This is a genomic window from Bombilactobacillus apium (assembly GCF_013385145.1).
Lineage (GTDB): Bacteria > Bacillota > Bacilli > Lactobacillales > Lactobacillaceae > Bombilactobacillus > Bombilactobacillus apium.
In genome coordinates this window covers 230,687-281,759 of record NZ_JABZEC010000003.1, presented here as the reverse complement: position 1 = coordinate 281,759, position 51,073 = coordinate 230,687, and the positions used below count along the sequence as shown (strand labels likewise).

Genomic DNA, 51,073 nt, shown 5'->3' with positions numbered 1-51,073 from the left:
AAGTCCAGTTCAATACAAAAAAGCAGCATTAAAAGCTGCCTAAAGTAGAATTACCAAAAATAACAAAAAACGGAGTGGATTTCTCCACTCTGAAAAGGTCCAACTTTTGGGGAGCACTACAAACTTATAAAAAGAGAATTTTTCTGGCTTTTCTTAAAAGAGAAGAATAAAATAAATAGTCAATTACGGAAAAAACCATTAAATAATAGTCTAAAAAGGAATTGTTTATGAAAAAGTCACCAAGGGTACTTTTTTGTAATAAAACTGTTCATAAACTCAACTGAGATGGTCTTTTTAATTTTGTGAAAAATAGAATAATAAGAGTGACAGGGCATATTTTAATGTTTTTTTGAATAATTTGTGTATAAAGCTTGAATTTTAGAGGGTTTCTTGAGATTATATAGGTGCAGGCATTGAAGTTAATGATTTCAATCTTTAGGGGGGAAGAGAGTTCATTAGATGAAAAGGAGTTAATCCATGAAAAAAGTATTTTTGAGTTTATTGTTGGTCTTAGCTTGTGGGGTAACCGCGATCTTCCATCCTACTCAAGTGAAGGCTGACAGTGGGCTTACTTATACTGTTGATGCGGTTTTACCAGATAATCAACGGGATCGTAATCTGTCTTATCCAGACTTAAATGTTAAACCTGGTAAAGATCAAGAACTGCAATTCAAGATTACTAATAGTAGTAGTAGAAAAAAAACATTCGTTGTTGAAGCTAATGATGCTAGCACCAGTGATGGAATTGCTATGATTTATAGCCGCCATAATAGTCATTTACTAGGTTCACCACAATTTACACAGATGGTGGATTCTAAGTCTCGACGGCAAATAATTAGGGTCGCGCCACAAAGTGTACAACAAATTTCTATTACTCTACATTATCCGCAGGATACCTTCTCGGGAGTTGTTGTCGGAGGACTTTATGTCTACGATAAGAGTGTTGATAAACTAAAAAAATCTAAGGGCTTTTCTTTGAATAATAGATTCACTTATTCAGTGGGAATTCAGCTACGTTCTCAAGAACAAAAAGTTCTGCCACAGCTGAATTTAGGTAATGTTAAGCTAACTACCATGAATCATCATTCTATTATTGCGGCTAAGTTATTCAATAATACACCAGCAGTAATTGGTGGTTTGAAAACCAGATTTACTTTAAAAACTATTAAAGGAAAAACCGTGACTAAGTATAGAGCTGATAATGGTCAAGTTGCACCAATTAGTAAGTTCACTGTGGGAATACCCTTAGTAGATAAGCAACTATCTCCTGGAAGGTATGTGTTGACTGGAAAGGGCCAGTCAGGAACGCAGATTTGGCGTTGGAGAAAGGTGTTTTATATTGACCGTAAAACTCTGGATAAAGTAAATCGTGATAGTGTTGACGTAGATCATAATAATCCGATTTGGTTATGGATTCTATTACTGATTTTAGTTTTATTAACTATTTTAGTAATTATTTTAGTAAAGAAATTAAAGGAGAAAAAGGATGAAGACGATGAAATTTAAGAGTATGGCTAATGTTGCAGCTATTTTGGGGACTGTTTTAATCAGTACTCCAGCTATGACTGCCATGGCAGCCCCAACAACTCCAGCAAGTACAGCAAGTTCAGATGTTACATTGGAACTGACAGCACCAGGTAGTGATGATAAGCAAACCAGTAAGGATCCTACAACTGGTGAAGAAGGAACAGACAAAGATGATAATGGAAATACCTTAGTTCCTGGTACGAAACCTACAGATAATGCTGGACCTTTGACCATTAATGGTGTACCGAGATTTGAATTTGGTAAAATTGCTTTTTCTGGATCAAAGCAGACCGTTAAAGCGATTTTTCATGAATATGATAAAAATGGGAATATGATTCTCAATGAAGATAAAACTCCTAAGAAAGTTGAAGGTGCAGCTAGAAAGCCTTCTCTTCAGGTTTCTGACCTTCGTGGTACAGGGGCTGGTTGGAATGTAACTGCTAGTTTATCGGCAATTACAAACCAAACTTCAGGTAGCACGGATAAGTTAACTTCGCCACAACTATCTTTTGCGGCTAGCAAAACTATAGGTACCAATGGTGTTCAAAAAGAAGCAAGTACTAGTGCAAGTGTGGCAGCTCCGACATTAACAACACCAATAGTTTTAAACGTTGATGATGAATCTAATACACAAACTAAGACTGTATTCAATGCTGCTGCTCATGATGAAGGGAAGGATCCTAGCACAGGAGCTGGACTTGGACAATGGTTTGCTAATTTCGACCCTGATAGTATTACTTTGGCTGTTTATCCAGGTGCTACAGCGGGTCAATATAAAGGAACAGTTACTTGGAATTTGAGTAGTGGTCCTGCGGCATAATGCACCTAGGTTTTCATTAAATAACAAGGGAAAAAATCAACTAAAACTTTTTAAGTTTCAGTTGATTTTTCTTTTTTTAATATGATCGAATAAACCACAAGTTTTACTTGTGGGGGACAAAACAGCTTTAGCGTGAAAAACTTCCTTTCGATATAATAGTTTTTGGCTAGCAACCATAACTAAATCGAAAGGAAATTTTTTGTTCTTGAAACAAAACGCTAATAGCTTAGCACACTAGATGGAATTGTAAGTATCATCTAGTTTTTACACCCAAGTATCGACTTAAGGTGATTTATGGTGATTAAGAACCGACATTGGTCATATTTTAAGAAGACTCTGTGAACTGAAAGAAGTAGAGATTATCGAAGCCCATGCGATGCCAGATCACATTCATATGTTGGTTCGAATTCCTCCAAAATGAGTGTTTCGCAGTTTATGGGCTATTTAAAAGGGCGCAGTGCCGTAATCCTTCACGATCGTCACGCTAGCTTAAAATATAATTATGGAAATCAAAGTTTTTGGGTGCGCGGATGCTATGTTAGTGACCGTGGGGTTAAATCAGAAAACCATTCAAAAGTATATTCGGGAACAAGAGGCAGACATCAGTAAACGAGAATATCTGGATCCATTTAAGAAATAGGAGCGAGTAAATAAGGATAGTTAGCGGTTGATAGTGTTTTGTTGGGCCTCTTGAAGGGGCTCTTTGTGCCAGGTGGAGCCTTCTAGGGCTAAAATATCCACCAGCTATGCTGGTGGATATTTACTATTTTTGTCATTTTGATATCAAAAGCTCATTAGGAGCATAATTTGAATCTATTAAATTATTAGATTTTTAATGCAATACCAGTTTGGAAAAGATTGGATTTGAGAGACAACAATAGACAGGTTAGTTTAAGACCTGCGGGTCTTAATATCCGCAGATAAGAACTATATTCTTCCTTTATGTAGGGTTCTACTGATCTCGATTTATCTCAGAATTATTACGAACCGAGCTAGCGGGTAATTATTATTTAAATTAATCACTTTCAATAGCTCCTCCCACCACTTTAAATAATCTCCTAATTGTAGCAACCAAAGATTTTTTAACTTTGCGCGGACATTTATTTGCCGCTACAAGTAACTTTGACTTGCGCCTTATCCAAAAAAAGATAAATAAAGTTTGTTTTGATTGAACCTCTTTTTTTGGCCGCATCATTGAAGGAAAGGTCACGGAGGGGGTTAATTTAAAGACTCTAAGTTAGGGGAGTCTTTAATCAAAGGCTGATTTGAGAAAGAATAGACTTGTAACGACAAGGATCGACAGATCCGTTAAGGCCCTCGGTTTTAACACGCCCAGATAAGGAATTTATTTCTTTCTTCGTGTGGGAAATTCTGCCGATCCTTGTTTTAGAATTATTATTGTCTGGTTAGAAGGCAATTAACAGTTAAAGTAATTGCCTTGAGGGGGTCTAGATTTGTTAGATCAAAATTTATTAGAAAAGGTGGTTTATTAAGTGAAACAACCAAAGATTCGTTGTCTTTGCTCCGGGAACGTTAACGGTGGCTGCGGCGGCTGATCTGGGACAAACTGGGAAGACAACTTTGAATATTACTTCAACTGTGCCGTCTTTTGCCCAAGTACCAGAATTTAAATTTCTCTCGGCTTCGAAGATGTAACGGAAAAATCGGAAAATCCTTATCAGATTAATGATTATCGACCCAAACCCACCAATTTTATTATTCAGATGCAAGTTAATACTTTTCTCCTAGAAGGTGATGCTAGTCAAAAGTAACCCTTAGATCAAGTTCTCCTGACAGCGACTTCGAACCCGGACCAGACTTTGAAAACTCAAAATGCCAAGTTAATTAATGGCTATTCCAACGGGATCTTTGTCGTTACGCGTCCTTCTGAGGCCAATACTGTTTACCAAGATCTCCATGTTACCAATAGTGACGGCTCGATTGGCGCTTCTCCCATCCGTAATGAAACTGGAAAGGTCCTTCTCAAAGGGGAGAACACCTTTGATATTTTGACCAACCATGATTTCAATAAGCCAGCTATGGCAAGGGATAATGAAGGGGAATGGATTCAAAGAGGACATTGGGTGGAAGTAGTTGATGGTCATACGACCTTGAATCAAAACTGGGATTGGGATCAGCCGCTATATACCTACAATCATAATAAAGACTTGACTTTAAAAATCGATGATGGGGCTAATTTATTGTGAAACCTCAATTCTACTTACACGATGTATTACGGTAGTGACTCAGGCGGAACTCTCGATTGGAAGGTTGGTAAAAAAGCTAACTTCAGCTTGAAAGGAACCGATCAAACCTCGACCGGAAGTTCTTCCGTGGGATGGTTTATGGTCACTAATTTCATCAAGTTTAATTTGGCAGTCGCCCAAGATGGAATTTTGAATTTAACCACCGGGGGTGGCCCTATGAACCTGAATACTTTCCAAAACATCGATTTTCCTTTTGCTGACGGAGCCCAGGTAGATATTAAGAGATTGGGAACTAGAGGCGTAATTTCGGGGATGGCGACGAGAGAGGCGAAGGTAATATTTCGGTGAAAGACGTTGACAATTTGACCCTTCAAGCCAATAATGGGAGGGCTGTAAATACGAATGCCAAATTAGACTTCCAAGTCCCGCTGCGTTTGCATGCCAGCAATAAGCAGAAGGCTGAAGCAGTCTCGATGAAGCTGATGATCTCTATAAAAGAATGGGTTTAGGGACTTTCCAGTTTATCTCCGGAAAGTCCACGATGCATCTAGCTGCCAGCGCGGATACTAATTACTATAGTCCTGCCGATATTAAATATTTACAAAATGTGAAGTATATTAGTTGGGAAATTCCCAGCGGCTTAGCCCTGAATACCAGCCAATTGGACCGCAACTATAGGCTAGATCTTAGCAGCTATGGTTTTAAAAAATCGCAAATAAAAAATAAAAATTAAGCAGCAGGTGAACTTTAGTTTGAGATTAAAGTTTGTCAGCTGTGATATTTATATTTTATAAAAAAGTAAAATATCATCTATTTTCAGCTATATGGTTGAATATTTTGTTAGGATTTGATAAAATCAATATAGATATATTAAAAATTGATAATCACTAGATTTATTCTCGAATAAGGATGATTATCTATAAAAAATAAAATAATAGAATAATTTTTTATAGTTAATACTTAATAGCAGCTAATAATTGGGAAATATAAATTATTAGCCACTATTTTGTTTAATGTTTTGCGGGAATGACTGAGACAAATCCAGTTTGGTTTTAGTTTCAAATTTTGTTAGGAGGAACCATGATTCAAAAAGTCATTTGTTGTCTGTCAGTTTTTTTGATTTTAGCTCCATTTGTCTGTGAGATGAGGGTTCAAGCCGAGACGGTTGCTGTTAGCCAACCGCTACTGAATCGTAGTTCTCAAGAAGCCAAGACCGATTTATTGAACAAGGAGCAAACTCCAGCAAAAGGTTCGCAACAGCAGCCAGCACAAGCTTTCCAATCAGTGGTGGCACAGTCCTTATTAGCGCCAACGACCAGCAATAGTTCGTCCGAGAAAGCGGTAGCTGCGATTCGAGAAAAGGCTCGAAAAAGCCGTGCGGCTGCTGTTGCTGTCAGTCGCGAGTACGGGGCTAGTCCGGACCAAATTTTGCGGGATGGTCGGCGCAAGGACCTTAACAGTCAAGCTCAACTCCCAACAGAATTCCAGTCCTTGCCGGCACGAAATGTTGAACTGGCAGCGCAAAACTTTACCACGGCAATAACCAGTGGGTTGGCTCCGAAGACTAGTTCCCAATTTTCCCAATTGGCTGATCCCAATCAAATTGCGCAGCAAAATTTAACGGAAAAGATGCCGGCGCAGTCTCAGGAAGGTGCAGTTCCTGAAAAAACAGTTGAAGTTAGCAACTGGAAAGAGTTTGTGGATCGAGCGCGCGATAAGACTGTCGGAAGTATTAAGTTGACTCAATCGATCACTGCCGATGGCTATGGTGCCTCTGGAACTAATGTCGATTTAAATGACCGAGGGAACGTCGGTTTAATTATTGATGGTGGTTCAGCGCAGAATGAATTAAATTTAGATAAATATACTTTGAGGTTCACTGCTAATGTTCCGGCCAATCAGATTCAAACTTTCACCGCCAAAAACCTGACTGTTAAGCAAACTAATTCCAGTGGTCTCTTTAATATTTCTAGTAGTAGCAAGAACAATAATTCCAATTCGGGGACGGGACAAGTTGTTTGGGATAACTTTGCTTATCAAGGTCCCCGGGGATTGACGGCCAATAACTTTGATTTAATTATTAAAAATAAGGTTAGCGTAACCACGGATACTGGAGAAATAGCCAAAATCACTAATGTTGAAGTTTGGCCGGGAAGTGATCTAAGCGGAAATGTGGGCGGCGTTAATGCTGCCTTTTGGTTCTACAATAATTCCAAAAGCAACGATCGAGCGGGTTTTAATATTTATCCGGGTCCTTCCGAAACTGCCCAGACTAAAGTTGCCCTCGCTAAAACTGGCTCGGGTTCATCCTTACTTTATACAATTAATAATTTAAATATTGCTGAAAATACCGATGTGAATTTAGATAGTGGACCCAATAGCTTTGGAATTATTGACCAATATGCCACCGGCGGAGTTTATATTGGAGCTAACAGCAAAGTCACTTTAGATAGTAGTCAAGGAACAGGAAAGGTCTATAGTTCCGCGGGAGGTGCATTCTCGGTTGGTCAAGGATCCCAAGTTACCCTGAAAAGTAAGTCCGCAACCGTGATTGATAGTCCAGGAAGTGTGACAATCAGTGATCAGGCGACAGTCACCGCGACCAGTGATTCCGGGGATATAGTTGGAAGTGGGAGTGGACTTTCTAGTAAACCAGTTACTGATTTGAACCTGGGTAAGGCGGTCACGCTAAAATTGACCAGCGCGACGGGAGATATTCTTACCGCAAATGGTGATTTTAAGATTGGGGACAAGTCTGATGTGAATCTGTCCAGTGATTCCGGCGATCTGATCGGAATTAAAGGCAGTCTGACCATTGGCAAGAAGGCGATTATCAATCTGAAAAGTGACGGGGTATTATTAGGGAAAACCGGGTCTTTTTCCAAAATTACTCCGATTAAGGATCTGATTGTTGATAGTGAGGCTGATGTCACGCTGACTGCTGGCAGTAAGACGGCGATTACTAGTTCCGGTGATCTTCAGCTTAATGCTAATGCCAAAGTTAAAATTACCAGCAGTTCGGGAACTATGATGGATATCAGTGGTAATTTAAAAGTTGGTAACGCGGCAACGATCACGGCTAAGACTGAGGAAACTAGCTCTAATACGATGTTTTTTATTGGCAGCAATTTACTTCTAGCACCAGACGCGAAAATCGATCTAACCAGCGGAGCCTCTAGTTCAAGTAGCGCCATCTCAATGGCAGGGACCGGACCTAATCAAATCCTCTTGGAAGATAGAGCCAGTTTGAAGATTGAATATCTCGGTGATTTGCCGGGAAAAGGGCAAATTTTTTATAGTAATAATCCGACTAATCTGACCATTAATCCAGACGCCACTTTGAATATTAAGGCTAATAAGACGACCACTGACTCTAGTGTTAGTATGCTGCAGCTGGGAAACACGTCTACTGTGAATGTAACTCAAGGAACTTTGGACCTGCAAACTAATAATACTGGTTCGACAACGATGCTCGTGAGCGGGTCCAATAGTACGATTAATCTTAATCAAGCTAAAAAGGTCAACTTAGGAAGTACGGCTCCGGATAAAGATTCTGAGGGCAAGGTGGTCGATAATTCGACTAAGGTCATGAAGTTCGGAACGGGAACCAATTATTTAAACTTAAAGGGCGAAACCGCTTCTTATAATGATACGGCCTATGATCTTAATTTTGCGGAAAATGGGAAGGCTGATTCTAAGGTACAGTGGAACGATATTAGCATGAAACAAGGCATTCCGCTATCCTCCAATGCAGCACCAACAAGCCAACCCCTGCAATTAGAAATGAATACTGGTAGAAAAAGAAAAGGTCAGAAATATTCCAAAACGGATCTAGAATCCGGAAATAGAACGAAGATTTCTTTTCTAAGTAATTTTAATCCCGCCGAGTACCGGAGGTTGACCATTTCCCCTCACCTAGCGGGAACGCCGCTAGAGACCCCGATTGATGTGTCTAATTGGGACGAATTAGAAAGTGCGATGTTAGATCCGGCGATAACGAGTATCGCCATGACGGCAGATATCGGAAAAGATGTCGCAACTAGTAATGATCGTGATATTGAAAATATGCCTAGCAAAGCCTTTATTTTAGATGGTCAAAAGCATAATTTAGATGTTCGCAAGAAGAGGTGGACGATCCCGGGAAATGTTCCTTTAGATTGGAAGATGAGTACGGAGATCAAGAATGTGCAGCTTTACGGTGTCGATTACTATGGCCCGTGGCGCTATACTGGCAGGAGTAGTAGTTCTAATCCGAACTCTTATGGTGATGGCGCAATTCGGTATCGAGATATGAGTTATGAAGGTGCCCAGTTAACCGCCTCTTACTATTACAATACAGAATTTCAGGGTACGGTGAAGAATAAGAGTGTTCCTAACTATACGTCACCGATTAATGGAGAAGATGTTAAAACCCAAAATGGTAACTTGGGAGCTGTTCGGCAAGTTAATATTGAAGCCGGCTCGGTTGATTTCTTAGAGGGATGTAATTACGAGGGAAATTCTTCGGCTGGTCTTCTGAGAATTTCGGCTTCCTCAGATGATGCAGGGGTCTTTTTAGCTAAGGGAGCGACAGTTAATTTAACTTCCGATAATCCTAGATCTGGGGGCGCGGAATATGATAGTATCATTACCGCTAATGCTAATTTTTCGATGGCGGAAAGTTCAACACTCAATATTAATCTCAGTGCTTCTTATCCGCAAACCGCGATTAATCTCACGAGTGGTGCCAAAAAAGTCCGTTTTACGGTAGGTCATAACGCCAAGCTCAATATTTTACTGAATGAAACTGATAAATCTCTAAATACGGGGAATACTTCTCTAAGTAATAAAAATATCATTACTACTAGTTCGAATACCGACTTCCAAGTGAAGGATGAAGGAGAACTAAATATCTCGGGAACCACTTATCGAGCAGGCGGGAGCTCCACAACCGCTCCCAACGCCAATAACAGTATTATTAATACTTCCGGTGACTTTACTATCGGGAAACATGGAATTCTTAATCTAGATTTAGAAGGTGGACCCAAGAGCATTAATCTCTTTTATGCTAATGGTCGGGGCAGTTCAGTTTCTTTTAAAGATGCCGAGAGAGTTAATTTAGACTTTTCCAAAGTTAAAAATATTAGTAATTTACAGTTAATCAATATGGCGAAGGGGTCAACCTTTAAAGCTGAAGTCCAGAGTGTCCAGGCTTGGAAGAAGGCTTCGCCGGCTACAAAAACGGATCCCGATTTTTCTTGGCTGTATGTCAGTCTTTTGGATCTGACTTATAATGGAACAGCGATAACTGAATATAATATTCAAGCGTTAACTAGTGCTGATAAAACGAGTCTTTCCAAGAATTACAAGACGGTTGATTTTAAACATCTCTTATTCGAGCATATTGAAGATATTAATTTAACGATGGACGAGTTAAATCATGAAAGTACGCAGATTACGGGAACCGCCACTCCGGGATCGGAAATTTACTTTAGTAGTGACGCGCCTTCTTCTGAATTACCGGAACCGCAAAAAGTCACCGGCGATGGGGAAGCTGATATTAATAAAGATTATCCTAAATATCATGTCAAAGTAGGTGCCGATGGTAAATATACTTTAGACTTAGGAGATCAGAGATTAACTAAAGGGACTAAAATTATGGCGCGTGCTTATCGACAGGGAAAAGAACAAAAAGTCTTTCAGATTGTGGATGGCGGTCAAGAGCCAGTTGATCCCGATGAGCCAGATAAGGGAATGACCACGCCTGATCCTGGCGATAGTGACAATTCAGGAACTCATTTGCAGGGGAAATTAAGCATCAATTATGTAAGTAATTTCAATTTTGGGAAGCAGACCATTGGGACAGAACCACTGAAGGCTTTGGCGCAAGCCCAGTATCCTCGCGTTCAGGTGGTAGATAAGCGAACCGATGCGAGTGGTTGGCAATTACAAGCCAAGATGGATCCGCTGGCTTATACGGATGACCAAGGCTTGTCCCATGAATTAGTTGGTGCCCAATTGGTTCTCGTGCCCAAGGAAGTTAAAACTACTTCCGAAAATACGAGTTTGGTCCCTGATGTCCCCGATGATGATTTTGTCTTAACTAGTGCCAATCGAGTAGTTATGCAAGCGGATAGTAGTGGTGATCAAGGTAAGGGAGTCTGGTTAAGTATGTATGATCCGGCTAAAACTCATTTATTAGTTTATCCGGGAACCGCGACAGCAAATGTTAATTATAGTAGTAGCATTGAATGGACCTTAGCAATTGGCCCATAATTTTCTATTAAAACTGGGCGTTGGTGAAATCATCTCACCAACGCCTTTTTAAGTAGCTTATTTTTTTATAGATGGGTTCTCCAAAAAAATATCCCACTTTTTGAAAAGTAAGATTAATCTAACCCCATTTAAGGAAATAAGGGAAACTTATAAATGATGATGTTAAAAAATAGCTAATTGAGATTAATAAATATAAATTAACTAAATTTTTTGAGAGGGGATAGCTCTTGAAATCTGTCTCTACATGAGACAAATTTATGGCTATTTAGAGTGCCTAAAACGTACTTTTAGATATTTAACTTAAAATAAGTGTAAAAAATAAAGAATTATAATTGTTTTATTTATAGAAATAGCAGATGGTTGCCATTGACCTATTATTATATACCTATAAATGTTTTTCAATTTAATGCCATGGTATCGGAAAGTTTGTTATTATAGTCGTTAAGGTTAGGATTTACAGGGGGATTTTCAAGTTTGATCCTTTTTAAATTTTTATAGAGGTGACAGGGATATATGATACGCAAGATAATTTGTCAATTATCAGTTCTTCTAGTTTTAGCACCATTTGCTTGTGGGGTTAAGGCACAAGCTGAAACAGTGGCAGTTCCTCAACCAGTAGTGAATCAATACGCGCAAGAGGCTAAAACTGATTTGTTGAATAACGGGCAAAATCCGTTAAGAGGCGCGCAAACTGAGCTGCCTAAGCCCTTGCAGTCGGCGGTCGCCAAATCTTTAGTTGCTCCGACAACTACTGGTTTAAGTCCTCAGTCAACGGCGTCGTCGAAAACTGAGCCGCAAGCTTCTAATGCTCAACAAGAGGCTCAACGAGATAAAGCCGCGAATGCTTTAGCCGTGGCTCGAGATTACACGCGAACTCCTGATGAAGTTCTCCATGATGGCAGTCAAAGTAGAAAAAATTCGCAAACCCAACTCCCTCAAGAGTTTCAGTCTTTACCTGACCACAATCTTGAAGCAGTGAACCAAGATTCAAATACCAATTCTAGTTCAATTTCAACTGGAAGTTCGATTAATACGGCGACACAAGTTTCTGATAATTTATCGTCTAGAACTTTGGCAAGTAAAATGGAACCTGAAGATAAAGAGGGTACGGTTCCGAGCGGAGTAAGTAGTGTTAAGAACTGGGATGAGTTTAAAGCTGCTGTTAGTGATAATAAAATAGGAACTATTAATTTTGAACAAGATATTAGTGCTACAAGTAATTATAGCGATAATAAGCAAAGAACAGCGAGTTTGACAATCAATGGTCAGGGACATTCATTGAATCTTGGCAGCTATTCTTGTACCTTTTCTGCAGATGTTGCCGCAAAAACAACTAGAACTTTTAAGCTAATGAATTCAACTGTCAATCAATCTACGAATATTAATGGAGTATTTAGTGTTTCTGGATCGACTAAAAATAATGATTCTACTCGGGGTATAGGACAAATAGTTTTTGATAATGTTAACTATACTGGTCAGCGGATGGCTACAGCTCAAAATTATGATTTGATTTTTAAAAATAAGATAAATATTACTACCGTAAAAGAAATAGCCACGATTACTAATGTTTGGGTTTCACCAGAAAGCCAAGTAAAGGCATCTAGTAGTGGTGTTGATGGAGCCTTCTGGTTCTATAACAGTGGTTTAGCGACACCCTATGGTAATTTGAATATTGAAAATGGGACAGCTACGAGTCCTACTACTTTTAACTTTACAAAACAAGGTGGGGGTTCATCTTTACTATATGCTGTGCATAATTTAAATATTGGAAACTATACCAATGTTAACTTGGATGGTGGGACTAGTACCGGGATAATAAACACTGGTGCCACGGGCGATCTGACCGTGGGTAGTGATTCTAATGTTGATTTACGTAGTAGTACTGGTTCAGTTATTAATTTTGGAAGTTCTAATGGAAACGTAACAATTGGTGAGCGATCCACGGTTCAATTATCTAACTTAGATAGCAAAGGCGTTAATTCGACTACTAATACCAATACGATCTTGAATATGAATCAAAATCTATATTTATCCAAAGATGCAAAACTAAAGATAATTGGTAGTAACAGTAACAATCCAGCAGCTATTTCTTTATCATCTTCAACGAGTAAGATGGATACAATATTTTTAGATGAAAGGTCTGATTTGGATATTTATATTCCCGGAAATTTGGGGAATGGTCTCTTTAATTCACCAATAGTATCTAATAAAGGATCAGCAACTTTAGATATCAAGTCTAATGCAAGTTTTGTGGTTGATGCTACGCATACAAAGACTAGCGTCAATGTGAAAATATTAGATTTTGGTAGTAATTCCAATGTAAATGTTGATCACGGTACTTTAAATATTAAAACAAATATGAATATGGGAATTTCAGGTTCATTAATTGATTGTGGCGGTAATGCTACCTTTAATCTAATAAATCCTAAGTTATTTAATTTGGAATATACTGATACTAATACAACCGCTCCTATCATGAATTTATCCGGGACGAAAAATATTCTTAATATTAGTAGTTCAGATACCAGCTTTAATGACGTATTTACTGTATATTCTCAAAAGAATGATTATAATTGGGCTTATCGTAATATAGCAACTGATAATACAACTAGTGCGGGCAGTATTTATTTAGGTGTAAATGGTAATACAGGCATCTCTGAACCAGATAATATTACGGATCATTTTTCGAACCCTAATAATACAATTTCTTTAACAAAAACCAAAATGAAATCAACTCCAAATAATAAAATAGCGACTGATTCTTTCCTGCTTAACTTTAACCCTGCAAATTATCGAAAATTAAAGATTGTTCCTCATTCTGAAGGTGCCCCTGATTACGAAAATGTAAAAGTGGATAATTGGAAAGATTTTTATAATGCTATGCGAAGCCCAATGGTAAATTATATTAAAGTTGATAGTGATTTTGCGTATGATAGAAGTAATGGTACACCTGGGGATGCTGCCAATTATGTGCCTTTAAGGAATCTAGTTGTGGATGGTAAAAAAGATACTGTGTCCACAGGAGATAGTGCTTACCACTCGATTGATTTTATTTATGCACACTTTGAAAATCCAGTTAGTGTACCGTTAGGATTCAATATAAAGTTTGAATTTAGCGATCTTAATTTGTTTGGTACAGGATATTGGGGACCTTTTACTTCTTATAATTCATATAGTGCCCTTACCTCCCCTAAATACGGTGTGGGAACCATGAAATACGATAATATTAATTATACTGGGTCCCAGCTAACATGTTCTTACAATTTTGCAATAGAGTTTGCTGGCAAAATAATTAACAAGTCCGTTAAGTCCGAAGGATATATTTCGCCTATAGATGGTACTCGACGAACTGGTGATCAACTAATATATGCAGAAGAAAATATTGAGGCAGCTAAACTAACCTTTTTAAATGATTGTGATTATTATGGATCTGGTGTTGATACATCAGTTTTTAATATAAAACAAGGTGGGGGTATTTATATAGGCGATAACTCTAAAGTAGAGGTTGAAGGTATAGTAAAAAGCGCGCCATCTATACCTAATGGTATTGTTTACACGGAAAGTGATTTTACTATTGGAAATAATGCTAGTTTTACGATAAAGCCGCCTAAATCTCTAGGTTGCAATGCATTGGTGGTAAATGGTAGTAATATATCAATAGGTGGTCATTCTTCTTTTAATATCAATTTAAATGAATCAAACTCTTTTACTCCAAATGATAATAGTCTAATTACTACAAAATCAACTTCACTTACTAAAGAGTATCCGAGTATCTCGGTTGCTGATTATGGAGAACTAAATATTACTGGTAGTACTCAACGTAAAACTTCCAGTTCTAAGTATAGTGATGCTAATAGCCTCATCAATACTTCCGGTAATTTTAAGATTGGAACCCATGGAACTTTAAATATTGCTTTAAAAGATGGTTTTCCTGCTGATAGTAAAGATAAAGGCAGTAGTTTGAGTGGAATAAGCCTTATTTACGGAAATACAACAAATGGAAAATTCTCTTTTGACGATGCTGAGCTGGTAAATCTAGATATTTCAGAAAATGCAGCTGATGCCAAGATATTAAATATGGCTAATAACAGCGTCTTTGAAGCTAGAAATCAGACTTTAAGAGCTTGGTGGAATGATAAAACTGGAAAACCAATTGAAGAAGGGGCAATCCAACGTGACCCAGATTGGCCAGGAGCACCAGCGGATCAAGACTATTTTTACTGGCCTTATGTAGTTTATCTAAAACAGATTTTTCCTGGAACAAAAAATATCAGCTCGAGCACCATTACTTCTACTCAAGGTGAAGATTTAAGTAAGTATTATAATCCTGATAATTTTAAACATCTGCAATTTACGCATGTTCCCGATGTGGATATTTCAATGGATAAATTAAGTTCGGGGTCAAGTTCAATAAAGGGTAAAGCCTTTAATCGTGATAGCGAAATCACTATTAAGTATTATCCGATTACAAGTCAAGACCCCAGTGGGGTTTTACCAAAGGCAGATAATCCAATCTCAGATAAAGATTTTGTGGGAAATAAGGATTATCAATATTATCATCTGAAGCCTGATATTGATGGAAATTATGAAGTTAAGCTGAATGATGGGGCGAAGATCCATCCCGGAGATCGATTTGTTGCGCGTGCTTATCTACATGGGAAAGAGGCTTTTGCCACCCAAACAGTTCAAGGCAAGATTGATGTTATTGGGGGAGATAAGGACCCCAATACGGGTAAAGAAGATCCCGATAAAGATATCTCACCAGACAAGGGTAAGATTAATTCCGATGATACGATTAAGGATGGTCAGAATAAGAATTTAGCCACAGAAGCGAGCGATTTTGGAATTAATTACGTTTCTAACTTTACCTTCAAGTCGGCCAAGTTAGATGCCAATGTAACTAATCAAAACGTGAGCCTCTCTACTAAGAAGCCGATGATTCAAGTTAATGACTTTCGACAAGGTAAGTATGGCTGGCAAGTTCAAGCGAGCCTTTCCCCGTTTACTAACGTTAATGATCCTAGCAAATCGATTGCCGGAGCCCGGCTGCTTTTAAAGAGTGGTGGTTTTGTGAAAAGAAATAATAATTCGAATGCTGATGTGAAGGATATTCCACCAACCTTTGCCGGGGGAACTGATGGCGTTACCTTGACTCCTTCAACGGATTCCCAATTTACTAATGTTTTGACGGCCAAAAACACTGATAGTGCTCCCGACCCAGATCATCCTAGCGAAAAAGACTTTGGCAAGGGGGTTGGTAAAGGAATTTGGAAGGATCTCTTTACCGGTAGTGTCCTGCAATTTAATCCTACTCTGGTGGCCTCAGGTAACTATCAAGCGACGGTTACTTGGCAGCTAGTCAATGGTCCCACCGATTAATTTTTATCAAAAAGTGTCGATTATCTGATCGACGCTTTTTTAATACATAATAGCTAGATATATTAGCTAGCTTCTAGAAGACGGTTACTTTAATTTTTTTGAAATAAATTTTCGTCAGCGAGCAATTTATTTATATTCGGCAAATTCTATAATTAATCGGAACGATAATTAATCTAAAAACCCAAAATAATTCCTTTATAACGGTAGTTATCACAACGACCTTGAAAGCAGAAATTTACTTTGTGCTCTTCTGCTTTATCACAATTTCAGCGCGGCGCAATTGCTAGTTTACTGCCTCAAGGAAAAGTTAGGCTTCTACCGCCCAAGATTTGGGTGTCGCCAAATCGACCATTTCTTATGAGTTACAAGGAGTTCAACCTTATGATCCTGAGCTAGCTCAAGCTGAGGCTGACCGAAAACGGCGTCATTGTGGGCCACAAATCAAGTCTAACCCCACAACGTAAACAATTAGTAGAGGCTAACTTGGTCACCAGAATAGGTTGCTCATCATCTGGACTTGGCTACAGCTTCCATCTATAACTGGTTAAACCAAGGTCAAATAGATTGTTTAATCCAAGAGCTTTCGGACCGAGGGCGAAGGCAACAGATGATAGAATTATATTTATATAGTAAAAAATAATTATTATTATTTTTATTTAAGGAATTAGTGGACCTAACCAGATTATAAATATATAATTATAAATATATTTATAATTAATGCTCAAGATATTCAATGATGCTTCGTTGGATTACTAGTGTTAAAAGATATTTATTAATTTTTGGTGAAGAGTAGAAGTATTCTATTGTTTTTTATTTTTATAGAGGTGTGTATAGGGATATGGTCCACAAAATAGTTTGTCAATTATCGATTCTTTTAATTTTAGCACCGTTTATTTCTGCTAGTAATGTTCAAGCTCAAACGGTGATGGTTCCGCAACCAGTAGTGAATCAATATGCGCAAAAAGCTAAAACTGATTTATTAAATAACGGGCAAACTCCTCCAAAACAGGCGCAAGCTACGATGCCCAAGCCCCTGCAATCGGCAGTAGCTAGGTCTTTAGTTACTCCGACAAGCACTAATTTAAGTTCTTCTGGGTCAACCACTCCTCAAAAAGCTGCGCCAGCTTCTAGCGCTCAACAAGAAGCCCAACGAGATAAGGCTGCGAATGCATTAGCGGTGGCCCGAGATTACACCCGAACTCCCGATGAAGTTCTTCATGATAATGGTGCAAATAAAAGAGGTAGGCAAACACAGCTGCCACAAGAATTTCAGTCTTTGCCCGAACGTAATCTTGCGATGGTAAAGCAATACTCTGATTCGGGTACTCCTTGGCAGGCGCCGAAAAATTCAATTAATACGGCAGTTCAGGCGCGGCAGCAGACGAATCCTAGTAAACTAGCCGCCCAAAATTTAGCAGAAAAGCTGAAGCCACAAGCTAAAGAAGATCCAGTGCCCGCCAAGGCAGTGGAAGTTTCTACTTGGGAGCAATTAAAAAATGCTCTTGGCGATAATCGTGTGGGCACAATTAAATTGACGGCCAACATTACAGCAACTGATAGTTATGATGACAAAGGTAGTAGAACGGCTAGTTTAGCGCTTGAAAGTGCTAATCCCAATAAGAGACAGACTTTGAATCTTGATAAATATACGATTGGCTTATCCGCGGATGTTGCGGCTGGAACAAGTCGAACCTTGCAGGTTAAGGATTTGGATGTCCAACAAGATGGCAACCTCTATGGTATTTTTTATGCTACGGGAGGAACGAAGAATAATAGTGGTTCTTTAGGTTTAGGTCAAATAATTTTAGATAATATTACTTACACTGGTGATCAAACTATCTACGCGCTCAATTTTGATTTAATTTTTAAAAATGAGATAACTATTACTGCTAAAGCTAGTGAAATAGCGCAGGTTTCGAATGTGCGAGTCACTAGCGGTAGTACCCTTCGAGGTAGTGCTAATTCTGGCGATGGCGCTTTTTGGTTTTATAATACGGGAAATTTGACAATTGAAAGTGGTAAAACTTCGGCTATAAAAACCACGGTTAATTTAAAGAAAACCGCCGCTGGATCGTCATTACTATATAGTATTCATGATTTAATTATTGGAAATAATACTGATGTAACTCTAGATAGTGGGCCTAATGCTTACGGTATTGTTCAACAATTAGCTGATGGAGGACTGTATATAGGTTCTAATGCGCAAGTAACAATGGACAGTAGTAAGGGAGCCGGAGATGTATTTAATTCTTCAAAGGGCGAGTTTTCTGTAGGGGATAATTCTACAGTTACACTGACGGCTGCTGGTTCAGGAAAAGTAGTGGCTGTTGCTGGGGCTAGCAATGTCGGGAGCAACGTTAAACTATCAATGACTAGTGATAAAGGAGATGTCCTTACTAGTTCAGGCACAGTGGACTTTGGTTCTAAGGCAACTATAACCATGAAGAATAATTCTGGGACTATTTTGACTGCAGGTAGTGGCGTTGGTTTTGGAGCTTATACTGATGTTGATTTACGTAGCGTCGGTGGTTACGTGATTGGGACCAACGGGGACGTAACACTTGCCCATGACGCCACCGTTCAGTTATCGAATAAAGATCAGGTAGGCAATGATTCACTGGCTAACAATAATATTGTTTTGAGTTTGGGAGCCAATCTTTCTCTAGCTGATCGGGCCCAATTGAAGATTATCGGAAGCGATAATAATGCCAATACAAAGGGGACTAGACCAGGAGCTAAACAATCAATGGTTGCTCTGACATCTTCTGCTGCTGATTCAATTAATCTATCAAAAAATGCAGTTGTAGATATTACAATTCCCCATGATATTGGTTATGGTGGTAACTTAGATAATATTCCGGTGATAAGTAGTAAAGGCCCTACTAATTTAGATTTGAAGCCCGCAGCTAGTTTTACAGTTACCGCTAAGAGAACCGACGAGAATCAGACTGCTAGGGTCAATATCTTTGATTTTGGTGGCAATAGTAAGATAAATATTGATAGTGCGACAGTAACTATAAATACGAATGCTAATCTTTCTGGGGCGGTTATTAATGTATCTGGCAATGAAGATATTACTGTAGATCATGGAGCTTTTAACGTTAAAGTCACTGGCAAATCAACCGGTTCAATTATCAATTGTAGCCAACGGACAATTTTAGATTTAAATGATGTGAAGTCTTTTGATCTCGAATTTAGTGATATTGGTTCTAGTGGAACCTTGTTGAACTTAAGTGGAACGAATAATATTCTCCGAATGAAGAATAGTAGCGCGGCTAACAATTATTACGATGTGTTTACCGAGTATACAAATGTAGCCAATCCTGCTCAAACTAATTCTAATCAAGCATTTCGAAATATTGCAACTGCTGATGATAGTGATATTACTTTGGGGTCGGGGGGAGATACTGGAATAGAATTAGATATATCAAAGTACACGATTGGTGGAAATGACGTTATTAACTCTGCAATGGCCAGTACAAAGCTTAAAACCGGTTCTACAACAGCAGCAAAAAGGTCAGCAGATGCATTTCTATGTGGCTTTAATCCTAAATATTGTCGAGAAATAAAAGTAGTCCCTCATGATCCAAGTGTTGAGGAATCTACGGTTTCAGCGGATAATTGGCTATCATTTTATAATGCAATGGTCAATCCAGCAGTCACTTATATTAAGGTCACAAAAGATTTTCAGTATGATGATAAATTAACCACTAGACAGGGTAATGATGCTAATTATGTTCCTTTACGTAATTTAATTGTAGATGGAAAGAACGAAAATGAAACAACTGGTCAAAAGCCTTATCATACGATTGACTTTAGATATACTCATTTTGAAAATGCCCATAATGTCCCTAAGTTTTTCAACGTTACCTATGAATTTAAAAATCTTGATATGTGGGGAACAGGCTATTGGGGACCGTTTACCGCCTATTATTCGGAGAGTAGCTTGGTGAATAAAGATTGTGGTGACGGTATAATTAAATATGACAATATTAATTATACCGGCGCTCAATTAACGTGTTCCTACCGTTTTGAGGTTAACCTTTCTGGGACAATTAATAATAAATCCGTTGGCTATCCGGGGTATACGTCACCTATAGATGGTACAGAGAGAAAGGGAGATCAACTGTCATCACAGGAAAATATTGAAGCTTCCAAGCTGGTTTTTTTGGATGATTGTAATTATACTGGGACAGCTAACAAAAGTACTGTCTTTGATATAGATAACGGTAATGCGACCATTAAAAATAATCTAGTTAAAGATGCTGGTATTTATGTTGGCAATCGAGTAAAGATTAAAGTTGCTAGTGAGATCAGTGTCTCTGCTGATGGGGTTGTTTATACTAATCAAAACTTGACGACTGGTAAAGACTCTACTTTCACCATAACGCCTCCCAATTCAGGGAATTATATGGCTTTGCATGTCGCTGGAGGCAAAGTAAATATTGGTAAGAAATCGTCTTTAAATATAAACGTTGATGAAAGTCCCCAGAGCCTAGGAAACACTACATTTAAAAATTCTAGTAGTGGTAATTTAATCCGAATGGAACGGAACTCTGATATTACGGTCTCTAATTATGGAAAACTTAATATTACTGGAACTACGCAACGTAAAAAAGTTTCGACTTCGTATACAAGAGGAAATAGCTTAATTAATAGTTCGGGTAATTTTAAAATAGGTGCCCATGGTGAATTAAATATCTCTTTAGCAGATGGAACTATTAATGGGAGCAGTCTGAAGGGAATGAATTTAATTTATGGCGGTTCCCTGTTTACTTTTGATGATGCCGAAAAAGTTAATCTAGATGTTTCAAAGAATTATGAAACCGCAAGATTAATCAATATGAGTGGCGATTTTATAGCCAAAAATCAAAGCATGCAAGCTTGGTGGCGAGAAGAACCGCCGATGCCGGAAGCCGATAAAAAGAAGCTGCGAAGGAGTCCGGATGATAGCTCAACTACTAGCCCCATCAATTACTTCTATTGGCCGTATTTAGTTCAATTGGATTACAGCTATGATAGTGGTGGTGTTGTTCAGCAGGAAATTATAAATGGTAATAGTTTGCCCAGCTTGCAAACTTACTATGAACCAAATAGCTTTAAACGAATCCTCTTTAGTCATGTTTCCGATGTTACAGTTGATATTAATGCTGATGAGGTAGCTAATGGGGTAATCTCTGGTAATGCCACGAAGGATAGTCTGATTAATGTTACTTACTATCCCATTACTAAACGCGATCCGACCGATGTTCTAAAAAAGCCGACTATTGATAATCCTGATAAAATATCAATGAATGATATCAAGGCAGGATACGATAAGTATCATGTCAAAGCTAACGAAGGTAGCTATGAAGTTGGCTTAAACAAAAAGGACTTAAAACCGGGAGATCGTTTTGTGGTTCGGGCTTATCTAAACGGGAAGGAAGCTTTTGCGAGTTATGTTGTCTTGGGCCAGATTGATGTTATCGGGGGAGATAAGGACCCCAATACGGGTAAAGAAGATCCCGATAAGGATATTTCACCAGACAAGGGTAAGATTAATCCTGATGATACGATCAAAGATGGTCAGAATAAGAATTTAACTGAAGAATCAGGTGATTTTGGCATTGACTATGTTTCTAACTTTACCTTCAAGCGGGCCAAGTTAGACGTCAATCAAACTAATCAAAGCGCGAGCCTCTCTACTAAGAAGCCGATGATTCAAGTTAATGACTTTCGACAAGGTAAGTATGGCTGGCAAGTTCAAGCGAGCCTTTCCCCGTTTACTAACGTTAATGATCCTAGCAAGTCGATTGCCGGAGCTCAACTACTGCTAAAAAGTGGTGGCTTTGTGAAAAGAAATAACAATTCGAATGCTGATGTGAAAGATATCCCACCAATCTTTGCTGGGGGAACTGATGGCGTTACCTTGACGACTTCAGCGGACTCTGAATTTACTAATGTTTTGACGGCTAAAAACACTGATAGTGCTCCCGACCCAGATCATCCTAGTGAAAAAGACTTTGGTAAGGGGGTTGGTAAGGGGATTTGGAAGAATCTCTTTACCGGCAGTGTCCTGCAATTTAACCCGACTCTGGTTGCTCCAGGTAGTTATCGAGCGACGGTTACTTGGCAGCTAGTCAATGGTCCTACCGATTAATTTCTATCAAAAAGTGTCGATTATCTGATCGACGCTTTTTTGATACATAATAAATAAGCTCTGTAGATTTCCAGATTGTACCGCCCTCTAAAGCTGGGTTATTAGTTCAACCTTCCGGGGTCACTACGTTGTCAGAATCTACAGAGCTTATTTGTTAGTTTAAGCCAAGGTTAGTTCATAGTGGGTGCCATTAGGACCTTGCCAACCTTGAGTCTGCTTTTGGGAGATGGGAAAGTTAAACTGTTCAGTTTGGTCTAAGGAACTAATCATAACTGTTGGTTGCTGGTTTTTCTTTGTCTCCAATAATTTAAAAGTATACTGACCGACAGTTTGCGGATCAGTCGTTAAAGTGACTTGATAGTTCATCTGCGTTATACCTCGTCTTTCTTTATAGGATAATTTGGAAATTTAATCTACATTTGCGGTGCGTAGTAATTATCTTTTCTAGTTATAATCGTCGCCAGTTTTTAGAATAAGCAACAAATTAACTTAACGAATTTTTCGATAATGATTAAGTATTTTGACGTTTTTTTGGTCCACAGTAATTACTTCCCCTCGATATTTTTAAGCTAATGGCCTTTATTAACTTTTAATCTTATTGTAGCGCTAATTGAATAAGTTATTGGGGAAATGTTAAATAATCAGTTGCGTAATAAAAAACTCTTAGATATAACGAAACCGATTTCATATATAATGAAATTAATTCAATTATTGAGGAGGAATTTTAGTTGAAACAAAAAAGACAGCGATTTTTTAAGAAGTCATTGCTTGTTGCTAGCACGTTGGTAGTGAGTCCAGCGGTGGTTAGTCCAAGCATCGGGACTTTCTTAACTACCGCGCAAGCTGATGAACAAACGCCGGCCACTACCTTTTTCCAGGGTGAGGTTCATCGGGGAACTGCTGATTGGAGTTATGATCCTAGTACTGGAACAGTAACCGTTCAAGGAGGAATTGCTTATGATAATGTTGAGATTCCATGGGGATCATATCATGGTTTAATCGTTCCAGAAAATAGTAAACAAATTGTATTTCAAGATCAATTGACTATTTACGGTAGTATCAGTAGATTATTTGAGAATTTAAAAGCAATTATGAACTTAGGTAACCTACATGTTCAAGATTGTCATGACTTTGATAGGATGTTTGCCGATTGTAGTAGTCTGCAACAATTAGATTTATCTAGTTTTCAAATTTCGGATGGGGCATATGTAAAGCAGGTGTTTCAGGGGGCTAGTAACTTACAGCGATTAACTTTGGGGGATAACTTTTTATTTTCTAGTAACTCGGATTTGTTGAGTTCTCCTACCGGAAGATGGTCTCGGACGGATAGAAAATGGTCGGGATCGGCCCAAGTCAGCGGTTATTTTTTATGGTCGTCATTAAATTTCAGAAGTAGAATTACTAAAGTGGCAAAATTAATTGCCAGCGTTAGTGCTTCAAAATCTGACATGCTGCTCCTTTCCGGAGCAATCCATGTTTTAACCATCGGCATCCCCCCACTTTCTGGAGTTAGCCACCGTCTTAACTTCTCTGCTGGAAGTATTTTAACATATATTTTGGCTCAACTAATTGCCCCCGGAGGTTGTTGTGCGGCCTTTATCAAAGTGAGTATCCATTTAGAAAGCAAAAAGCTTCAGATCTGAGAAAATCTCAGGTCTGAAGCTTTTTTTGGGAGATCTTAGCGAATTACTAAGACCGAAATCGGAGAATTCTGGGCCATATGAGCGGCTTGACTCCCAAATAATTTATGCGGCTTCTTAATATCTAAAGAACCGATAACTAAGAGGTCTGGTTGATACTTAGGGATCACATCTTTGACGATGGTTTCTCCCGGATTACCTTCACTGATAATTCCTTTGACATCTTGGACGCCAGCTTTTTGCGCAGTTTCGATATAGCCTTGAACGTGGCTTTCGACATCTTCGCGCCGGCCATGAATGAAATCGTCATCCAAAACTTGATAGACATTCATATCATGCTTTTCCAAAACGGTGACAATTTGTAATTGAGCATTCAGCTCTTTCGCCCGATTAATGGCGTAGCGGAAAGCTTTTTGAGCATCGTCAGAGTTATCAACTCCGACAAGAATTTTTTTAATATCACTACTGGTTTCTACCAATTGAACGCACTTCTTTCTTCTAATTATTAAGTTTAGCAGCTTGTTCACGTTCGAAACGCTTGTTACCCTTGTAAAGTTCGTAGATGGTCCAGATTAAGAGGGCCATGATGGCAACAATTAAGATATAAGCAATAATATTGGCAACTTGAGTTTGTGACTTGGTGATTCCATCGCCATAGAAAGCGGCAATTGAATCCGGTAGGTTGATCATGTTCAAGTAAGTTAAGCCAAGAATGGAAATCCAACCGAGGACCTTAATCCAAAGGGCGTTGGAGAATCGTTTACCCATTTCAACTTTACTATCTGTAAACATAATTAACGGTAACATAGAGAATGGTAGAGCGAAAGCTAAGAAGACCTGGGAGTTATTCATTAGATCATTGAGGGCTTGGTGCTCTTGAATCGCAGTTTTTCCACCAGTCATTAACACACAAATCAAAACCGGAATCACGGAAATTAGTCGAGTAATTAACCGCCGTAACCAGAGAGGCATGTGCATGTGAACGAAACCTTCCATGATAACCTGACCGGTTAAAGTTCCGGTAATGGTTGAATTTTGTCCAGAAGCTAGTAAAGCAACCGCGAATAAAGTTGAAAGAACTCCCGTCCGAGCAACGCTAGCTAAGATTCCGTTACTCATCTTGGAAGTATCGGAAAGGGCTTGGTATAAACCAAAGAAGGAAGGATCCTTCACAGTTCCACTCTTGAAGACGGCAACTCCGGCGATTAACAGTAAAGCGTTAACGAAGAAGGCAAAAGTTAATTGGATGTTGGAATCCCAAGCTGAGAATTTCACAGCTTCAGCAACTTCTTGTTCTTTTTGATGATCAATCTTCCGAGTTTGAGAAATTGAAGAGTGCAGATATAAGTTATGGGGCATCACGGTTGCTCCGATAATTCCTAAAGCACCGCTTAATGGGGTTTGACCACCGACGTGACGAGTTGTAGAAAGACTTTCAGCACTTGGTACTAAACCTTTGACAACTTCGCCCCAGTTCGGGTCAGATAAGAGGACTTCGTAAACGAAGACGAATAAGATAACCAAAATTAAAGCAACAACGATAGCTTCGATTTTTCGAAAACCGATTTTGGTTAATAGCAGTAAGACCAGCACGTCAAACACGGTAATGAAAACCGAGATGACCAGCGGAATGTTGAACAATAAGTACAGCGCGATCGCGCCCCCAATAACTTCAGCAATATCCGTTGCCATGATGGCTAACTCAGTTAAAATCCAGAGAACAATTCCTAATGATTTACTTGTCCGAGCACGAATGGCCTGTGCGAGGTCCATTTGCGTCACAATTCCTAGTTTAGCTGCCATGTATTGTAAAAGCATCGCAATCAAGCTTGAAATTAAGATAATGGACATTAATAAATATTGGAAGTTTTGCCCGCCGGTGATGGATGTTGACCAGTTACCTGGATCCATATAACCTACGGCTACGAGAGCACCAGGACCTGAGTAAGCGAATAGCATCCGCCAAAAGCCTTTGCCCTTGGGAACTTCAACTGTGCCGTTGATTTCTTCCAAGGATGGACCATTGGCATATTCTATTAAGTGGTGTTTTTTAGGCGTCTTTTCGACCACAATAATTCCTCCTTTACATAATTCGTACAGAAGATATCTTACTCTTTATTTCGGTAAAGTAAACTAAAAGTTTAGGGGAACTTAATAAAGTTCTGTATCGGACCAAATAAAAACAATCTCCGGTCAAAAATAAGAGGAGATTGTTGATGAGGGAGCTTTAAAATTCTTCGTAAACACTAGGATCTTGATTGTTCATCCAACCGTCAGCTCGGTCAAGCGCTGTAATTTGGTCAATTTGCTGCGTAGTTAGATCAAAATCAAAACTGGCTAAGTTCGCTTGCTGATGAGCTGTTGACTTCGCACAGGGAATCGGCAGAAGACCAAGCTGGGTTTCCCAGCGAAGAATTACTTGGCCCACACTAGCTTGTGTTTCTTGCGCAATTCTTTGGATAACCGGTTCTTGGAAAACTTTTCCGGCGCGACCTAGAGGACTCCAAGCTTGGGTGATGATTCCGTGCTCTTGGTCATAGTTGTGGATGGCAGCTTGTGAGCAGTAGGGATGGATTTCAACCTGATTAACTGCTGGTTGGACACCAGTTTGGTCGATCAGTTTATCAATATATTCTGGAAGAAAGTTGGAGACGCCAATTTGTTTAATTAAACCTAATTCTTGGGCAGTGATCAAAGCTTGCCAAGCTTCAAGGTAATGTTTTTGCCGTGGATTAGGCCAGTGAATCAAATACAGATCGAAGTAATCTAGCTGAGCTCGATAAAGCGATTCGCGAATCGTGGCCAAAGCCGAATGATACTCTTGGTAGCGTCCGGGTAACTTCGAAGAAATGAATAGTTGCTCTCGAGGAAGGGAACTTTGGCGGATCGCCGCGCCAACAACCCCTTCATTATCGTAGTTAAAAGCACTATCAATCAGCCGATAGCCATTGGCGATGGCTTGAGTAATGACCTGGACCCCTAGCCCACCACGCTGTTTGTAGGTTCCAAAACCCATTTGCGGTAAAGTAAGTCCGGTGTTGCTGGAAACTGTAGGGATAGTTGACATGATTTTGACACTCCTTTCCCTTCTATTGTAGCCGATTTTAGGGGTAACGCAACTCTTAAAGAAATCGGTTTCTTACTATAATATATGTTGGCAGAATTCGATTCAGGGATCAGACTGTTATTTGGTGGAGGAAACATGCTAAAATAAAGTCATTGGAGGGTCAGTCAATGATCAATTGGTTAGTAATTCTAGATCTATTATTTTTGCTTATTTTAGGATTTAATTTGTACTGGCAGGCACAGATTATCGTAGTTGCTAAATATAAATATTCGAGTCTGATTTTGACCATCTTTTTTGCCCTCTGGTTTTGGGAAGTTCCCCAAAAGTCTTGGACTTATGTAATCTTGGTGGCGGCTTTCTTAACCGTGACCTTAATGCAGGGGTCAGGGGGAATTGGTAAAAGTCGCTTGGTTACGCGGGGTCTATTTACGAGTACGATTAGTTATGCTCAATTGACCCATGTGACTTTGATTCCCGTCCAGATTCCGACGGTTAAACCGCAGGTCGTGACGGTCTTTACGACTTTGAAGCAACGCAATGTTCAGTTGACTTTTAATCGTTCTTTCGAGGAAGTCCAAACGGAATTGCGGAAGTTACTACCGGAAAAAGTAAAAATTGAAATTGCGAGCTTATAATTTTTCCGGCGCCAAGCGTAAATAGATTTAGATTGAATTATCAGAACCCTCAAAATTGTCCACCAATTTTGAGGGTTTTGTTGAATCCAGCAAATTTTATTTTTAAGGGTACTGAAAAATTTTCTTAAATTTAGCGTTTAGGGTTCGAAAATGATTTCTATTAGGGTATGATTTGGATATTATGAATAATTATTAAGGAGTGATTAGGGGATGAATGAGATTCTCGACGCGCGTTCCGGCTTTAAAGAAACCATTCCCACCATGCTGGGTTATATCGGAATTGGGATTTCTTATGGGATTGTTGGGCGCACGGCTAATTTATCTTGGTTGATAATTACTTTGATTTCCGTGATTGTTTACGCGGGTTCCGCCCAATTTATTATGGTAGGTTTGTTGGCACTCCATAGTCCAATTTTGTCGATTATCCTCGCGGTCTTCTTGGTTAATGCCCGGATGATTTTAATGAGTACTACGATTGCCCCTTATTTAACTAAGGTCCAATGGTGGCAAAATATCCTCTTGGGGACTTTTTTAACTGATGAAAGTTTTGCCTTGGCGATGAATAAGTTAAATTACACCGGGCAACGTCTGAACTTTTCTTGGTTAAATGCGGCGAATCTGGGAGCTTATTTAACTTGGGTGGGAGCGACTTTGGTTGGCGCTCTCTTAGGAAACTTAATTACTAATCCAAATCGTTTTGGGCTGGATTTTGCGGTTGTCGCCATGTTTATAGGCTTATTGTATTTTCAAGTTGCCGCTGATCGTTCTTTATCACGGCGTTTACAATTGTTAACGATTGCCCTGTGTTTCGTTTTAACTTATCTGGGTTTGATCTTTATTCCCAGTAATTTAGTGATTGTCGTAGTAACTTTAGCAGCTTGTGCGTTAGGGATGGTGTTTAAACATGGCGGAATTTGAGTATTTAGCGTTAACAATTATCGGCTGCGCCTTGGTAACTTGGCTTTCGCGGGTCGTTCCATTCCTCTTACTTAAAAAATTTACCTTATCGCCAGCGATGTTGGAATTTCTCAGTTTTGTACCAGTGACTATCATGGCCACGCTCTGGTTTAACAGTATTTTGATCGGTCATCCCGGTCACTTACCGGCTTTTGACTGGCTCAAGTTGGCCGCTTCGGGACCAACGGTTTTGAGTGCTATCTTATCCAAAAATTTATTTGTGGTGGTAATTGTCGGCGTAGTTTCCTTAGCTTTATTGCGCCTTTGTTTTTAAAAAAGCGTTGTTTGATCTTCTTAGAGATCAACAACGCTTGAGATTGAGTTAATCTTGGTGAAAAATTTACCGAGATTTTTTTGTTCAATAAACTTTAAAGAATTGGCGATAAAAGTCGAGAAAAGAGTTGCTTAAAGCGAAGCCAACGGGACTGTTGAGCAATTATTTCGGGAGTTAATAATTGACTTTTTTCGATATCGACCTTAAAGATTTCGGTTAATTGTTGACTAACTTCTTGATCATAAAGAAAGGCGTTCTCTTCAAAATTGAGGCTGTAACTGCGGTAGTCGTGGTTCATGGAACCGATGCTGGCAACTTGATTATCGAAGACCGCCGTTTTGGCATGGAGAAAGCCATTTTGATAGATATAGACTTCAACATGATGTTTGGTCAGTAAGTTGGCGTAATATTGGGTAGCCCGGTAAATAAAGGGATGGTCGGGCATATTGGGGATCATAATTTGAACTTTCACGCCGGAATTAGCGGCGACCAAGAGGGCATCCAACATTGAGTCGTCCGGAATCAAATAAGGGGTCTGCAAAAGAATACTTTCCTTAGCGTTGAGAATGAAGCTCAAGAAACCACCCTTCAGGGTTTCGAAGTTATGATCGGGACCATCGGCGACAATTTGGATTGGGGTAATATGGTCAACCTTTAAATCGGTTGGAAAATAACGATCTTGAAACAAAATTTTGGCTTCTTTTTGCTTTTTTTCCGCCGAAGCATTCCAGTCTAGAATGAAACGTTCTTGTAAGGAGAGGGCCGCGTAACCATGAATGCGAACGTGGGTATCGCGCCAGTAACCGAATTTTTTCTTCCGCCCGAGATATTGGTCACCAATATTAAAGCCACCGGTCCAGCCAATATTTCCATCAATAACGACAATTTTGCGGTGCAGGTGGTAATTGAGCCGGTTCTTGGTGATAGCGTTTTGCGAAGTGACAAAGGGCAGAACCTGTCCCCCGGCTTGAGTCAGGGGACGAAAGAACTTAGTATTAGCGCCCGCCGATCCCCAACGATCGTAAATCACGCGAACTTGAACACCAGCTTGGGCTTTAGCCGTCAAAGCTGCCAAGACTTCTTGGCCCAAATGGTCGTTGATAAAAGAATAGTATTCAAGGTGGATAGTTTCTTGAGCGGCGGCAATGTCTGCTAAAAGAGCGGTAAACTTAGCTTGACCGTCAATGTAGATTTTAGTTTCGTTATGAACGGTAATCGGAGCGTCGCCCGCCCGGTTGAAAAATTTAATTTGGCGTTGAACCTTATTGGTAGTTTCGCGGGCCAGGTGGGGTCGATTTTGATTGGATTCAACTCGGACTAAATTTTTCAGATGATCCAAACCAATATGTTCAACATTGCTGATGGCGAAAAGATTTTCTTGGGCGATTCCTCGGCCAAAGAAGGCAAAGATAAAAAAGCCCAAGATTGGCAGCAAGATTAATAACATTAACCAAGCTAAGGTTGCGGGAATACTCCGTTGGCGGTGAAAGACGGTGATAATCGCGGCAATGGAGTTTAAAAGGATAACGATAATACTTAAATTAACAACAAGTGACATGACTTTCTTTTTCTCCCTCCCGTGAGAGTAATGGTAACTAATTAAGATTCGTGGGGCGTAAATTAATGGTTAGCTTCCATTTAGAACAATGAAATTGTTGCTCAATTAAGTATTGGAGTCGATCTTTGATCTCTGCAGGGATTGGCTGGGGACCAGAAATCGTCAATTGCCATTGAGGCCTTGTCGGGACCAAGGTGACGAGACCGTAAAAATTTCCTTCCGGCATCGTTTGAATGCCCCAAGTTAAACGTTCATCGAGCATAATCGCCTGCATTGCTTGGTTAATATATTGGGATGTTTGCGTTAGCCCTACTTGTAAGAAATCTTGAATTGCTTGGGCCGGTAGTTGACTCAAGAAGATGAGTTGATAGTTAGGGGTTGTCAATTGATGATATTGCCGAAAATTGAGCATTTACTTCAGTCCTTTGTTAATGGTGGAAGTTTTTCTGGATCGTAAATAAATTGATTAATCATTTTGAGGATGCTAACGTCATCATGCAATTGGGAGTGTTCACCACTTTGGCCGCGAGCGTTATATTCGCGGAACTCCTGAACTTGCGCTTGGAGAATGTACTTAATGGAACGCGCCGAACTAACAGAAACATATTTATCAGTATTCGAAGAATCTTCGACATTTCCATAAATATTTAAGACTTTGGTATGCGCCGGAAAACGGCTTCGATTGAGGTAAGTCCACATATAATTGGGAGTCATGAACGCTGGACGCCCATCTGCTGCCAACGGATTGATATTGGGCAAATCACCTAAAAAAACAAGCCCATCAAAAGGCCCAGCGACTAAAACTAAACGATTGATGGGCGGGAGAGTGTGTCCAGGATTGTGAATTAAAAAGTTCACCAAGGCTTTAGCTCCCAAGGAATGGCCGACAGCATTATAAGACTGAAAGTGGTAACGTTGATTTAGGTCAGTCAGGATTTGGTTGAACCAGCGTTCAATGGTACTGGAAGGAATCCACCGGTCTTTGAAAACCAATTGAATAATGGGATTTTTCGCGGTAGACCAATAACCGGAGTAGTGGATCTTGCTGCGCCAATCAACAGTCGCCCGTAAAAAGACTGGTGTTTGGGTCATTTCTTGAGCTGAGCTGACCATTTTCTGTGTGGTATAATTACCTCCACGAAAACCATGCACGTAAAAAGTCGGGACTTGTTCACTGCTATTAGTGACCGAAAGTGCTGGATCTAATTGGCAGATTGGAAGTTGTGCTTGTTCCTGTCGCCTTTGTGCCCGCCCCATGCCTTTTACTCCTTCAATTAAAGATACAGATTAATGATACAGGTATTAGAGTCGTAATTCTAGCAATTTGAGGTGGATTTCATGAAGAAATATTATGCAGTACAAAAAGGCCGCCAAACAGGAGTCTATCAATCTTGGGCCGCAGCCAAGAAACAAGTGGAACATTTTAAAGGTGCGGTTTTTAAAAGTTTCCCCGATTTAGCGTCCGCGCAAGCTTTTTTACAGCAAAAGTTAGCTCCGGTGCAAGAAGTTAATTTAGCGACTTACGCGGCGGTTATTTATACCGATGGGGGGAGTCGCAATCATGGTAATCACCGGGGTGGCCATGTCCTCGATCATGATCCCGCAGCCTGGGCCTATTTAATTAAAGCTGGTCCCAAACGTTATCAAGGAACAAACGGCCAGTGGGGAGCAACCAACAATCAAATGGAATTGACGGCTGTGATTCAAGGCCTCTTGCAGGCTCAAACTTTGGGTTTGAGTGAGCAAAAATTGCTCTTAGTAGCCGATTCGCGCTATGTTTTAGATGCTCTGACCCGGGGTTGGCTGCAGTCTTGGCAGCAAAAGCAATGGCGCAAGGCTGATGGAAAAGTAGTCGCCAATCAAGAATTATGGCGGAAATTGGCCCAACAAATCGCCGTTTTTTCTGATTTACATTACGCTTGGACTAAGGGTCATGCTCAAGATGCAGAAAATAACTTTGTGGATGGTTTGTTGAACCAAACGATGGATCAAATGACGGCCAAGAGTCGGTCGTAAAATAAAAGAGAAAGTCCGATTATACGGGGACTTTCTCTTTTTTCGCCCATTAGAAACGTTTCTTACGAAAAACTAAATAACCGAGGATGAAGAACAACAAAAGATAGACGGTTGTTCCTAGTAAAAGTTGATTGATACTGAGCCGGCTAGTTTCATAGTAGGTCAGGTAATTATAGTATTGGCGAGTTAGATTAGTCATGTTGAGGGGATTCGATTTCATAATTCCAGCAAATTTTCCCGAGTTCAGTAAACTTCCCGAAATAAATTGCCCCATAAAAACAATTAAAAAGCTGACACTAATGACAATTGTATTCCGATTGATTAAAGAAAAATAAGCTAATAGACATCAGTTGACTGCATATCTAATTCAGCCAAGTAAAGTCGATTCGGTTCATTTTTGTCAGTTTTGGGATTAAAATGCATGGCTTTTTGATAAAGTAGACGTGACCTTCTTCGTCGACCCAGTGGTTGCGTAAAGAATATTCCAGGCGATCTTTTAACACCATATAGGTCAATTTGGCTTCACTACTTAAATACCGATATTTTTCGCCATACATCAATACTTTAGGAAACTGAAAGAACAAGGCCCCATAAACGTTGTCAGCTTGATGAAACTTGAAATTTGCTTGATCCATTATAAAAACTCCCTTTCTATATCCAACCAATGCTGGCTCAAAAGAGAGTTGCTAAAACATTTGATTTGCTTTAAAATACAAATCTAATATGCTCTAACTGAATTACAAAGCTTTCATTGGTCTGGTGGCTTTATAATTCATCAGCATGGATCTTTCCTGGTTGCCCCTTCGGCAACTTTTTTTATTCAACAATCAAAATAAAAATGGACTAGGCAGCCTTACCAGCTACTTAGTCCATTGACTTTAATTTACTTTTTAACTATCTGCGACTTGTCCTTGTGGACCAGCCTGCGGTACAATAAATTCTAAATTAGAATTCAATGTTCAGTCGATTTTAACTTGCAGGTCTAAATCGACTGAATCTAAGTAGCTGGTTGATAGCTACTTTCTAATAAGCGGAAAGGATCTTGATCCCTGGTGGGTTGAGATCTTTTTCGTTTATTAGCATGTTTTTTTATCCAGTTGTTAAATTAATCTTAGTTTAGCATAGCGCTTATTAGCCGGCAAACCCTAATTGTGGGGTAATCTTACTGATTGGTTAGTTTGATTAATTAATTTTTGCGCAAAAAACGACAAGAACGACAAGCAGATTTTATTTTTACTTGTCGGTTGGCGATCTTTTCGTCTTTAACTTATAATTTAAGACGGATTATTGAGGTGGTGAAACTCTTGGGTAAGACAATTCGACAACTCTCGGAAGAATTACAGTTATCAAAACAAGCTATAAGTCAGCGTATATCTAGTATTAACGGCTTTCGAAGCAAGCACACTCATAAAGTTAAAAACCATCTGGAAATAGACGAGCAGGGTGTTAAAATTCTTGCTGATTTCGACAAGCAAAAACGACAAGCAAGATAAAAAGAAAACTAACATTAATGATGTTTTGCTAAAGCAACTTGATGTTAAAGATCAGCAAATTTCCAAGTTACAAAAGTCCTTGGATCAGCAGCAACTACAATTAGCAACACTTGCGGAAAATCGACAATTAAAGGACCATGTTCAAAAACTGAGCAATTTACTTGAATCTTCCAGCTTAACTGAAAAGCGACAAGCAAACGTTAAGAACAATAACTTGTCGAATAATCGGAAACATAATGATATCAAGGATAAAAACGACAAGCCATTAAAAAATGAAGTTGTTGATACTGATAATAAAAACAAGAACATACATAAAAGTTGGTGGCATTTTTGGTGATATTTTCTTAAAGGAGCTCATAAATATGCGTATTCAAAAATTTACCATTTCAAATTATAGGAGTATTTTAGGTGCAAAAAATATTACTATGGAAAGATATAGCTTTATAAGATCTTTCTCCTACTAAGGACGGCTAGAATACTTTCAGGTTGATATTTTCAGACAACGTATATTCCTGCCGTACGGACTGCTGATACATTCAAAAATATAATAGATTCAGAATTACGTCTAGGAATCAACAAGACTATCCACGATAAAGAATATAAAGTTTTAATAAAACAGTTATTCAAATTAGAACAAAATGCTGTGAATGACATAGCCGATTCAATAACTCCTAAATTAGCTGAATGGCTTCCAAAAGTTTCAGATGTTCGAATCGCAATAAGTAACAATTCTCCATTTCGTAGACCTTATTTTTCTTATAGAAATTCAAGTCTTTACATAACTTCTTCATCCAGAAGCTATTCATAGATTACACAAGACTATTACTGATTTGTCCGCTGAGAGCCAAGTTATAGTTGCCACTCATAATCCTCAAATCACCCCTCAAAAACATTGAAACAATAACCCCCAATATCTATAAGATAGATGTTGGGGCTATTTTGTTGTAATGTTTGATTTATGACTCATGTTAAGTCGCTAGTTTTTTCGAGAATTAGATTTACCACTCATTTCAAGATTACCACTTTCATAATGGGCCCAACATGAATAGATTTCGACTATTTTAGTTACTTTATCAATGGTATAAATGACGCGATGCTGTCCATTTATCCTTCGAGAATAGTAACCAGCCGCAGGTGGTGTTAATTTTTCAAATGACTGTATTGGTTTATATGGATCAGATTTCAATACACTTTGTATTTCTTCAAATGACTGACGTAACGGGCTTCTTAAAACTTTTTTTAAATCACCTTTAGCTGATGATTTTATTTTTACTTTCCAACGATTACTCATGATCAATTTCTTTGATCATTTCGTCTAAATCAACCGACTCATCATCTTTACGGCTAAGGGTGGTTTGAATCTGCCCATTCATCATTAAGTTCATGGTTTCCTGTAATGCGTCATAATCTTTTTTCCCCATCAAAACGGCACTACGGCTATCATTAGACCCTGCAATAATAACCGGTTGGGAGTCCCGATTAGCGTTTTTAATAAGTGAAAATAGATTGGTTCGTGCTGTAGTTGGATTAATAATTTTTTCCATATGGTTCCCCTCCTCAACTTATCTAATATTATAGGCGTACATGATGGCGTACGTCAATTATAAACTATTGTATCGTCAAAGGAGATTATGACTTATGCAACAAATCGTTCTACCCATCAAAGATTCAAATGTACTCAAAGAAGTTCAAGATACTTTACTCCATAATTTTAAAGCTGGTCGGCGCAATTACACCATCTTTCAAGTAGGCAAAGCGACCTTATTACGTGTCAGCGATGTTATGAAGCTTCGTTGGACTGATGTCTTCAACGAAAACGGAACAGTGCGTCAGAATGCGTTTATCCACGATCAAAAAACCGGTAAAGCCAATCTACTTTATTTAAAACCGGTTCAAACTGATTTATTAGCCTATCAAACCTGTCTGCAAGAAAATCATTTAGTTTCTGACTGGTTGTTTCCTTCTCTGCAACACTCCGAGCGTCATATTACGGAAAAACAATTCTACAAAGTCATGAGTAAGGTCGGCGATCTTTTAGGAATCAATTATCTAGGCACTCATACCATGCGTAAAACGGGCGCTTATCGCGTCTATACGCAATCTAATTATAATATTGGTTTAGTCATGCATTTACTCAATCATTCCAGTGAAGCCATGACTTTAGCTTACTTAGGCTTGGACCAGGCTAGTCAAGAGACCATGCTCGATCAAATTGATTTTGGTTAGTTGTTCTTATTAAAAATAAAAGAGTGGTGCTTATATCCGGAAAGTAAATTAAAGGTCTACCAGCCCTACTTAGCTTTAATTGTGGCCCAATTTATCCGTTACCTAACTCAACGGCCTAAAAAAACCCAACCTAATCTTTTATTAGCCCTCGACGAATTTCCACGTTTGGGCTATCTGCCAGCGTTTGCTGATGCGATTTCCACATTGCGTTCTCGCAACGTTTCAGTTATGATCCTTTTACAGTCATTAGCTCAATTAGATCAGTTGTATCAGGAAACTGGCCGTAAAATCATCATGGATAACATGCACTATGTCGTAGTTCATAATGCTTTAGATCATACCAGCCAACAATACTTTTCTGATCGGGCTGATACTAAAACTACCGTGGCTAAAAGCCCTTCTTATGGTACTGGTGGTTCCGGAGGCACTATCGATGTTCTCTTTGGTTCATCGTCAACTTCTAAAATAAGTGTTCTTGTACTGGCATCGTCCTGAATAGGGGCAAGTACCCCGCAAAACACTTTGAATATTTTCATTGCCTAGTTGATAATTTATGCCATTTTATAAAGCTTATCAGAAATAAAACATCTTCAAATGATATATTATTACTCAGTATATCAATTTATAATCTATTTCAGAAACATAAAGACGACTACATATTCATATTTGCAATACATAGCCGTCTATTTTAATTTATTAATGATACTTACATTTTAGATAAAAGTTACATTGCGTGGTAACCTGATTGTATTAGATTACAACGTTATAAATTGTTGTATCTATATCTACTTGATGTGCTCCCATTTTAAAAGCGTTATACTCTTTTACGTAATAAAAGCTTTTGAATTAATTAGTCGTTTTAAACAATTAACTGTTTTGTTTCACAATAATAGCCCCTTCCACCTGCAAAGATACTAGTAATATTATTTTCTTGATCATGAGTCAATTTTACCAATATTTCCGAAGGAGCATTCAAAGAATAACCTTGATTAAACACATACATGTTTTGTCGCAAATAGTTATGAGTATATAAATAACCGGCTACCGCACAACTAGACGTTCCCGTAGCTGATTCCTCATCAATATCGTATAATGGTGCATAATTTCGGCACACAATACGGTTTTCTTGTATCGTATATAAGTGCATACCAATCACATCATGCTTCTCACTAACATCTTTAATTTTGTCAAAGTTTGGTTGCAATTCATGTAATGCTTGTTCTGACTTTATAGGTACTAAAATATCTTTTAAACCTGTTGAAACAATTTGAATTGGATATTTTCTATCAATAGAATCCACATCAAAACACTCAACCAATTCTCTTGGTAATAATTCTTCATAAAAAGTTGGTTTATTTTGCTGCATAAAAACTACTGAGTCTTTAGTATTAATCACTAAAATACCACTATTAGTTTCAATACGATATTGTTCTTTAGATAGATTTTTTAAGTACCTTAATATAGAAAAGGTTGCGATAGTAGCATGACCGCACAAGTCTACCTCTTCTTTAGGCGTAAAGTATTCTAGTCTAAAATCAGCTACTTTAGATTGTGAAATAAAGGCAGTTTCTGCATACCCTAATTGCCGAGCAATCTCTTTCTTTTGAGATACCTGTAATGGTTGATCCATAAAAACAACGCCCGCTTTATTACCGCCTGCCTCATTCTTGCTGAAAGCACTGGCTACATATACACTGACATTCATCATATAGTCCCCTTATTAAAAATAATTTGCATAATTATTATACATGTAATCTTAAAAACAAACAGGTAACATCATGTCTACTTGAAGTGACCTACGACATTTTATAAAACTTATCAGACATGCACAGGCCTTTATTGTTTATCTATTCCATAATTAAGTCAAATCGTAGCACATAATTTTCCATGTCCTAATTGTGGGCGATTGTCAACCTTTGACAGTAATCAAGTTAGCCAAAAAATTTCCGTGTTGTATAACCAATATGAGGCGCCAGAGAGTTGTACCAAGTCGCCAATAAATCTATTTATGTTTTGGCTATTGATATTTTAAAAAAGCACAACGTTCTACCATGTGAGTTTATTCAGGCAGTCTAAAAGAATATGCTAGTAATGTTGGGGATCCTATGATACACTACGTATGTAAATAAAGAGTTACATTTTGTAAAGATGGTGCTACTTTGATAAAAAACCGACTCAAGGTCTTGAGGGCCGAACGTAATTGGACGCAAGCAGAATTGGCTGACCGCTTAAAAATTTCACGTCAAGCAGTTATTTCAATTGAAAAATATAAGTACTTACCTTCTCTTGAACTTACTTTTAAAATTGCCCGACTTTTTGGTCAACCAATTGAACAGATCTTCTATTTGGAGGGGATTTTATGATTAGTCAAACGAGTATTTTAGTCGCTATTATTTTAGTGATGGGGCTATATTTCTATTCGGTGGGAAAAATTGATGGTTTGAAACGTTGTTATCATAATGATGAACGATGGCAACAAGTCTGTTTTCATGCTAATAGATTAGTTAGATGTTACTATCAAGGATTGATTGTCATTGTAGCAATTGTGATGACAGGATCTCTATTTGCATCACAAAAAATCAGTCTTAGTTTAAATCTTGTCTTACTGATTTTTACATTCAGTATTTGTTTAGGATCCTTTATCGAATATCTAGCAGTTAAATATTTTGATAAGACATTTTGATGTAACAAGCTAAAATTTGACTTGTTCTGAACAGTATATATTGTATGGAAATAATTAAAAAATAACCGCTAGTTCGAATTAGCTAGCGGTTATTTAATACCAAGCAGTCACCGTCTTAAACGGCTCTGTCAAGAAGTCCGATTGCTGTCGGGCTTCTTTTAATACGTAAATTTAGCAAAGATCATTCTTTTAGCAAACTTATCTTCTTAAAAATAAAGCATAAAACTAAACTAGCTAGGATAGATTTTCCTAGCTAGCAAAGAGGCTGGGACATAATTTAGTAAATTTGAGTAAACGCCTTCCATAAATCAGACAAGTTTGTCCAATACCCGAGATCTCGCAGGAAAATGGCTACTTTTTGTGAGATTTCGTTAGTTAGACTCCTTGTCTACCGGTTTATGTCCCACCTTTTTATAAAGGAAACAATCACCAGTTATCCTGGTGGTCGTTTTGAAGTTAGAGCTGCTTATTTTAACCAAAAATACTATGGAAGAAATTGACTACTTGATCCCAAATTTTTTGGAGAAAGTTTCGATTTTTGGGAGTATTGAGTTTGTTAAAGATCTTTTGGGCTTGGTCTTTAATGTTGGCACTAACTTTTTGCGCTTGTTCCTTAAAGTTGCCATTTTTTAAAGCACCGGAGTCCCGGACCTGAACGAGAATATTAATAATTTGCTGCTTTTGATTATCAGAAATAATCTTAGTCAGGTGATTTTCTTGAAGAACATTGTTGACAATATTGGTGATTTGGTTATTGCTGATATTGGGTCCAATTTGGGCCATCTGTTGCTTAGCTTGAGAAACAGCATGATTTAACTGCGCATCACTATAACCCGATTGATTCTTATTCTGTTCGTTAATCCCACTAAGAGTCTTCATCTCGTTTTGAGCAGCATTGACCTGATCTTGATTGAGCTGGTTGCCTTTTTGGGAAAAAGCAGCATAGACTCCAGCTAAAGCACCAGAACCGTCGATCGGGGTTGCTGAAGTTACATAAATATTCGCATCGCTAATTCCGGCGGTCAAAGCGGCATTACGATACTGGTCGGCGGTGATTGTGGTGATATTGTTTTTGCCATCGTAAGGCAAGATCTGAACATTAATTCCTTGACCAGAGTGGGTCTTTTCAATTAAAGCCGAGGACCAAACTCCAGAACTGTCGGTGAAAGTATTGCCCGCGGGATTTAAATATTGCACGAGAGTATTTCCGGTGACGGGTAATTGTTGGAAATTTTGGTTGTTGATTTTAGCAGATAGGACATTAATGGTTCCTTGACGTTGACCGTTAGTCAGTGAGGTTCCTAAAGTCATTACTGGTTCTTGCCAGTTGTTATCGTTGTTATTATCGGCATGAGCAAGCTGGGATGGCAAAAAGGCTAAGAGCCCGCAAAGGCCACTAATCAATAGAAAACGGCGTAACTTTTTCATGAGTTCAACTCCTTAGATTCACAAAAATAATTTGGAAACAACTTTATTATAACAGGAGTCAGAAAAAAGCTCTATTTTACGATTGAAATTCCGCTTGGAACAGTTTTTGTGGTAAACTTAAGGTTCTGTAGAACTAGACAAATGGGTGCTACCCAAAAAATAATAAAGGAGTTAAAACGATGAAAATTGTAGTTTTAGCTGGTGGACGCAGTACCGAACGAAATGTTTCCTTATCTTCTGGAGTCAAAATTGCTAATGCCTTACGGTCACGAGGTTACCAAGTAGCTTTGGTGGATCTTTTCTTGGGTCAGGAGTTAGCAACCACGAATCAGATTTCCGAGCTCTTTACCACAGAAAAGGCTCCTGAAGATCAATTGCTGATTAGTGACGAAGTTTTAACGAATGAAAGAATTAATGCTTTGCGCCCGGATCACGGAGCTCATGGTTTATTTGGTCCCAATGTCTTGGATATTTGCCAGGCAGCTGATATTGTTTATTTAGGTCTTCATGGTGAAGATGGTGAAAATGGTAAAGTACAAGCCGTCTTAGACTTATTCAATATCCGTTATACCGGAAGTGATACTTTAGCCTCTGGTTTGGCCATGAATAAAAAAGTTTCAAAGCAAATTTTTCAACAAAGTCAAATTCCGACAGCTGACTTTATCACCACGAAGACGGCCACAATTGCGCAAGATCAGATTCCTTTTGCTTTTCCAGTGGTTATTAAACCTGCCAGTGGAGGGTCCAGTGTTGGGACGCATATTGTCAAGCAGTATGCAGATCTAGAAGCTTGTTTAACTGATGCCTTCCGCTTTGATAGGGAAGTTTTGATCGAAGAGTATATTCAAGGTCGGGAGTTTTCCTTGGCGATTTTGGATGGCCGACCTTTACCAGCAGTAGAAATTGTTGTAACTCAAGGTTGGTATGATTTCCAGCATAAATTCCAAAGTAATGACCAGACGCAATTCATTACGCCACCAGATATCAGTGAGGACTTGCATCAAAAGATGAAGGACTTAGCTTTGGAAACTTTCCAGACTTTAGGGATGCAGAACTATGGTCGAATTGACTTCTTGGTGCGTGATGGACAACCTTACGTGATTGAAGCCAATTCTTTGCCAGGGATGACACCTTTGTCTTTGATTCCCCGCGAAGCTGCCGCTGCTGATCTAAGTTATGAAGATCTCTGCGAACGGATTATTCAAAGTAAATTAAGAATTTACGAACAAAATAACGCTGAATAATTAAAAGAGACACTCGAAAATTTTCGAGTGTCTCTTTTTAGATCTAAATGAAGCTTGGCTTTTTAAACGGTGTGGCGCGTGAAAGGCTGGTCACTAATGCCTTCGTCCAGAATCTTTTTACACCATTCCTTAGCGGAAAAGAGCGAATGATCGCGGTAATTACCACAACTTTCAATGGTTGTTCCTTGAACGTCGTCCCATTGAATTTCATCTCGAATTTTAGTCAGAGCAACTTTTAGAGCTTGCGCAACTTCGGTGGTGGAATATTCACTCCAAGTAATTAAATGAAAACCGGTCCGACAACCAAAAGGTGAGCAGTCGATCACGCCGGCTAGTTGATCACGTAAGAGTCCTGCTAATAGATGTTCAATGGTGTGCAAGCCGGCTGTCGGAATTGCATTTTCGTTAGGTTGGACGAGTCGTAAATCGTAGTTGGCGATTTTATCGCCTTTTTTCCCGGTCTCAACGGTGATTAGGCGAACATAAGGAGCCTTAACTTTCGTATGATCTAGGGTAAAACTTTCTACTTTTGCCATTATTTCTGCCTTCTTATTTAATAATCTAACTTTATTGTAGCGCAATTTGGGGTCTACGTCAGTCTCTAGTAAGATAGAAGAAATTCAAAAATTAAACTAAAAGTAATTTACATTATTTTCGCAAGCGTGTACAATTCTAATTGGAATATACCAATTAGGAGGCTGTTATATATGAAGTATTTACATGCGGCAAAATTCTTTCTTCATAATACTACGGAAAACGGTGGGTATTTAGAATTAACGGCTGATGGTAAATTTGGTCGATATCTCCCAGAGGACCAGCGTCCTGAAGGTGAGATTATTGATTATGGGACATCTTATATTGCTCCCGGACTAGTAGATACGCATATTCATGGTTTGTTGGGGCATGATGTCATGGATAACGACGCTGACGGGATCAACGCGATGGCAGAAGGTCTTTTGCAATGCGGAGTTACTTCTTGGCTGCCAACAACAGTTACAGGTTCTAAAGAACAATTAAGGGATATTTGTGCCACCATTGCCCAAAATCAAGACAAGTTTACCGGAGCTAAAGTAGCCGGAATCAATTTTGAAGGACCTTTCTTTACCCCAGAACATAAGGGTGCGCAAAATCCTAAGTATTTTGGTGATCCGAATGTGGAAACTTTTAATGAATGGCAAGAAGCAGCACAAGGTTTACTACGGCAAATTACGATTGCTCCGGAACGTGAGGGAGCAGTTGAATTCTGCGAAAAAGTTAGTGCCAGTGGTGCAGTAGTTTGTTTGGGTCATAGCTCAGCTACTTTTGAGCAAGCCAAAGCTTGTGTGGAAGCCGGAGCTACAACTTTCACCCATACCTATAATGCCATGAGTCCTTTGAATCATCGGGCTCCGGGAATGGTTGGAGCAGCTATGAGCTTGAGCGAAGTCAATGATGAATTAATTTGTGATGGCCACCATGTTAATCCTTATTCAGCTCGGATTTTGGTTAAGGTTAAGGGCAGTGAACACATTGTCTTAGTTACAGACTGTATGTCGGCTGGAATGATGCCCGATGGCGATTATATGTTAGGTGAATTGCCCGTAGTTGTCGGTAACGGAACTGCTCGTTTGAAAGATGAAACTCACAATTTAGCTGGAAGTATTCTGAAGTTAAATGACGCGGTCAAAAATGTCTATCTCTGGAATATTGCAACCGCTCAAGAAGCCGTTCGGATGGCTTCGGCAACTCCAGCTCAAAGTGCCGGAATTAGTGCTCAAGCTGGGGCAATCTTACCAGGTCGGGCTGCTGACTTTATCGTTTTAGATCCCGAAATGAACTTACAAGCAACCTATTTAGATGGAAACAAACGTTACGAAGTTTAATTTTTAAACTATGAGATCTAATTACCAGTTAGTAAAGTTGCTAACTGGTTTTTTTATTATTAACGACTGTTTTAGGACTACTTTTTAGCAAATTATTACTATTATCTTGAATAATTATTGAGAGTAGTTTACACTAAACATCATAAGTAACAGAAAGGGGGAAAATAATTTGTCAATAAAGAAATCAATCTTGCTCGGGACCACAGCTCTCACTTGTTTGGGTTTCGCTGGTACAATCGCAACTCCGACTGTCGGTCAAGCAATTATTATTAATAATTCAGGCTCTCAAGGGATGATGCCCAATGAAACGATCGTTGGGAATGGTCAAATCGAGACGACTACGAGAACGGTCGGCCAATTTCACTCTTTGACGGTCAGTGAGGGAATTCAAGCTGTTTTAACTGATCAAGATCAGGAAACTGGGACCGTCCAAACCGATCAGAACTTACAGAGCCGGGTTAAAGTAGAAAATCAAAATGGCGCTGTTAGCGTTTATTTGGATCGAAGTGATGGAAAACTTATTCGGCCGTCGCAACCGATTCGCGTTTTCTTAGCAGCTTCGGAAATTCAGAACTTAAAGGCCAGCAGTAGTGCAACAATAACGGCAGAAAAAGTTCATTCTTCGGGTTCCTTGGAAATAAAGGCAACTGCTGCTAGCAGTATGAACTTGGGTCAAGTCCAAGCTAAGCAAGTGGATGTTACCAGTAGCTCAGCTTCTCGAGCTCAAATTAATCAGCTCCAAGCACCACAAGTAAACCTTAAGAGTAGCTCGGCTTCCCAAGTGCAAGTTAATCAGCTCCAAACAGATGATTTGGTAGCCACAGCTACGAGTGCTTCGGGAATTAATTTACAGCAAGCTGCAGCGGTAATTGCCCACGGACAACTTACAGCTCGAACGGCCTCCCAAGTCCAAGCAGGGCAAGTTCCAATTGCTGATCTAAGTGTTCAAGCAACAGTTGGAAGTCGAGTGATAGCTAATGCTCAACAAGAATTGCAGATCCAAGCTAAGAATGCAAGTAAAGTTGAATACACCGGTCCCGCCCAAGTAACTCAACAGCGAGTAACAAGAGGCGCGCAGGTGAATCACTTTTAGATTTTTATAAAAATAAAGTTCAGCGAGTGCTTGTCTACTCCCTGAACTTTATTTTTGCTTTCAAATTTTGCAATCGGATTCTAAATAATTAAGCTTATTGTAAATTAAAATAATTCATCCAAGCTGCCCAAGGAAGATATTTATACAAGCAAAACTTGGGGTTAGGGAGGAGTGCTTGATCTGAGCGAGCAAAGACGGCCTTGACCCCATAATATTTCGCCATCCAAGCATTAGCCCATTTATGATTGGGATCGTTTCCTCCTTCTAGGAAGGCGGTTCGAAAGTAGGGACTATATTTGTTTTCGGTATCAATCATGATGGGAACTTTGGCACTTAGTTTTGGGGGAGTTTGTTTAATAATTTCTACTTCGGTATTAAAGGCCTGATAATTGTGGGCCAAGGTTCGGTTGGCAAGATAATAAGTACTGTAGCTAAAGAGGAGAAGTACAGCTAGTAAACTGATCCGAAATTGTTGGTGAATTTCGGGATAGTAATAACCTAATTGGGGTAATTCGTTGAGTAAGACTAAAAAAGTAATAATGAGAAAAAGGTTACTTCCAAACCAAGTTCGATCAGGCAGTTGTGGTGAAAGAACTAAGGCTCCAATACTGACAACACTTCCCAAAATTAAAAGTAGTGCTGTCCACCAAGGACTGTAAATATTGCGCCATTGGTTTTTACCCCATTTAGGGTTTTGGAGCATTGCCGAAGTAATGATAATTATCAAGATGAAAATCAAGCAAATTAAGGCTCCCGAAAGTCGCCAAGTACTAGCAATAATCCCAGAAATATTGAAAATACCTCCGTTTTGGGCCATCTTTTCGCCGTTATTATGAGTAATTAAGGTAATTGATCCCATCAAACAGGAAATAAGACCCCAAAAGTGTTGGGATAAAGGCAGCGCCTGATTGGAGCGATAGTATAAATAACCGATAATAATAACCACGGGTCCAATATTTTCGTTGGTATTACCAGCGCAGAAACTGAGAAATAAAATAATTAAAGTAATCGGCAGGCTAGGACGACGGGGCTGGTAGTGCCAACGAAAGAGAAGCAGAAAGTTTAAATAAAAGAAGGATGCCCATAAGTAATTAAATGACCCGGTTTCCCACATGATGGAATGACCATAGTCAGGAAGAAATAGAAACATCAAGAGATAGGTCAAGGATAGGTTGAAAGGATGGAGATCTTTTAACTGAGGCTTTAAGAATAAGTTTATTTGGACGCCAATAATTAAAAACATCAGTGTATTGGCCCCGTTAAAAAGTGGTTTGGGAAATTGTAGAAAAGTCTGGGCCAGAGTATGGGCCACGATCCGACCATTCCAAATCGTGGTGTGATTATAAATGGAAATAAATAAATCAAAGAAATTATTAATTTGATGTTGATCAACGTGAGGCCATTCGCCGCGAAACATAAAATGGTAAAGAAAGTCATCACTAGCGTAACCCGAAAGATCGTTCAAGTGAAAAAACAAAAGCGCTGTAAGCAGAAAAATGGACCCCAAGGCTAAGTAGTGGGGAAATCGAGCTGGTAATTTTTTAATGAATCCATTTAGTGATGACATTGTTCCAATTCTCCTTGTCGACTGAGATTCTAGGGAGAGGTTGGCTCAGGGAAGATTTAGAAGTGATAATTCGATTTTTTAAGGAAAAAGTAATAAAGTTATCCTTTACCAATGTTTTTTGATAGTCTTGATTATAATATCCAAAAGGATAGGCAAAGTATCGCACAGAGACGTGGAGATGTCGTTTGATTTTCTGAATTGACTTTTGGAAATCTAGTTGCAGACTGTTAAAATCAACCGCAGTAAGGGCAGGATAATTATCAACTAGAAAATTCATACTATCGGTTTTGGAACCGACGGTCGCCAGTCCCGTAGCAAATAACTTTTGTAATTGTTTCCAAGACATCATTTTGACTGCATTTTGATAATCACCCAAACTGCCGGTCGTGACAAAAATTGTGAATGGGAGCTGTTGCTGGCGCATGATGGGGAGCCAGTTATCATAGATTGTCTGGTCAGCACCATCGACGGTGAGAACTACGTATTGGTGGTGAAGAGGCCGCCGTTTACGAATTAAGCTGAGAGCTTCTTCCAAACTAATAATTCGCACATGATGGGCCCGGAGATAGGCCAATTGTTTTTTTAAATTTCGGGTAGTATTAAGATAACGATGAAATTCTTCACTACTTTTTAAGGTTAGTAGACTAGTAGAAAGGCTAGGTTTGAGAATTCGTCGGTAACTTAAAATCATAATTCCAGGCTGACCTGACTTTTGGGGAGCTAGCAGGCCAGTACTGAGATCATTAAGGCTAGTTTTTTGGCTGTGGTACTGGACAATCGTGGTGCCAAAGGCGAGTAGGAGCAGGAGACAGGCAACAACGAAGAAGATCCGATGTTCGGTTTTTTTCATATAGAGCCTTCTTTGTGGTTAAAAAATTAACAGTAAGTCGTTTAAAATTAATTCTATAATATTTGTAGCTAATTTGCCTGTAAAGTAAACTATATTCACAGTAATTACCCTGGGGGAGATTTTTATGAAATTTGGGGACACACTTAAAAAAATTCGATTATCGCGTAAAATTACACAATCCAGTTTAACCTATGGCCAATTGTCGCATACGTCAATTTCTAAGATTGAAAATAATTTAACGACACCTTCTTACAATAATGCTCTCTACCTCATTGAACAGTTAGGTTTAACCGTGGGAGAATTTGAATATATCCGTAATAACTGTCAACAAAGTCCTAAACAGGCGCTAATTCAAGCTTTTACGCAACTTTCGCTCTTGAGCTCCAGGACCCAGCTGCAGCAATTTATCGGAGATTGTCAAACTTATTTAAAGCGTAATTTTGATCAAGATATCGCTCGTTTGGTGATTGTGGTTACCGCTTTACAAGAAGTTAAAAAACACCAATATGCATCAGCACGGCGTTTGGTAGAACCCGTTTGGTATTATTTATCCGAGCTTAATTTATGGACTAGGTTAGATTTATACTTAGTCAATGATATTTTATACTTTTTTGATTCTAAAATGGCGGTACAAGTCATGTTGCAAGTTTTAAAGGTGCTCCAGAGTAAATATCCCCAGTTAGGAGAATTGAAGTTAGCCTTAGTTTTGAATACTTCGACGATAACTTTGGCCGCGCAAGATTTTAAGCAGACGCAAATTTTGCTCCAATTTGCTGGTAAATTAGCCCAGAAATTGCCGCGCTACGATCTTTGGATTCTAGCCCAACTACGCTTAAAATTATGTCTTCAGCAGTACAATGCGGCGATGGTTCAATGTGAATTATTGGAAGAGATTGGAGCCCATGATTTAGCTCAAGAAGCTTTATATGAGATCCAACGTTTAGCTCGAGTCGCTCCCGGAGTGAATAGCTAATGAGGATGCATATATTTTTGGGCTAATTATTGATATAATGAAAGCAAACTTAAATAAAGTGAGTGACTTTTGATGACAATCGAGATTACGCCAACGTTAACTACTGAATTAACTTGGTGGCATCAGTTGTATGAACAGGCTTTTCCCGCAGTTGAACGTTTGCCTTGGAACCAACTTCAAGAGCTGGCTCAAACTGACTCGCGGATGCAATTACAGACTATCAAATCTGATCAGCGCCCCGTGGGAATTTTATTTGGAGTTCAATTTGCTGTCCAGGAATGTTTTGTTGTATATTTGGCGATTAGTCCAGAAGAACGGGGACAAAATTTAGGTTCACAGGTTGTTCAACAGTTGAAACAGGTCTTTCCACAGGGGTTAATGCTGGAAAGTGAACTGGTAGAAAAAAGTGCCCCTAATTTTGAGCAACGCCAGCGCCGGTATGCTTTTTATTTGCGTAATGGTCTGCAGGATTCGCAGCTCATGACGGTGAATGGACCAGAACGTTATCATTTACTTTATCATCATCATTATGATGTCCGGGTATATTTACAAATCAGTCAACAGCTTGGTTTGCCGATGGGAATTTATTTAAGTAACTCCAATTAATCACCTAAAAACTAAAATAGCTAACTCGATTTCCACTTTAATTAGTGGCAAAAGGAGTTAGCTATTTTTTATTTCGTCAAAAAACCCACCGTTTTGGCGGTAAGTTAAGGAAAGCTACTTAATTAGGCTAGCCCGTTTTAGTGTCGGGTTAAGAGAATTGGCTTGGAGATATGGTGTTTGTCATCGGCGATCACGAGACCCATTTCTTGCTCGCCTAAGGCTTGATTTTTAACGCGGATTTTACTTTGGTCAGTAATTGTAAATTGATAGTGGAGTTGAACAGCTAATTTTAGTAATTTAGTTCGCGGAGTTGAATTCAAACGACCATTAATAAATAAATGGTATTGGGGATATTGTTGCATCACTTGTTGAATTGTCGTCCAGGTAGCTGGATTGCGTAATTGGGCAACTGTTAAAGCTAGAGCAACCCGTTCACGAAAGTTGCCTAAAAATTGCCGCTTTTCGTCAGGGTTAAGCTGGGGAGTACCAAAGACATTCTTTTTGAGATAATCTTCGAGATTGGTCATCTAGAACCTCCTAGGAAAAATCATAATCGGAAGGGGAATTGGAGTTCGAGCTACTTTTCTTATTGGCTAAGATGATTTTAGCAATTCGATAATTAGCTAAGCCGATACTTTTGGCACTTTCTAGATCATGTGTGTGGGAAGCACTATCTTCGTGTTGCCAGTAATGGTATAACGGCGGGGATTGGATATAAAAATTTTGTGCGTGGACAGCATATTGAACATTGAAAATTTGATCTTCCATTAAGGAAATATCAGGGTCAAACTCTAGTTGGTATTTACGAATTAGATCCGTCCGGTAGACTTTGTTCCAAGTATAGCCCATCACAGATCCCGACATTTTCGTGATTTGACGAATAACTTCGGCTTGATCGCAGAAACCTTGAATTGTGGTAGTCGGAATTTTAGCATTCTTCTTCGGCGGTTCCTTGATATAACCACAAACCGCTAAATCAAGGTGATAGTAGGTAAAGCAACGCAAAAAAAAGTCGGTATAATTGGGCTCAACCCAGTCGTCACCGTCTATAAAAGTAATCAGCTCTCCTTGAGCCTCTTTAATTCCTGCGTTACGAGCACTGGAAATTCCCTGATTGCTGGGGAGGGTTAAAAGTCGAAACTGACTGTGTTCTTGTACCCAACTGCTAGCGAGAGCATTAGTTTGGTCGGTTGAACCATCGTCGACAAGGATAACTTCAAAATCTGGGTTAGTTTGGGCAAGTAATGATTGGAGATTTTTCATCAAGTGCCCCGCTTCATTGTATAATGGAATGATAATACTTAATTTGGGCATTTAATCACCTTAACTTATATTGTAAAAGAATTGTTTCCAAATTGCATTACTTGGAGGAGATTTTACAGAGGTGAATTATGAATCAGGGGAGATAAATTATGCCAAACCGAATTTTTCCATTTCAAAAAACTTATAATTTACGCGAACTGGGAGGCTATCCTACAGAAATGGGGCGCCAATTGCGCTGGCATAAATTGCTGCGAGCGGGCTATTTAAGTGAATTAACCAAGGATGAACAAAACTTCTTGACTGACTATGGACTGCGCTATTGCGTTGATTTGCGTTCAGATTATGAGCGGCAGAATTGGCCTGATCCGGCGGTCGATAGTTGGCATAATTATCATTGGCCTTTATATCCCGGTGATGGTAGTGGAGAAAGACAATATCATCAGTTGCCGGCAGCCATTCAGGGAGTGGGCTTAGCTCAAATGTATCAAGCAGTGGTTTTGGATCAACACTGTCAGCGGGTCTTCCAAGCCTTTTTTCAGCTCTTATTGACTAATGATCAACCTGAAAAAGTAGTCTTATTTCACTGTTCAGCGGGGAAAGATCGCACCGGAATCTTAGCTATTTTGTTTTTATTTGTTTTAAAAGTACCGCTAGCTGTGATTACCCGCGACTATTTATTGACCAATTTGATGTATCAACAAAACTCGGATTTGCGGGGACTCCGTAATTCAGCCGATGCCCAGTTGGAGCAAATTAATTTAACGCCAGCCGATCAAGCAACAATTGCGGCCGTTGAAAAGGCCCTGTTGAGCGTCTACGGTAGCTGGAATCAATTTCGCCAACAAGTTTTAAAATTAACTCCCGCTGACTACCAGCATTTAATTGAATTATATACTGAACCCCAAACACGGAGATCTTAAGGTAAAGTTTCCAGTTGATAAGCTTGGCAATGAGTTTTCAGTGGTTGATCACAGCTGAAACGAATTTGTGGTGGAGTCAGAAAATGATAAGATTCAGAAAAAGTTAAGTAGCCATCGTTGACAAAAATTTCGAGTGAGTTTTGATCGCCAAAGATCTGTAATTTTAGACTTGCTGAATCTTTCAAAGTGGCGGGAGCATCACTAGTGCTATCGTGACGATGCAAAACTAGACGCTTTTGATCGCGCCGATATTGGAGTTGCAAAAGGACTTGGTCATGAGCATCTAACCAATCGAGAGTCAATTCTTGACCAGACCAAGTGCTAAGATCCAAGTTTAAGTTAAGTTCAAAGTTGAGTTGATTTTGCAAAATAATTTGTTGTTTTTGGGGAA

At 39.1% G+C, this 51,073-nt stretch carries 42 protein-coding genes and 2 pseudogenes (1 of these 44 only partly in view); 25 read left to right on the top strand and 19 right to left on the bottom strand.

The features are described 5' to 3' along the window. Positions 1-477: 477 nt before the first annotated feature. The 9 genes and pseudogenes from HU830_RS04770 (at position 478) to HU830_RS04735 (ending at position 22,327) form a co-directional block, all read left to right on the top strand. Positions 478-1,506, top strand: a complete 1,029-nt coding sequence (locus HU830_RS04770) for a DUF916 and DUF3324 domain-containing protein (protein ID WP_176942638.1) — start codon at positions 478-480, stop codon at positions 1,504-1,506. Further along, positions 1,487-2,347, top strand: a complete 861-nt coding sequence (locus HU830_RS04765) for a WxL domain-containing protein (RefSeq protein WP_176942637.1) — start codon at positions 1,487-1,489, stop codon at positions 2,345-2,347. Before HU830_RS04770 ends, HU830_RS04765 begins: the two co-directional genes overlap by 20 nt. Positions 2,348-2,577: 230 nt before the next feature. Beyond that, positions 2,578-2,987 (top strand): annotated as a pseudogene (gene tnpA / locus HU830_RS04760) (IS200/IS605 family transposase); the annotation flags it as partial. A 1,180-nt stretch (positions 2,988-4,167) separates the two neighbouring features. After that, positions 4,168-4,554: a hypothetical protein gene (locus HU830_RS04755; protein ID WP_176942636.1), complete on the top strand. Its 387-nt coding sequence runs from the start codon at positions 4,168-4,170 to the stop codon at positions 4,552-4,554. A gap of 21 nt (positions 4,555-4,575) precedes the next feature. Then, entirely contained in the window at positions 4,576-4,902 is a 327-nt protein-coding gene (locus tag HU830_RS04750) for a hypothetical protein (RefSeq protein ID WP_176942635.1), read from the top strand. Positions 4,903-5,634: 732 nt separating this feature from the next. Beyond that, positions 5,635-10,809, top strand: coding sequence for a WxL domain-containing protein (locus tag HU830_RS04745; RefSeq protein WP_176942634.1), 5,175 nt, complete (start codon positions 5,635-5,637; stop codon positions 10,807-10,809). Positions 10,810-11,322: 513 nt separating this feature from the next. Continuing rightward, on the top strand, positions 11,323-16,188 hold the full coding sequence (locus HU830_RS04740; RefSeq protein ID WP_176942633.1) for a pectate lyase-like adhesive domain-containing protein: 4,866 nt from the start codon (positions 11,323-11,325) through the stop codon (positions 16,186-16,188). A gap of 329 nt (positions 16,189-16,517) precedes the next feature. Then, a complete protein-coding gene (locus HU830_RS09025; RefSeq protein ID WP_267463539.1) occupies positions 16,518-16,652 on the top strand; it encodes a hypothetical protein in 135 nt (44 codons plus the stop codon). A 374-nt stretch (positions 16,653-17,026) separates the two neighbouring features. Beyond that, entirely contained in the window at positions 17,027-22,327 is a 5,301-nt protein-coding gene (locus HU830_RS04735; RefSeq protein ID WP_176942632.1) for a pectate lyase-like adhesive domain-containing protein, read from the top strand. 159 nt (positions 22,328-22,486) lie between these two features. Here the strand turns inward: HU830_RS04735 and HU830_RS04730 are convergent, their stop codons facing one another. Further along, a complete protein-coding gene (locus HU830_RS04730; RefSeq protein WP_176942631.1) occupies positions 22,487-22,693 on the bottom strand; it encodes a hypothetical protein in 207 nt (68 codons plus the stop codon). A 362-nt stretch (positions 22,694-23,055) separates the two neighbouring features. Between HU830_RS04730 and HU830_RS04725 the strand changes: the two genes are divergently transcribed. Beyond that, the gene (locus HU830_RS04725) at positions 23,056-23,970 is read left to right on the top strand and encodes a hypothetical protein (protein WP_176942630.1); all 915 of its coding nucleotides are present in this window, start codon (positions 23,056-23,058) and stop codon (positions 23,968-23,970) included. A gap of 35 nt (positions 23,971-24,005) precedes the next feature. Here HU830_RS04725 and HU830_RS04720 read toward each other — a convergent pair whose 3' ends face one another. The 3 genes from HU830_RS04720 to HU830_RS04710 form a co-directional block, all read right to left on the bottom strand. Then, on the bottom strand, positions 24,006-24,446 hold the full coding sequence (locus tag HU830_RS04720; RefSeq protein ID WP_176942629.1) for a universal stress protein: 441 nt from the start codon (positions 24,444-24,446) through the stop codon (positions 24,006-24,008). Between the two features lie 19 nt (positions 24,447-24,465). Further along, positions 24,466-26,037: an Nramp family divalent metal transporter gene (locus HU830_RS04715; RefSeq protein WP_407647478.1), complete on the bottom strand. Its 1,572-nt coding sequence runs from the start codon at positions 26,035-26,037 to the stop codon at positions 24,466-24,468. Between the two features lie 157 nt (positions 26,038-26,194). Next, the gene (locus HU830_RS04710) at positions 26,195-27,034 is read right to left on the bottom strand and encodes an aldo/keto reductase (RefSeq protein WP_176942628.1); all 840 of its coding nucleotides are present in this window, start codon (positions 27,032-27,034) and stop codon (positions 26,195-26,197) included. A 167-nt stretch (positions 27,035-27,201) separates the two neighbouring features. Here HU830_RS04710 and HU830_RS04705 point away from each other — a divergent pair, with 167 nt between their 5' ends. From HU830_RS04705 to HU830_RS04695, 3 genes are all read left to right on the top strand, one after another. After that, positions 27,202-27,669: a hypothetical protein gene (locus tag HU830_RS04705; RefSeq protein WP_176942627.1), complete on the top strand. Its 468-nt coding sequence runs from the start codon at positions 27,202-27,204 to the stop codon at positions 27,667-27,669. Between the two features lie 210 nt (positions 27,670-27,879). After that, positions 27,880-28,587 carry an AzlC family ABC transporter permease gene (locus HU830_RS04700; protein WP_176942626.1) on the top strand — a complete coding sequence of 236 codons (708 nt, stop codon included), beginning with the start codon at positions 27,880-27,882 and terminating at the stop codon, positions 28,585-28,587. Next, the gene (locus HU830_RS04695) at positions 28,574-28,900 is read left to right on the top strand and encodes an AzlD domain-containing protein (RefSeq protein WP_176942625.1); all 327 of its coding nucleotides are present in this window, start codon (positions 28,574-28,576) and stop codon (positions 28,898-28,900) included. Before HU830_RS04700 ends, HU830_RS04695 begins: the two co-directional genes overlap by 14 nt. Before the next feature lie 94 nt (positions 28,901-28,994). On the opposite strand, the gene cls is transcribed toward HU830_RS04695, so the two are convergent. From cls to HU830_RS04680, 3 genes are read right to left on the bottom strand one after another with little or no spacing between them, the layout of a single operon-like run. After that, positions 28,995-30,458 carry a cardiolipin synthase gene (cls, locus tag HU830_RS04690; RefSeq protein WP_176942624.1) on the bottom strand — a complete coding sequence of 488 codons (1,464 nt, stop codon included), beginning with the start codon at positions 30,456-30,458 and terminating at the stop codon, positions 28,995-28,997. 37 nt (positions 30,459-30,495) lie between these two features. Further along, complete coding sequence (locus tag HU830_RS04685) at positions 30,496-30,870, bottom strand: hypothetical protein (protein ID WP_176942623.1); 375 nt, start codon at positions 30,868-30,870, stop codon at positions 30,496-30,498. 5 nt (positions 30,871-30,875) lie between these two features. Further along, entirely contained in the window at positions 30,876-31,715 is an 840-nt protein-coding gene (locus tag HU830_RS04680) for an alpha/beta hydrolase (protein WP_176942622.1), read from the bottom strand. A gap of 81 nt (positions 31,716-31,796) precedes the next feature. Here HU830_RS04680 and HU830_RS04675 point away from each other — a divergent pair, with 81 nt between their 5' ends. Continuing rightward, positions 31,797-32,474 (top strand): ribonuclease H family protein, encoded by a 678-nt coding sequence (locus tag HU830_RS04675; protein ID WP_176942621.1) that lies wholly within the window; start codon positions 31,797-31,799, stop codon positions 32,472-32,474. A 49-nt stretch (positions 32,475-32,523) separates the two neighbouring features. Here HU830_RS04675 and HU830_RS04670 read toward each other — a convergent pair whose 3' ends face one another. Both HU830_RS04670 and HU830_RS04665 read right to left on the bottom strand, forming a co-directional pair. Further along, a complete protein-coding gene (locus tag HU830_RS04670) occupies positions 32,524-32,694 on the bottom strand; it encodes a hypothetical protein (protein WP_176942620.1) in 171 nt (56 codons plus the stop codon). 119 nt (positions 32,695-32,813) lie between these two features. Further along, positions 32,814-33,109 (bottom strand): annotated as a pseudogene (locus tag HU830_RS04665) (replication initiator protein A); the annotation flags it as partial. Between the two features lie 820 nt (positions 33,110-33,929). On the opposite strand from HU830_RS04665, the gene HU830_RS04660 reads away from it, so the two are divergent. Further along, complete coding sequence (locus HU830_RS04660; RefSeq protein ID WP_228765794.1) at positions 33,930-34,304, top strand: DUF536 domain-containing protein; 375 nt, start codon at positions 33,930-33,932, stop codon at positions 34,302-34,304. 639 nt (positions 34,305-34,943) lie between these two features. Here the strand turns inward: HU830_RS04660 and HU830_RS04655 are convergent. Beyond that, positions 34,944-35,258 carry a Txe/YoeB family addiction module toxin gene (locus tag HU830_RS04655; RefSeq protein ID WP_176942619.1) on the bottom strand — a complete coding sequence of 105 codons (315 nt, stop codon included), beginning with the start codon at positions 35,256-35,258 and terminating at the stop codon, positions 34,944-34,946. Next, positions 35,251-35,511 (bottom strand): type II toxin-antitoxin system Phd/YefM family antitoxin, encoded by a 261-nt coding sequence (locus tag HU830_RS04650; RefSeq protein ID WP_176942618.1) that lies wholly within the window; start codon positions 35,509-35,511, stop codon positions 35,251-35,253. Before HU830_RS04650 ends, HU830_RS04655 begins: the two co-directional genes overlap by 8 nt. A gap of 94 nt (positions 35,512-35,605) precedes the next feature. Here HU830_RS04650 and HU830_RS04645 point away from each other — a divergent pair, with 94 nt between their 5' ends. Continuing rightward, on the top strand, positions 35,606-36,193 hold the full coding sequence (locus HU830_RS04645) for a site-specific integrase (RefSeq protein ID WP_176942617.1): 588 nt from the start codon (positions 35,606-35,608) through the stop codon (positions 36,191-36,193). Then, positions 36,194-36,688 carry a type IV secretory system conjugative DNA transfer family protein gene (locus HU830_RS04640; RefSeq protein ID WP_228765792.1) on the top strand — a complete coding sequence of 165 codons (495 nt, stop codon included), beginning with the start codon at positions 36,194-36,196 and terminating at the stop codon, positions 36,686-36,688. 364 nt (positions 36,689-37,052) lie between these two features. On the opposite strand, the gene HU830_RS04635 is transcribed toward HU830_RS04640, so the two are convergent. After that, positions 37,053-37,898, bottom strand: coding sequence for a PhzF family phenazine biosynthesis protein (locus HU830_RS04635; protein WP_176942651.1), 846 nt, complete (start codon positions 37,896-37,898; stop codon positions 37,053-37,055). Positions 37,899-38,352: 454 nt separating this feature from the next. On the opposite strand from HU830_RS04635, the gene HU830_RS04630 reads away from it, so the two are divergent. Together HU830_RS04630 and HU830_RS04625 are read left to right on the top strand one after the other, a co-directional pair. Beyond that, positions 38,353-38,556 carry a helix-turn-helix transcriptional regulator gene (locus tag HU830_RS04630; RefSeq protein WP_176942616.1) on the top strand — a complete coding sequence of 68 codons (204 nt, stop codon included), beginning with the start codon at positions 38,353-38,355 and terminating at the stop codon, positions 38,554-38,556. Continuing rightward, positions 38,553-38,876 carry a hypothetical protein gene (locus HU830_RS04625; RefSeq protein WP_176942615.1) on the top strand — a complete coding sequence of 108 codons (324 nt, stop codon included), beginning with the start codon at positions 38,553-38,555 and terminating at the stop codon, positions 38,874-38,876. Before HU830_RS04630 ends, HU830_RS04625 begins: the two co-directional genes overlap by 4 nt. A 471-nt stretch (positions 38,877-39,347) precedes the next feature. Here HU830_RS04625 and HU830_RS04620 read toward each other — a convergent pair whose 3' ends face one another. Next, positions 39,348-40,304 (bottom strand): DUF1002 domain-containing protein, encoded by a 957-nt coding sequence (locus HU830_RS04620; RefSeq protein WP_176942614.1) that lies wholly within the window; start codon positions 40,302-40,304, stop codon positions 39,348-39,350. Positions 40,305-40,483: 179 nt separating this feature from the next. Between HU830_RS04620 and HU830_RS04615 the strand changes: the two genes are divergently transcribed. Next, a complete protein-coding gene (locus HU830_RS04615) occupies positions 40,484-41,548 on the top strand; it encodes a D-alanine--D-alanine ligase (RefSeq protein WP_176942613.1) in 1,065 nt (354 codons plus the stop codon). Positions 41,549-41,610: 62 nt separating this feature from the next. Here HU830_RS04615 and HU830_RS04610 read toward each other — a convergent pair whose 3' ends face one another. Then, positions 41,611-42,084 carry an S-ribosylhomocysteine lyase gene (locus tag HU830_RS04610; RefSeq protein ID WP_176942612.1) on the bottom strand — a complete coding sequence of 158 codons (474 nt, stop codon included), beginning with the start codon at positions 42,082-42,084 and terminating at the stop codon, positions 41,611-41,613. A 171-nt stretch (positions 42,085-42,255) separates the two neighbouring features. Here HU830_RS04610 and nagA point away from each other — a divergent pair, with 171 nt between their 5' ends. After that, positions 42,256-43,410: an N-acetylglucosamine-6-phosphate deacetylase gene (gene nagA / locus HU830_RS04605; protein WP_176942611.1), complete on the top strand. Its 1,155-nt coding sequence runs from the start codon at positions 42,256-42,258 to the stop codon at positions 43,408-43,410. Between the two features lie 169 nt (positions 43,411-43,579). Beyond that, the gene (locus HU830_RS04600; protein WP_176942610.1) at positions 43,580-44,503 is read left to right on the top strand and encodes a GIN domain-containing protein; all 924 of its coding nucleotides are present in this window, start codon (positions 43,580-43,582) and stop codon (positions 44,501-44,503) included. 94 nt (positions 44,504-44,597) lie between these two features. On the opposite strand, the gene HU830_RS04595 is transcribed toward HU830_RS04600, so the two are convergent. Next, a complete protein-coding gene (locus HU830_RS04595; protein ID WP_176942609.1) occupies positions 44,598-46,070 on the bottom strand; it encodes a DUF3329 domain-containing protein in 1,473 nt (490 codons plus the stop codon). Continuing rightward, positions 46,045-46,920 carry a polysaccharide deacetylase family protein gene (locus HU830_RS04590; protein WP_176942608.1) on the bottom strand — a complete coding sequence of 292 codons (876 nt, stop codon included), beginning with the start codon at positions 46,918-46,920 and terminating at the stop codon, positions 46,045-46,047. Before HU830_RS04590 ends, HU830_RS04595 begins: the two co-directional genes overlap by 26 nt. 124 nt (positions 46,921-47,044) lie before the next feature. Between HU830_RS04590 and HU830_RS04585 the strand changes: the two genes are divergently transcribed. Continuing rightward, on the top strand, positions 47,045-47,893 hold the full coding sequence (locus HU830_RS04585; RefSeq protein ID WP_176942607.1) for a helix-turn-helix domain-containing protein: 849 nt from the start codon (positions 47,045-47,047) through the stop codon (positions 47,891-47,893). A gap of 72 nt (positions 47,894-47,965) precedes the next feature. Continuing rightward, on the top strand, positions 47,966-48,499 hold the full coding sequence (locus HU830_RS04580) for a GNAT family N-acetyltransferase (RefSeq protein ID WP_176942606.1): 534 nt from the start codon (positions 47,966-47,968) through the stop codon (positions 48,497-48,499). Positions 48,500-48,636: 137 nt separating this feature from the next. Here HU830_RS04580 and HU830_RS04575 read toward each other — a convergent pair whose 3' ends face one another. Further along, positions 48,637-49,026, bottom strand: coding sequence for a YueI family protein (locus HU830_RS04575; RefSeq protein ID WP_176942605.1), 390 nt, complete (start codon positions 49,024-49,026; stop codon positions 48,637-48,639). 10 nt (positions 49,027-49,036) lie between these two features. After that, the gene (locus HU830_RS04570; RefSeq protein ID WP_176942604.1) at positions 49,037-49,813 is read right to left on the bottom strand and encodes a glycosyltransferase family 2 protein; all 777 of its coding nucleotides are present in this window, start codon (positions 49,811-49,813) and stop codon (positions 49,037-49,039) included. A gap of 98 nt (positions 49,814-49,911) precedes the next feature. Between HU830_RS04570 and HU830_RS04565 the strand changes: the two genes are divergently transcribed. Beyond that, positions 49,912-50,682, top strand: a complete 771-nt coding sequence (locus tag HU830_RS04565; protein ID WP_176942603.1) for a tyrosine-protein phosphatase — start codon at positions 49,912-49,914, stop codon at positions 50,680-50,682. Here HU830_RS04565 and HU830_RS04560 read toward each other — a convergent pair. After that, positions 50,679-51,073, bottom strand: partial view of a glycoside hydrolase family 32 protein gene (locus HU830_RS04560; RefSeq protein ID WP_176942602.1) — the end only. The gene runs 991 nt beyond the window's last position; 395 of the gene's 1,386 nt are visible here — the last part of the coding sequence; its start codon lies beyond the right edge, outside the window — the gene reads right to left on this strand; it ends in the stop codon at positions 50,679-50,681. The two genes, HU830_RS04565 and HU830_RS04560, sit on opposite strands and share 4 nt — an antisense overlap.

Excerpts from the sequence above, each read along its gene's own strand:
- HU830_RS04675 (WP_176942621.1), top strand. The coding sequence starts at position 31,797 with ATGAAGAAATATTATGCAGTACAAAAAGGCCGCCAAACAGGAGTCTAT.
- HU830_RS04625 (WP_176942615.1), top strand. The coding sequence starts at position 38,553 with ATGATTAGTCAAACGAGTATTTTAGTCGCTATTATTTTAGTGATGGGG.
- HU830_RS04765 (WP_176942637.1), top strand. The coding sequence starts at position 1,487 with ATGAAGACGATGAAATTTAAGAGTATGGCTAATGTTGCAGCTATTTTG.
- HU830_RS04615 (WP_176942613.1), top strand. The coding sequence starts at position 40,484 with ATGAAAATTGTAGTTTTAGCTGGTGGACGCAGTACCGAACGAAATGTT.
- HU830_RS04750 (WP_176942635.1), top strand. The coding sequence starts at position 4,576 with ATGTATTACGGTAGTGACTCAGGCGGAACTCTCGATTGGAAGGTTGGT.
- HU830_RS04580 (WP_176942606.1), top strand. The coding sequence starts at position 47,966 with ATGACAATCGAGATTACGCCAACGTTAACTACTGAATTAACTTGGTGG.
- HU830_RS04645 (WP_176942617.1), top strand. The coding sequence starts at position 35,606 with ATGCAACAAATCGTTCTACCCATCAAAGATTCAAATGTACTCAAAGAA.
- HU830_RS04570 (WP_176942604.1), bottom strand. The coding sequence starts at position 49,813 with ATGCCCAAATTAAGTATTATCATTCCATTATACAATGAAGCGGGGCAC.
- HU830_RS04565 (WP_176942603.1), top strand. The coding sequence starts at position 49,912 with ATGCCAAACCGAATTTTTCCATTTCAAAAAACTTATAATTTACGCGAA.
- HU830_RS04650 (WP_176942618.1), bottom strand. The coding sequence starts at position 35,511 with ATGGAAAAAATTATTAATCCAACTACAGCACGAACCAATCTATTTTCA.
- HU830_RS04705 (WP_176942627.1), top strand. The coding sequence starts at position 27,202 with ATGATCAATTGGTTAGTAATTCTAGATCTATTATTTTTGCTTATTTTA.
- HU830_RS04730 (WP_176942631.1), bottom strand. The coding sequence starts at position 22,693 with ATGAACTATCAAGTCACTTTAACGACTGATCCGCAAACTGTCGGTCAG.
- HU830_RS04770 (WP_176942638.1), top strand. The coding sequence starts at position 478 with ATGAAAAAAGTATTTTTGAGTTTATTGTTGGTCTTAGCTTGTGGGGTA.
- HU830_RS04740 (WP_176942633.1), top strand. The coding sequence starts at position 11,323 with ATGATACGCAAGATAATTTGTCAATTATCAGTTCTTCTAGTTTTAGCA.
- HU830_RS04685 (WP_176942623.1), bottom strand. The coding sequence starts at position 30,870 with ATGCTCAATTTTCGGCAATATCATCAATTGACAACCCCTAACTATCAA.
- HU830_RS04585 (WP_176942607.1), top strand. The coding sequence starts at position 47,045 with ATGAAATTTGGGGACACACTTAAAAAAATTCGATTATCGCGTAAAATT.
- nagA (WP_176942611.1), top strand. The coding sequence starts at position 42,256 with ATGAAGTATTTACATGCGGCAAAATTCTTTCTTCATAATACTACGGAA.
- HU830_RS04745 (WP_176942634.1), top strand. The coding sequence starts at position 5,635 with ATGATTCAAAAAGTCATTTGTTGTCTGTCAGTTTTTTTGATTTTAGCT.
- HU830_RS04710 (WP_176942628.1), bottom strand. The coding sequence starts at position 27,034 with ATGTCAACTATCCCTACAGTTTCCAGCAACACCGGACTTACTTTACCG.
- HU830_RS04735 (WP_176942632.1), top strand. The coding sequence starts at position 17,027 with ATGGTCCACAAAATAGTTTGTCAATTATCGATTCTTTTAATTTTAGCA.
- HU830_RS04610 (WP_176942612.1), bottom strand. The coding sequence starts at position 42,084 with ATGGCAAAAGTAGAAAGTTTTACCCTAGATCATACGAAAGTTAAGGCT.
- HU830_RS04655 (WP_176942619.1), bottom strand. The coding sequence starts at position 35,258 with ATGAGTAATCGTTGGAAAGTAAAAATAAAATCATCAGCTAAAGGTGAT.
- HU830_RS04635 (WP_176942651.1), bottom strand. The coding sequence starts at position 37,898 with ATGAATGTCAGTGTATATGTAGCCAGTGCTTTCAGCAAGAATGAGGCA.
- HU830_RS04680 (WP_176942622.1), bottom strand. The coding sequence starts at position 31,715 with ATGGGGCGGGCACAAAGGCGACAGGAACAAGCACAACTTCCAATCTGC.
- HU830_RS04700 (WP_176942626.1), top strand. The coding sequence starts at position 27,880 with ATGAATGAGATTCTCGACGCGCGTTCCGGCTTTAAAGAAACCATTCCC.
- HU830_RS04575 (WP_176942605.1), bottom strand. The coding sequence starts at position 49,026 with ATGACCAATCTCGAAGATTATCTCAAAAAGAATGTCTTTGGTACTCCC.
- HU830_RS04590 (WP_176942608.1), bottom strand. The coding sequence starts at position 46,920 with ATGAAAAAAACCGAACATCGGATCTTCTTCGTTGTTGCCTGTCTCCTG.
- HU830_RS04670 (WP_176942620.1), bottom strand. The coding sequence starts at position 32,694 with ATGAAATCGAATCCCCTCAACATGACTAATCTAACTCGCCAATACTAT.
- HU830_RS04620 (WP_176942614.1), bottom strand. The coding sequence starts at position 40,304 with ATGAAAAAGTTACGCCGTTTTCTATTGATTAGTGGCCTTTGCGGGCTC.
- HU830_RS04595 (WP_176942609.1), bottom strand. The coding sequence starts at position 46,070 with ATGTCATCACTAAATGGATTCATTAAAAAATTACCAGCTCGATTTCCC.
- cls (WP_176942624.1), bottom strand. The coding sequence starts at position 30,458 with ATGTCACTTGTTGTTAATTTAAGTATTATCGTTATCCTTTTAAACTCC.
- HU830_RS04695 (WP_176942625.1), top strand. The coding sequence starts at position 28,574 with ATGGCGGAATTTGAGTATTTAGCGTTAACAATTATCGGCTGCGCCTTG.